At 27.2% G+C, this 57,671-nt stretch carries 54 protein-coding genes and 3 tRNA genes (1 of these 57 cut by a window edge); 35 read left to right on the plus strand and 22 right to left on the minus strand.

Translation table 11 applies throughout. The features are described from left to right. Positions 1-195, plus strand: a 195-nt coding sequence (locus tag A966_RS08950; RefSeq protein WP_008724778.1) for a Txe/YoeB family addiction module toxin, incomplete at its 5' end; no start/stop codon positions are given. A gap of 127 nt (positions 196-322) precedes the next feature. Here the strand turns inward: A966_RS08950 and A966_RS08955 are convergent. The 4 genes from A966_RS08955 to A966_RS08970 all read right to left on the minus strand — a co-directional run bounded on the left by A966_RS08955 (position 323) and on the right by A966_RS08970 (position 5,227). Then, positions 323-835 (minus strand): hypothetical protein, encoded by a 513-nt coding sequence (locus A966_RS08955; protein ID WP_008724779.1) that lies wholly within the window; start codon positions 833-835, stop codon positions 323-325. 344 nt (positions 836-1,179) lie between these two features. Then, on the minus strand, positions 1,180-3,834 hold the full coding sequence (locus A966_RS08960) for a valine--tRNA ligase (protein ID WP_008724780.1): 2,655 nt from the start codon (positions 3,832-3,834) through the stop codon (positions 1,180-1,182). A gap of 157 nt (positions 3,835-3,991) precedes the next feature. Beyond that, positions 3,992-4,405 carry a hypothetical protein gene (locus A966_RS08965; RefSeq protein ID WP_176719991.1) on the minus strand — a complete coding sequence of 138 codons (414 nt, stop codon included), beginning with the start codon at positions 4,403-4,405 and terminating at the stop codon, positions 3,992-3,994. A gap of 366 nt (positions 4,406-4,771) precedes the next feature. Further along, complete coding sequence (locus A966_RS08970) at positions 4,772-5,227, minus strand: hypothetical protein (RefSeq protein ID WP_008724782.1); 456 nt, start codon at positions 5,225-5,227, stop codon at positions 4,772-4,774. A gap of 399 nt (positions 5,228-5,626) precedes the next feature. Here A966_RS08970 and A966_RS08975 point away from each other — a divergent pair, with 399 nt between their 5' ends. Continuing rightward, complete coding sequence (locus A966_RS08975; RefSeq protein ID WP_008724783.1) at positions 5,627-6,937, plus strand: bifunctional folylpolyglutamate synthase/dihydrofolate synthase; 1,311 nt, start codon at positions 5,627-5,629, stop codon at positions 6,935-6,937. 351 nt (positions 6,938-7,288) lie between these two features. Here A966_RS08975 and A966_RS08980 read toward each other — a convergent pair whose 3' ends face one another. From A966_RS08980 to A966_RS09005, 6 genes are all read right to left on the minus strand, one after another. Further along, the gene (locus A966_RS08980) at positions 7,289-7,981 is read right to left on the minus strand and encodes a hypothetical protein (RefSeq protein WP_008724784.1); all 693 of its coding nucleotides are present in this window, start codon (positions 7,979-7,981) and stop codon (positions 7,289-7,291) included. A gap of 111 nt (positions 7,982-8,092) precedes the next feature. After that, on the minus strand, positions 8,093-8,779 hold the full coding sequence (locus A966_RS08985) for a hypothetical protein (RefSeq protein WP_008724785.1): 687 nt from the start codon (positions 8,777-8,779) through the stop codon (positions 8,093-8,095). 202 nt (positions 8,780-8,981) lie between these two features. Continuing rightward, a complete protein-coding gene (locus A966_RS08990) occupies positions 8,982-10,244 on the minus strand; it encodes a 3-deoxy-D-manno-octulosonic acid transferase (RefSeq protein ID WP_039955740.1) in 1,263 nt (420 codons plus the stop codon). A 29-nt stretch (positions 10,245-10,273) separates the two neighbouring features. Then, a complete protein-coding gene (locus A966_RS08995; RefSeq protein ID WP_008724787.1) occupies positions 10,274-10,558 on the minus strand; it encodes a hypothetical protein in 285 nt (94 codons plus the stop codon). Positions 10,559-10,645: 87 nt separating this feature from the next. Next, positions 10,646-12,259, minus strand: a complete 1,614-nt coding sequence (locus A966_RS09000; protein ID WP_039955622.1) for a ComEC/Rec2 family competence protein — start codon at positions 12,257-12,259, stop codon at positions 10,646-10,648. Then, positions 12,237-12,806 (minus strand): TetR/AcrR family transcriptional regulator, encoded by a 570-nt coding sequence (locus tag A966_RS09005; protein WP_008724790.1) that lies wholly within the window; start codon positions 12,804-12,806, stop codon positions 12,237-12,239. Before A966_RS09005 ends, A966_RS09000 begins: the two co-directional genes overlap by 23 nt. Before the next feature lie 433 nt (positions 12,807-13,239). Here A966_RS09005 and A966_RS09010 point away from each other — a divergent pair, with 433 nt between their 5' ends. The 5 genes from A966_RS09010 to groL all read left to right on the plus strand — a co-directional run bounded on the left by A966_RS09010 (position 13,240) and on the right by groL (position 16,469). Then, positions 13,240-14,178: a hypothetical protein gene (locus A966_RS09010; RefSeq protein WP_008724791.1), complete on the plus strand. Its 939-nt coding sequence runs from the start codon at positions 13,240-13,242 to the stop codon at positions 14,176-14,178. 60 nt (positions 14,179-14,238) lie between these two features. Next, positions 14,239-14,311 (plus strand) — tRNA-Met (locus A966_RS09015). A 29-nt stretch (positions 14,312-14,340) separates the two neighbouring features. Continuing rightward, a tRNA-Met gene (locus tag A966_RS09020) sits at positions 14,341-14,414 on the plus strand. A 28-nt stretch (positions 14,415-14,442) separates the two neighbouring features. Next, complete coding sequence (gene rpsU / locus A966_RS09025) at positions 14,443-14,652, plus strand: 30S ribosomal protein S21 (RefSeq protein ID WP_008724792.1); 210 nt, start codon at positions 14,443-14,445, stop codon at positions 14,650-14,652. A gap of 185 nt (positions 14,653-14,837) precedes the next feature. Next, positions 14,838-16,469: a chaperonin GroEL gene (gene groL / locus A966_RS09030; RefSeq protein WP_008724793.1), complete on the plus strand. Its 1,632-nt coding sequence runs from the start codon at positions 14,838-14,840 to the stop codon at positions 16,467-16,469. 799 nt (positions 16,470-17,268) lie between these two features. Here groL and A966_RS09035 read toward each other — a convergent pair. The 3 genes from A966_RS09035 to A966_RS09045 all read right to left on the minus strand — a co-directional run bounded on the left by A966_RS09035 (position 17,269) and on the right by A966_RS09045 (position 22,303). Beyond that, positions 17,269-18,441: a cyclic nucleotide-binding domain-containing protein gene (locus A966_RS09035; RefSeq protein ID WP_008724794.1), complete on the minus strand. Its 1,173-nt coding sequence runs from the start codon at positions 18,439-18,441 to the stop codon at positions 17,269-17,271. Positions 18,442-18,449: 8 nt separating this feature from the next. Continuing rightward, complete coding sequence (locus A966_RS09040) at positions 18,450-19,604, minus strand: cyclic nucleotide-binding domain-containing protein (RefSeq protein ID WP_008724795.1); 1,155 nt, start codon at positions 19,602-19,604, stop codon at positions 18,450-18,452. Positions 19,605-20,536: 932 nt separating this feature from the next. Continuing rightward, entirely contained in the window at positions 20,537-22,303 is a 1,767-nt protein-coding gene (locus tag A966_RS09045) for a YihY/virulence factor BrkB family protein (protein WP_008724796.1), read from the minus strand. Positions 22,304-22,354: 51 nt separating this feature from the next. On the opposite strand from A966_RS09045, the gene A966_RS09050 reads away from it, so the two are divergent. Continuing rightward, positions 22,355-22,435, plus strand: a tRNA-Leu gene (locus A966_RS09050). An 11-nt stretch (positions 22,436-22,446) separates the two neighbouring features. On the opposite strand, the gene A966_RS09055 is transcribed toward A966_RS09050, so the two are convergent. Together A966_RS09055 and A966_RS09060 are read right to left on the minus strand one after the other, a co-directional pair. Further along, complete coding sequence (locus A966_RS09055; protein ID WP_008724797.1) at positions 22,447-22,698, minus strand: hypothetical protein; 252 nt, start codon at positions 22,696-22,698, stop codon at positions 22,447-22,449. Positions 22,699-22,734: 36 nt separating this feature from the next. After that, positions 22,735-23,088 carry a hypothetical protein gene (locus A966_RS09060; protein ID WP_008724798.1) on the minus strand — a complete coding sequence of 118 codons (354 nt, stop codon included), beginning with the start codon at positions 23,086-23,088 and terminating at the stop codon, positions 22,735-22,737. 163 nt (positions 23,089-23,251) lie between these two features. Between A966_RS09060 and A966_RS09065 the strand changes: the two genes are divergently transcribed. From A966_RS09065 to A966_RS09090, 6 genes are all read left to right on the plus strand, one after another. Continuing rightward, entirely contained in the window at positions 23,252-24,052 is an 801-nt protein-coding gene (locus A966_RS09065; protein WP_008724799.1) for a thymidylate synthase, read from the plus strand. After that, positions 24,049-24,549 carry a dihydrofolate reductase gene (locus tag A966_RS09070; RefSeq protein ID WP_008724800.1) on the plus strand — a complete coding sequence of 167 codons (501 nt, stop codon included), beginning with the start codon at positions 24,049-24,051 and terminating at the stop codon, positions 24,547-24,549. Before A966_RS09065 ends, A966_RS09070 begins: the two co-directional genes overlap by 4 nt. A gap of 144 nt (positions 24,550-24,693) precedes the next feature. Then, the gene (locus tag A966_RS09075; RefSeq protein WP_008724801.1) at positions 24,694-25,767 is read left to right on the plus strand and encodes a tetratricopeptide repeat protein; all 1,074 of its coding nucleotides are present in this window, start codon (positions 24,694-24,696) and stop codon (positions 25,765-25,767) included. 151 nt (positions 25,768-25,918) lie between these two features. Then, complete coding sequence (locus A966_RS09080; protein WP_039955743.1) at positions 25,919-27,214, plus strand: ABC transporter permease; 1,296 nt, start codon at positions 25,919-25,921, stop codon at positions 27,212-27,214. Beyond that, positions 27,207-27,896, plus strand: coding sequence for an ABC transporter ATP-binding protein (locus A966_RS09085; RefSeq protein ID WP_008724803.1), 690 nt, complete (start codon positions 27,207-27,209; stop codon positions 27,894-27,896). Before A966_RS09080 ends, A966_RS09085 begins: the two co-directional genes overlap by 8 nt. A gap of 71 nt (positions 27,897-27,967) precedes the next feature. Then, entirely contained in the window at positions 27,968-29,926 is a 1,959-nt protein-coding gene (locus A966_RS09090; protein ID WP_008724804.1) for an ABC transporter ATP-binding protein, read from the plus strand. Positions 29,927-30,027: 101 nt separating this feature from the next. Here the strand turns inward: A966_RS09090 and A966_RS09095 are convergent, their stop codons facing one another. After that, a complete protein-coding gene (locus A966_RS09095; protein WP_008724805.1) occupies positions 30,028-30,438 on the minus strand; it encodes an ExbD/TolR family protein in 411 nt (136 codons plus the stop codon). Between the two features lie 19 nt (positions 30,439-30,457). Further along, positions 30,458-31,231 carry a CAP domain-containing protein gene (locus A966_RS09100; protein ID WP_008724807.1) on the minus strand — a complete coding sequence of 258 codons (774 nt, stop codon included), beginning with the start codon at positions 31,229-31,231 and terminating at the stop codon, positions 30,458-30,460. A gap of 199 nt (positions 31,232-31,430) precedes the next feature. On the opposite strand from A966_RS09100, the gene A966_RS09105 reads away from it, so the two are divergent. The 8 genes from A966_RS09105 (at position 31,431) to A966_RS09140 (ending at position 39,368) form a co-directional block, all read left to right on the plus strand. Beyond that, a complete protein-coding gene (locus tag A966_RS09105; protein WP_008724809.1) occupies positions 31,431-32,651 on the plus strand; it encodes a peptidase M30 in 1,221 nt (406 codons plus the stop codon). A gap of 21 nt (positions 32,652-32,672) precedes the next feature. Further along, positions 32,673-33,932: a hypothetical protein gene (locus tag A966_RS09110; protein ID WP_008724811.1), complete on the plus strand. Its 1,260-nt coding sequence runs from the start codon at positions 32,673-32,675 to the stop codon at positions 33,930-33,932. Positions 33,933-33,954: 22 nt separating this feature from the next. Continuing rightward, a complete protein-coding gene (locus A966_RS09115) occupies positions 33,955-35,202 on the plus strand; it encodes a peptidase M30 (RefSeq protein WP_008724814.1) in 1,248 nt (415 codons plus the stop codon). Between the two features lie 20 nt (positions 35,203-35,222). Next, on the plus strand, positions 35,223-35,537 hold the full coding sequence (locus tag A966_RS09120) for a hypothetical protein (protein ID WP_008724816.1): 315 nt from the start codon (positions 35,223-35,225) through the stop codon (positions 35,535-35,537). Between the two features lie 147 nt (positions 35,538-35,684). Continuing rightward, positions 35,685-36,875 carry an acetate/propionate family kinase gene (locus A966_RS09125; protein WP_008724818.1) on the plus strand — a complete coding sequence of 397 codons (1,191 nt, stop codon included), beginning with the start codon at positions 35,685-35,687 and terminating at the stop codon, positions 36,873-36,875. A 90-nt stretch (positions 36,876-36,965) separates the two neighbouring features. Then, a complete protein-coding gene (locus tag A966_RS09130) occupies positions 36,966-37,367 on the plus strand; it encodes an HI0074 family nucleotidyltransferase substrate-binding subunit (protein WP_232817761.1) in 402 nt (133 codons plus the stop codon). Continuing rightward, positions 37,364-37,666, plus strand: a complete 303-nt coding sequence (locus tag A966_RS09135) for a nucleotidyltransferase family protein (RefSeq protein ID WP_008724822.1) — start codon at positions 37,364-37,366, stop codon at positions 37,664-37,666. Before A966_RS09130 ends, A966_RS09135 begins: the two co-directional genes overlap by 4 nt. A gap of 76 nt (positions 37,667-37,742) precedes the next feature. Further along, positions 37,743-39,368 (plus strand): peptide ABC transporter substrate-binding protein, encoded by a 1,626-nt coding sequence (locus A966_RS09140; protein WP_008724824.1) that lies wholly within the window; start codon positions 37,743-37,745, stop codon positions 39,366-39,368. Positions 39,369-39,371: 3 nt separating this feature from the next. Here the strand turns inward: A966_RS09140 and A966_RS09145 are convergent, their stop codons facing one another. Next, positions 39,372-39,884 carry a DUF2147 domain-containing protein gene (locus tag A966_RS09145; RefSeq protein WP_008724826.1) on the minus strand — a complete coding sequence of 171 codons (513 nt, stop codon included), beginning with the start codon at positions 39,882-39,884 and terminating at the stop codon, positions 39,372-39,374. 147 nt (positions 39,885-40,031) lie between these two features. Between A966_RS09145 and A966_RS09150 the strand changes: the two genes are divergently transcribed. The 6 genes from A966_RS09150 to ahpC all read left to right on the plus strand — a co-directional run bounded on the left by A966_RS09150 (position 40,032) and on the right by ahpC (position 45,949). After that, entirely contained in the window at positions 40,032-41,156 is a 1,125-nt protein-coding gene (locus tag A966_RS09150) for an aminopeptidase (protein WP_008724828.1), read from the plus strand. Positions 41,157-41,172: 16 nt separating this feature from the next. Continuing rightward, a complete protein-coding gene (locus A966_RS09155) occupies positions 41,173-41,658 on the plus strand; it encodes a GNAT family N-acetyltransferase (protein ID WP_008724829.1) in 486 nt (161 codons plus the stop codon). Between the two features lie 499 nt (positions 41,659-42,157). Next, positions 42,158-42,862: a UMP kinase gene (pyrH, locus tag A966_RS09160; protein ID WP_008724831.1), complete on the plus strand. Its 705-nt coding sequence runs from the start codon at positions 42,158-42,160 to the stop codon at positions 42,860-42,862. 23 nt (positions 42,863-42,885) lie between these two features. Continuing rightward, positions 42,886-43,905, plus strand: a complete 1,020-nt coding sequence (gene floA, locus A966_RS09165) for a flotillin-like protein FloA (protein WP_008724833.1) — start codon at positions 42,886-42,888, stop codon at positions 43,903-43,905. A gap of 107 nt (positions 43,906-44,012) precedes the next feature. Beyond that, the gene (locus A966_RS09170; RefSeq protein WP_008724836.1) at positions 44,013-45,212 is read left to right on the plus strand and encodes a MalY/PatB family protein; all 1,200 of its coding nucleotides are present in this window, start codon (positions 44,013-44,015) and stop codon (positions 45,210-45,212) included. A 173-nt stretch (positions 45,213-45,385) separates the two neighbouring features. After that, positions 45,386-45,949, plus strand: a complete 564-nt coding sequence (gene ahpC, locus A966_RS09175) for an alkyl hydroperoxide reductase subunit C (RefSeq protein WP_008724839.1) — start codon at positions 45,386-45,388, stop codon at positions 45,947-45,949. Between the two features lie 155 nt (positions 45,950-46,104). On the opposite strand, the gene fabD is transcribed toward ahpC, so the two are convergent. Beyond that, positions 46,105-47,019: an ACP S-malonyltransferase gene (gene fabD / locus A966_RS09180; RefSeq protein WP_008724841.1), complete on the minus strand. Its 915-nt coding sequence runs from the start codon at positions 47,017-47,019 to the stop codon at positions 46,105-46,107. A gap of 257 nt (positions 47,020-47,276) precedes the next feature. Here fabD and A966_RS09185 point away from each other — a divergent pair, with 257 nt between their 5' ends. The 7 genes from A966_RS09185 (at position 47,277) to A966_RS09210 (ending at position 55,172) form a co-directional block, all read left to right on the plus strand. Continuing rightward, the gene (locus A966_RS09185) at positions 47,277-48,158 is read left to right on the plus strand and encodes a cation diffusion facilitator family transporter (RefSeq protein ID WP_008724843.1); all 882 of its coding nucleotides are present in this window, start codon (positions 47,277-47,279) and stop codon (positions 48,156-48,158) included. Between the two features lie 92 nt (positions 48,159-48,250). After that, positions 48,251-48,433: a hypothetical protein gene (locus tag A966_RS13815; RefSeq protein WP_232817762.1), complete on the plus strand. Its 183-nt coding sequence runs from the start codon at positions 48,251-48,253 to the stop codon at positions 48,431-48,433. Between the two features lie 44 nt (positions 48,434-48,477). After that, positions 48,478-49,254: a hypothetical protein gene (locus tag A966_RS09190; RefSeq protein WP_232817763.1), complete on the plus strand. Its 777-nt coding sequence runs from the start codon at positions 48,478-48,480 to the stop codon at positions 49,252-49,254. Between the two features lie 109 nt (positions 49,255-49,363). After that, positions 49,364-50,161 carry a PhzF family phenazine biosynthesis protein gene (locus A966_RS09195; protein WP_008724844.1) on the plus strand — a complete coding sequence of 266 codons (798 nt, stop codon included), beginning with the start codon at positions 49,364-49,366 and terminating at the stop codon, positions 50,159-50,161. Between the two features lie 76 nt (positions 50,162-50,237). Further along, positions 50,238-51,653 carry a UDP-N-acetylmuramoyl-L-alanine--D-glutamate ligase gene (gene murD / locus A966_RS09200; protein WP_008724847.1) on the plus strand — a complete coding sequence of 472 codons (1,416 nt, stop codon included), beginning with the start codon at positions 50,238-50,240 and terminating at the stop codon, positions 51,651-51,653. A 98-nt stretch (positions 51,654-51,751) separates the two neighbouring features. Then, a complete protein-coding gene (locus tag A966_RS09205) occupies positions 51,752-53,563 on the plus strand; it encodes an ABC-F family ATP-binding cassette domain-containing protein (RefSeq protein ID WP_008724850.1) in 1,812 nt (603 codons plus the stop codon). Between the two features lie 28 nt (positions 53,564-53,591). Beyond that, positions 53,592-55,172: an amidohydrolase gene (locus A966_RS09210; RefSeq protein ID WP_008724853.1), complete on the plus strand. Its 1,581-nt coding sequence runs from the start codon at positions 53,592-53,594 to the stop codon at positions 55,170-55,172. Positions 55,173-55,691: 519 nt separating this feature from the next. On the opposite strand, the gene A966_RS09215 is transcribed toward A966_RS09210, so the two are convergent. The 3 genes in view from A966_RS09215 to frr are tightly spaced (at most 5 nt apart) and all read right to left on the minus strand, a layout consistent with a single transcriptional unit that may run on beyond the window. Continuing rightward, complete coding sequence (locus A966_RS09215; protein ID WP_008724854.1) at positions 55,692-56,597, minus strand: phosphatidate cytidylyltransferase; 906 nt, start codon at positions 56,595-56,597, stop codon at positions 55,692-55,694. Between the two features lie 5 nt (positions 56,598-56,602). Further along, positions 56,603-57,325 (minus strand): isoprenyl transferase, encoded by a 723-nt coding sequence (locus A966_RS09220; protein ID WP_008724856.1) that lies wholly within the window; start codon positions 57,323-57,325, stop codon positions 56,603-56,605. Then, positions 57,322-57,671, minus strand: partial view of a ribosome recycling factor gene (gene frr, locus A966_RS09225; RefSeq protein ID WP_008724858.1) — the 3' portion only. 199 nt of this gene lie beyond the right edge of the window; only the last 350 of its 549 coding nucleotides appear in the window; its start codon lies beyond the right edge, outside the window; its stop codon occupies positions 57,322-57,324. Before frr ends, A966_RS09220 begins: the two co-directional genes overlap by 4 nt.

Here is a 57,671-nt window from a genome sequence, read left to right on the forward strand (position 1 = left end):
CAAAAAATTAATGATCTCATAAAAGATATAGAAAGAAATGGTTTATTGATTGGTATAGGAAAACCAGAGAGATTAAAAGGTGAATTAAACGGATTATATTCTAGGCGAATAAATTATGAACATAGATTAGTATACTATATTGAAGATAATAATTTATTCATAGTTGGATGTAAAACCCACTATAAAAATAATTAAAATATTTCATCATTTAAATAATAAAAATTATATAAAAAATCAATATATCATAACTACAGATATTTATATAAAAATAATAATTCTGTTATATACTTTAGAAAAAGCTTATAGATTTCTTAATAAAAGATTAATTTTGTAAACTAGTGTGTGATTTTAATCCATAAGTTTCACCTTCAATATCTATAATTATATTACCTTTATTATAAGATTCTTTTCCTTTCTCATTTAAAATTAATTTATCTCTATTATCATATATTAAAGCTGCTTCTATCTTTTCTATATCCTCACTTTCATCTAATTCACAATATGCTACATAAACAGCTGGTAATAATTCTATATTATCTTGTGTACCTTGTAATGTAATGATACCTTGATTATCTTTTGGATAAAACATAATACTATGAATGTAATTATTTATTTTATCATCATTTAAAGAAAAATGTTCTTTAATTCTTTCTTGTATTCCTTTACTTTTTTTATCTTCTCTACATACTTTACCTATATATAATGGTATATCATGCACTTGATAATCTTCACCATATCTTTTGAAAAAAATGTAATATATTCCATTTTTAGTTGTTAGATTATTAATATCTTCATAATGAATCGGATTAGAAAAATTTATTTTATAATTACACATATTTTACACCCATAAAAATTATTTTTTAATAATTATACTCTATATTTTATAAAAGTAAATATGCTAATATTTAAAATTTATTTAGGAGTGTAAGTTTTTGAGATTTTTATATATAAAAAACTAGTATCCTTGTTATAATATTTTTTGAACATAAAACAAATAAAAGGATACTACTATCAGTAAAAAGATACTCTCAAATTTAAATTATTTATAGTTCAGGAAGCATTAAAAACTAAAAATATTTGTCAAGTAATAAATTTATAAAAACTTGACCTACATTTTTCAAAAATATAAGCCAAGTTTTTAATTTTACTTTTATTAAAAATATTATTTAAGCATTAAAATTATAAAGAAGCCAAAACTTCCTCTATACCTTTTAATTTATCTTCAAACTCTTTTTTCTTTCTGTTTTCTGTATCAATAGCTTCCTGTTTAGCTTTACTCATAAAGTTTTCATTAGAAAGTTTTTTGTTTACTGCTTCCAAATCTTTTTTATATTTAGATGCCTCTTTTTCCAATCTCTTTTTCTCAGCTTCTAAATCTATTATGCCAACAAGATTAACATTTATCTCACCGCCTTCAAATACTTTAACAAAAGCTCCTTTATTTCTTTGAGTATCTTTTGAAGAAACTATATTTAAGGACTCAGTAAGTGATAGCGATGATATAATATCTTTATAGCTTTCTGTTGTATTTTTGAAATAGTCTGAAGTGTATCTTATTATAACATCAAGTTTTTTGTTAGGAGGCAAATTAAATGATGAACGGGAGTTTCTTATTCCAGATACTATATCCTGAATTAAGTTAAAATCTTTTTCTATATCTTCAAATATATATTTACTATTAGCTTTAGGATATTCTCTAATCATCAATGCCTTTGAATCAATATTATGTTTAGGTAAATTAGAATATATCTCTTCTGTGATAAAAGGCATAAATGGGTGAATCATAGCCATTGACTCTTCAATGACATATAAAAGAACAGCAATAGTTTTTTCTTTTTTGCTTTCATCTTTTAAATCAAATTTACTTATCTCTATATACCAATCGCAGAACTCATTCCAATAAAATTTATAAATAGTTTGAGAAGCCTCATCAAATCTGTACTCTTTTAATTTTTTAGTTGTATCATCAATAGCTTTCTGAAGTCTTGATAATATCCATTTATCTTTATTTTCAAGTTCAAAATTATCTAAATCTTTTATATTGGCATTATCTTCAATGTTGCCGAAAATATATTTAGCACTGTTGTATATTTTATTAGCAAACTTTCCTCCCATTTTGAAAAGTTCTCTGTCAAGCCAAATATCCTGACCTCCTAATGAAGTTATGAATGATAAAGTGAATCTAAAAGCATCAGCTCCATGCTCATCAATAATTTCTATAGGGTCAATACCGTTGCCTAAACTTTTAGACATTTTTCTTCCGATTTTATCCCTTATAAGTCCGTTAAGATAAACATCTTTAAAAGGCACATCATTCATAAAATGAACTCCAGCCATAATCATTCTAGCAACCCAGAAGAATAATATATCATAACCTGTAACAAGTGCAGTAGTAGGATAGAAATATTTTAATTCTTCATTAACTTCAGGCCAGCCGAAAGTAGAAAAAGGCCATAGCCAAGAAGAAAACCAAGTATCAAGCACATCTTCATCTTGATGAATATTTTTAGATTTACATTTAGAGCATTCTGTAATATCAGTTTTGGACACCATCATCTCGCCGCAGTCATCACAGTACCATACAGGAATCCTATGCCCCCACCATAATTGTCTGCTTATACACCAATCTCTAATATCAGTCATCCAGTGATTATAAGTATTAATCCATCTTTCTGGATAAATCTTTGTATTGCCGTCATTAACAGCTTTGTATGCTTTTTCTGCTAAGGGCTTCATTTTTACAAACCATTGATCGCTGTAATAAGGCTCTACAACATTATGACATCTGTAGCAGTGTCCTACTTGGTGTTTAATATTATCCTTTCCAACAAAAGCACCTAATTTTTCAAGTTCCTGTATAATTAAAGCTCTTGCCTCTTTTACAGTTTTACCCTGATAATTAGAAGGGGTATTTTCATTGAATGTACCGTCTGGATTTAATATATTGATAATATCTAAATTATGTCTTTGAGCTATAGCAAAGTCATTAGGATCATGGGCTGGTGTTATTTTTAAAGCCCCTGTACCAAAATCTTTATCAACATAAGTATCTTTTACAAGTCTTAATTTTCTGCCTACTATAGGAAGTATCAAAACATTCTCTTCTGTAAGATGTGCATATCTTTCATCATCTGGGTGAACGGCAATAGCAACATCTGCCAAAATAGTTTCAGGTCTTGTAGTTGCTACTTCAATATATTCGTCAGTGCCTTCTACTTGGTATTTAACATGATACAAAGCTCCTGCCACCTCTTCATGTTCTACTTCATCATTAGCCAAAGCAGTACCGCAGCTAGGACAATAGTTAATAAGATATTTTCCTCTGTATATTAAACCCTGATTATAAAGCTCAACAAATACCTCTCTAACAGCATTGCTTAATCCTTCATCAAGAGTGAATCTTTCTCTCTCCCAATCACAAGAACAGCCTATTTTTTCTAATTGTTTTACTATTATAGAATGATGTTCATTAGCTACTTCCCAAGTTTTTTTAACAAATGCCTCTCTTCCCAAATCATATTTATTTTTGCCTTCGGCTTTTAATCTTCTTTCAACAACATTCTGCGTAGCAATACCTGCATGGTCGGTTCCCGGCATCCATAAAGTGCATTTACCTAGCATTCTATGAAATCTTATAAGTATATCCTGAAGCGTATTATTAAGTCCATGTCCCATATGAAGTACGCCTGTAACATTTGGAGGAGGTATGACTATAGAATATGGCTCTTTATTTTTATCCATAACGGCATGAAAAAATCCGTTTTCCTTCCAGAAATTATATAATTTGTCCTCAATATTTTTAGGAGTATATGCTCCTTCTAAAGTATGTTTCATATTCTTTTTCCTCCGATAAAATCTCAAATTAATACTAAAAATTGATATGATATTTTATACTATATACGATATTTTTCAATTATTAAAATAAACTTAATAAATAAAAAGTGCTGCCTTTAATTAAAAAAGCAGCACCAATTATTTGATAAATTTAAACTCAATTCATTCCATACACTGGATTTCCAAAATAATCATATCCAATCAAATTCAAATTATAACCATTTTGAAGATATGGAATATAATTATTATGATTTATAAGGTTATTTGTACAATAATTGTTGCAAATATATGATAAACCACTAAAAATATCAGCACCAAGATTTAAAGCATTTTTTGTAGAATTAATATTTCTTTCTTGATCATAAAAATTAGCTTTTGAAGCAAATAGCTTAGTAATTATATCTCTTATTACAGTTACTTCATGATTTTTTCTTATAAATGTTTCTTCTACATATCTGCGATTAGGATTGTACAGATATGAAAATATTTTTAACCCACAAGAAATAACTGAAGCTCCAATTGAAACATATGATACAATTTTAGGATCTAAAGTGGAATATTGAGAACTCATTAAATATTGTTCTGGTTTGGTATTATAATTTGTTGAATTGATATTCTGTTGATAAGGTACACTTGGTAACATATTGTTGGAAATAGTATTTGTATTATAATTATATGTTTTATATTTAATCATAGGAACTCCTTGTCTTAGTATTTTGAATTAATTAGTATCTTAGGATTAATACTAATTAATATATCTTGTACAAGATATATTAATTAGTATACTATAACTTTTGTTAATAGTATACTTAATTATTTATAGTATAGCTATATAGAATATTTTGTCAATAACATATTATCTTTTTTTATAAAAATAAAAAGTTCTATATTTAACTTATAATTAAATATAGAACTAAGATTTTAATGAAAAATTATTTTAGTGTTTAATAGAATATCTTACTTTACCATATTCATCGAGTTTTGGATATAAATCAAATATTTCAGATTTACTTTCAGGAATACAAACAGAAGAAGTATTGCTGATTTTCACTGTATTGTTATTAAATCTGTCTAAAACAAGACCTACTATTTTTAAAATAGTCCCTGCAGTATTTAAAATAAGCTTTTCATTATTGATAGATCGTTCTTGAGCGTAATAAAGATCTCTTCTAGCAAATAGTTTAGATTCCATATCTCTAACTATTATACGAGGCTTATCGTAAACAGATATTATTTCTAATCCATATTTACGATTTTGATAATCTAAATTGTTAGCAGCATTAGTAAGTAAATTACCTAAACCATTGCAAGTTCTGGATACCATTGATAAATTATTATAGTTTTGTCTTCTATAATTTGATATATTTTTATTTGCTTTTGTTAAATTGGACATTACTCCTCCAATTCTATATTTTTATACATTATATAATATTTTAGATTTGTATTTTGTCAAGTTATTAATAATTTTATCTATATTAATATAATGTATATTTATATATTGTGTTTTTATTTAAGTAAAAAGTATATATATTTATTTTGTAATGTAAATTATTGAATACAAGTATAATATTAAATTTAATAATATATATAATGAAAAATATAAAAACATATTTTGATATAAAATTAAAGTTCTTTTAAGTATATACACTAAATATTGTAATTATATTAAAAATTTAATCTGTAAATTTTATTTAATAGATTTTATTCTTTTATATTGCAGTCTTTTTTAAAATATGATATTCTTATACATTTGAAAGATACAAAGAAAATATGTTAGATAATGGAAACAATTATGGAGAATATGAATGAAGCTTTAGACTATATATACTCTTTTATGGGTAAAAAGACATTGCATAAAAATAGTTTTAATCATATAAACAATGTGCAAAGTATTTTAAATATTCTAGGATACAAACAGATTTTTAAAGTTATACATGTAACAGGAACAAAAGGCAAAGGATCTACAACATTAGTATTGTCTAAAATGATTTCATCTATAGGCTATAAGTCTGGAGCTTTCATATCACCTCATATAGTTAATGAAAGAGAGAGAATATCTATAAATGAAGAATGGATAAGCGAAGAAGATTTTCTCTATATAACAAAAAAAATAAAGAATATTGTAGATAATAATGAAATATATAGTAATATAACCGTCTTTGAGATATTCACAATAATGGGATTATATTACTTTTTTATAAAAGGCGTAGAGTATGCATGTATTGAAGTTGGTATAGGCGGAAAATTGGACTGTACTAATATAGTGGAGTCCTATATAAGTATTCTTACATCAATATCTTATGATCATATGGATATATTGGGATATACTATAGAAGAAATAACTGCACAGAAAGCAGGAATCATAAAACCTAATTCCGTTGTAATCTCAGCATGTCAGGAAGAAAATTCTATAAAAATAATAGAGGATATATCAAAAGAAAATAATTGCAAATTATATATTTTTAAAAAAGATTTTGATGCTGAAATAATACTCAACAGTAATGAAAAATTAGAATTTAATTATATTGATAATAATAAAAAATATAACTTTTCAACTGTTTTGCTCGGAGAACATCAGGCAGAAAATATCTCTCTTTCTTTTAAAGCATTAAATCTGCTTCTTAAAGAGGATAATAATCATACAGAAAAAAATATTAATGAAGCTATAAAGTCTTTAAAAGATTTTAATATAAATGCACGCCTTACATTTATGCATAGGAATCCTGATATAATAGTGGACGGTGCTCATAATTCAAAATCATTAGAAAGAATACTCAATACTATATATAAATGGTATGATGACATCATAATATTATTTGCTCCTTTAAGTCAGAAGGATATAAAAAATATGGCTGATGTATTAAAAAGACATGATTCGTTAATAATATTAAGCTCCCCTGATAATGTATCTCATAAAGAAACAGATAGCTATAAAACTTATCAATATTTTAAAGATAATAGTAATGTTAAGCATATACCAATTTTTCATGATGCTATTAAGGATATAAAATCAATTAATAAAAATAATAAACCTGTACTTGTCATAGGTTCATTATATGCTGCTAGTGAATTTATAAGTTTATATAAAGATATGGATATATAAAAATATTTACAAAATAATATATTATACTTGCTTTAAAACTACTTGATGGGCTTATATATAAAAATTTTATAATTAATCAATTATAAAAATATATATTATATTTTGTTGTTATTTTAGTATATAAATATGAGGATTTTACCTAATTGTCTTCGCATGCTTCTCTCTTTCGTAGATACGCTTCAGGAGATTGATTACTCTCATTATACCAAATATCTACTTCGTTTGCACGACTTTGTGATGTGCTGGCTATTTGCCGTGCAATTATAAATAAAATTAATTTTTAAACAAATCTAATTTTTCAAATATAGATTTAAATACTTAATAAATTAATTGTACAAAATTTTTATAATGCTATATGTTATTTCTAAAGTCATAATAATAATTCTTTTTGCCAAATTCTATAATAGGTAAATGTATACCAATCTGAACACCTAGATCAACAGAAGCTAATTTTCCGCTATATTTATATCCTTCGCCTAATGAGGCTAAATTATTCTTTATCTGTATGGTTGGTATGTCAAAATTAACATAGAATGATAAACTTACTAAAAAGAAATTTACACCAGTATAAAGTTTTACATAAGGTATAACTAGATTATTAAATCTTGATGATAAAGCATTGTAATCTAATAATGTATAATTGTTTCCTCTCGAATATTTACCAGATAATGGAAATTTTACACCGCCTCCTATACCTATTTGGAATATTGAAGGCTTCCATTCAAGACTAAGTCCAGTAATAATGCTATCAAATTCATGTGTGAAGTCTTGAAATTGAAATGTATCTCTATACCAGCCGAAATCTACTCCTAATACTACATAATGGAATTTGTCTATTGTAAAATAAATTGACGGCTGAAATATAACTCCTGCTTCAAATGCGGATTCTGCCTGTTCTGTTAAATACTCTGATAAAATACCAGTTTGATAAAAATTAGGACGGCTTCCAGCTAATGGAACATATAAACTCATTACAAAAATATGAGAATATGCTAATGCTGATGTTGTTATAAATATAGTTATTAGTATAATACTTTTTTTCATATTTATTCCTTAAATGCTAATGAATTGAGTAATAATTTAGAATATTTTTTTTAATGTTATAAAACTTTTAAAATTAATATGATTTCTATAATAAAGAGTCAAACTTATATATTATATTCCATTATCTCCAAATTCAAATATATCTAAATGTACACCTATTTGAGCACCTATATCAACAGAAGCTAATTTTCCGCTATATTTATATCCTTCCCCTAATAAAGCTAAATTATCTTTTATCTGATAGTATGGTATGTCAAAATTAACATAGAATGATAAACTTAAAACAACCAAATTTATACCTGTATAAAGTCTTACATATGGTATAATCGTATTATTAAATCTGCTGTATAAATCGCCTCCGCTTAATTTGGTACCATTGTTATTTTCTAAGTATGCTCCTGAAAGAGGAAATTTAACACCTCCTCCTATACCTAATTGAAATATTAAAGGACGCCATTCTAAATTAATACCAGTCATAATACTGTCAAATTGATGTGTAAAGTTTTTTGTACTAGTTTGAAATTTAAATGTATCTCTATACCAGCCAAAATCCACTCCTAAAGATATATAATTATAACTTATTGCACTCATTTTAAAATTAACTCTAGGCTGAAATATTACACCCATTTCAAATGCTGATTTTGGACTTAATGATGAAGCTGGATTTAAATTATCATTTTGATATAAACTAGGAATACTTCCTCCTAATGGAATGTAAAGACCTAAACCTAAAGAGTGAGAGTAAGCTAATACCGATGTCATTATAAGTAAGCTAATTAGTACAATAACTTTTTTCATATTATTTCCTTAAACTTTGATATTTATGATAGATATATGAAATAATTTAGTATAAATAAAAGATTAAAAAAATAAATTAATAAAAAAAATTGCAAAGATAAATAAAGAAATTTTTTAAGTATAAATATCTCACAAATCTTCATAAACCCAATGCTAGTATAAATTGTTTTATATAAAAGTCAATATGAAAACATGCTTATAATTATACTATACCCTGATGCTTATTTATAATTGATATAGTTCTCTGAGATGCACCTTTGTTTTGTATTAGTAAATTATATGCTTTTTCAGCCAAATAATTTCTGAGTTCTTCATTTTGATATGCTTCTTTTATTGTTTCTGCAAGTTTTTCTTTATCATCACATGTAAGTACAGCTTCTTTCATATATTCGTATATTTCTATAAAATTATACATATATTTTCCAACTATAACCGCTTTTTTAAAATAAATAGCTTCTAATATATTATGTCCGCCCATAGTACCCATAAATGTGCCGCCCATTATAACTAAGTCAGAGAGTTTATACCAATTTAATAATTCTCCTATGGTGTTTATAATTATTCCGTCTTCAGATGTTTTATCATAGTCAGTATAAAGGGGCATGTCATAACCTAATTTACTAGCTAGTTTTTGTATATCTTCGCCCCTGCTTATATCTCTTGGTACTATAACCATATATACTTCATCTTTAATTGCGAGTTTATTTATAGCCTTTAATATAAGTTCTTCTTCTCCTGCATGTGTGCTGCCTGTTACTATAACGAATTTATTTACTGGTATCATGCTTTCTAAATCATCTATTTTTTTTTCATCTACAAAATAAGTTATATCATATTTTAAATTTCCTGTAACAGTTATAAGAGATTCAGGCATTCCTATATATATCATATTTTCTTTATCAATATTGCTTTGAGCTAATATTTTAGTGTACATATTAAAATAAGGCTTGAAAAAGAATTTAAAATTTTTGTATCCTTTTATTTCTTTTTTTCCTATTCTTCCATTGATCATATATAGAGGTATAAGTTTTTTATGAAGCGAATATATTAGTGTAGGCCATATTTCTATTTCTGCTATCATTACATATTCAGGTGAAATTAAATTTATAAGTTTATTAATCATATGAGGATAATCTAAAGTAAGATAAAATAATTCTACTTTATCCCCATAATTTTTTTTAGCTATATCATATCCTCCTACCGTAGTAGTTGATAAATAAATGGAATAACCTTTTTCTATCAAAGTAAATATTATTTCTTTAACGGCTACTATCTCACCAACACTTACAGCATGTATCCATACAGCGTTTTTATTATTTTCCTTTGGGTATATAAATCCTAATCTTGATAAAGCCCCTTTTCTGATAGGTTTATTAAATATCATCATAATTGAAAAAGCTATAAATATTACAGGATAAAAAATATATCCGAATATTGTATATACAGACATCAAAAATTTCTGCAAAAAATTCTGCATTGATGATTTCCTTTAAGTTAAAAAATAGCTGCTATAGTCATTATAATAATAAGTAAATATACAATAAAAGAAATACCTGCCTTTACTAAAGCATGTTGTTTTCTTGTACCCCATTCACATTTAAAAAATACTATTGTAAATAAAATAAATAATAATATCTCAATAGTATTTACTATAATAAAAATAGCCTCATATATTCCTGTTTTTATATTATTATGCTCTATAATGTAAAATGCTGCTATAGGAAAAAGCATAAATATAGAAGCGTTAACTATTTTATGTATTAAAATATATTTATTCATAGTTTGAATTATACTAAAATATATATAATTGTCAAAGTAAATTTTGTTTTAAATTTAAATTATTATTTAATTTTTATAAGTTTTCAATTATAAAGCATTTAATTTATTCATTTTTATTCTTATTAAAATTCCTATAAATACTATTATAAATGTTATAAATACTGCAGAATATAAGTTTAAGTTTAATTCATATTTTAGGAAATTTATATTGCTGAATTTATTTGACAAGTTTATTAAAAGTTCTGAAAAAAATTCTGTTGTTTTAGAAGGAAAAATTGATAATGGTGTATATATTTGATATGTTATTATTGTTATTAGCGAAGATGAAAGTATTATAAAAGATATAGGCACGGCGAATATATTGGATATTATAGAAGTCATATTTAGTATTGAGAAATGATGTATGCTTAGCGGAATTACGGTTATAAGTGCAAATATATTTATAGATAAAAATATTAATAGGTTTATAGAAATATTTTTTATTAATAAAGTAATTTTATTGTTTGTATTGATATTTCTTATGTTTTTTATTATATAAAAATTGAATATCGGATAGTAAATAATTATTCCAAGTGTTGCTAAAAACGAGAATTGAAAACTTATATCTTTAATAGAATTAGGATTTAGTAGTAATATAATTAAGGCTGATAAAAATAATGCATTAATAGAATTTCTATTTCTGTCAAAATAATATGATATAAGCAGACAAAATGCCATTATACTTGCTCTTATTATAGAAACAGAAAATAATGTTATAGGCGGATATATTATTATGGTTATTATTGTTGATATTAATATTCTTTTATAAAAGTTTATAGGAAAGAATGATAGCATTAAAAATAAAATTGACAGTATCATTGAAATATGAAGACCGGATATAGAAAGTATATGAGATATTCCTGCATCTATAAAATATTGTCTTATATGATAAGGTATTATGTTTTTATCTCCTATCATTATTCCTTGAGCTATGGAGTAGGGTATAGCATGCATATTTGAACCTAATGACTTTTTTATTATGTTTCTTATTTTTATAGAATAAGCATTTATATAATTAATAATAGAAAATCCGTTTTTCTGAATTACAAAATTATTATATTGGTATATACTTGCTGCACCATAAAGCATTCTATCAGCTAAAACTTCAATTATTATTTTTGAATTGTAAATATCATCATTAGTTAATATGTTTTTATATAAATTTATTTTTGAAGATACCGTTATTTCATCATTAATAAATAATGTTTTTAATGAATTATTATAAAGCCTTATATTTCCTGCATAATCATACCAATTAGTTCCATCATAAACTTTATCCACATAAGCAATATATCTATCTCTGAAGCCAATAACTCCGTCATAGGATAATATTTTGGCATTGTATGCTTTTATTGGTTTGTCAAAATTACTAAGAGGATTTTTTAATATATCATAGTATCTAATAATTGTATAACTATATCCTATAAATAAGCATGAAAACATGAGTATTATTATAGAGATATTTAATTTATTTTTTAATTCTGATACTATTGATAAAATTATAAATATAAAAGCTATAATAATTGAAATATTAAGAAATTTATTAGTTTTGAATGCTATAGCTATACCAACAGCAAAAAATAATGTAATGTATGTTATATATGTGAGAGGATATAGAAAAAAGTTTTTATTATAATTTTTAATTTCTTTTAACGATTCCATAGAAAATAATATTTACAATAGTATCTAAATCTTTTTCATAAAGCTCTGAATTTTTGTTTTTAGCCCATTCTAATTCAAAACCTTTTATTATTGCAAGAACCGCCTCAGTTGCAAGTCTTAAATCTATATTAAACAACCCCTTTTTTACTCCGCTTCTTAATATCATTTTTATAGTATTATATTCTTCTTTATGATATTGTGCTCTCATATGTTCTATAAGAGTAAAGTCTTCAAATATTTCACTGTGAAGTGCTTCGTAAAGATTTGCTAGTTTTATATAACCTTTTTGCCTTGTTAGAATATATGCTCTTAATTTTGTTTCTGCGGTATCTTCTTTTTTTATTGCTTCATATAATTCTTTTTTTAGATCATTAGCTTCATTTTCGGCTATTGCAAAAAATATTTCTTCTTTACTTTTAAAATAATGATAAATACTGCTTTTTGATTTATGCACCATTAGAGCTATATCACTCATAGATGCCTTTTTGAATCCGTATTTTTTGAATAATCTTTTTCCAGCATTTACTATCTGTTCACGAGGAGTCATTTTGCTAACCTTTAAGCCATATTTAATTATATTATATACTGTATTTATTATTTGTCAAAGTTATTAAAATAGAGTTGTTTCAAAAGTTAATTAAAATATTAAGTATAAAAATTATTAAATAAAAGATTGAGGATATAATGTTTTATATGTTGTATAAATTACAGTTTTAGTATATTAATATGTATACTATTTTTCCTAACGCAAAATCGGAGCTTACTAGGTATTTATAGCGATAGAACTTTGTATTTCCGTAGTGGTAGAGAATTACAAAAGAAGGTGGGATGTTGCAAGTAGGCAGAGTGCAGCACTACTGTATGCTTTGTATGGCTATTATCCATAAAATTATAAAAAATTAGTTTTGAAACAAGTCTAACAAATTTATGATGTATAAATTTCTATTGAGAATTAAATATTTTTATGATAATATATTTATATGTATAATAGATTTAATATAGAAGTATTTGATAATGTAAATATTTTAAAAGAGCTTGCTAAAACTTGGCATGCTTATTATGATTTTAGAATGTCATGTATTTCATTGAAGAACTCGGAATATCTTCTAAGTATATTATCATTGATATTAAATCCTGCCAATCATTATGAGTATAAAGATATTGGTATGATATCATATAGTATATTAGAGGAATATCATTCTAAGCATAAAGAATTTAGGATATTGAAGGAGTATTCAGAAAAAGAATATAATTCTTCTATTCTTTCAAATATAGTAAGCAGTTTTGAAGATAAGACTATTATCATAGATAAAAGTTATGATGAAGATTTAAAATATATAGATAGTTTAGATTTAGATCCTCTTTTAAAATTATTAGTTTATCAAAAAGTATCTTATGAATATGTAAAAGAGTATTCCAACAGTTTTATAATATGCAGGATTGTATTTAATATATATTCATATAAATTGAAGTTATTAGACACACCAATATTATATCCGTATCAATTTTTTGAAGCTACTATTAGTGATAATTCTTCTAATGAGGAATCTATAATAAGATACCTTAAATTTTTAAGGGGTATATGTTTATATGCAGTAGATACTATAAGTTTTGTTCAAAATGATTTGATGCGGTTAAAGGCTAGACTGCTTCTTAATAAGAACTTTAAAAAACTTGCAGATTCTAATGTATTTTATATTATATTCATAACTCCTTATGTAAGAATAGTAGATTTAATGGATATGTTTAATTGGAAAAGAGATAAGGCAGCAAGATTATTATCAAAATTAAGAGATGAAGATTTATTTGCTGAAGTACGCATAAAAAAAGAAAAGATATTTATAAACAAGTACATAATAGGCTTATTTGAATCGGGCGAGGCATTAAAACCCGATGAGTTTCTAATGAAGTTTATATAAAAAATGCTTGACATTTTAAAAAAAGCATGTATAATCTTTTAATATTTTAATAATTTACATCGCGGGGTGGAGCAGTTGGTAGCTCGTTGGGCTCATAACCCAAAGGCCGTAGGTTCAAGTCCTGCCCCCGCTAATAGCCGAAAATATAGGCTTATTATTTTTGGCGGCGTGGCTCAGGTGGTTAGAGCATGCGGCTCATATCCGCAGTGTCAGGGGTTCAAGTCCCTTCGCCGCTAATATCTTATAAAAAGGCAGGTGAGTTAATTGGTAAGAGTATTCGCTAATGAAGGCGAACCAGTAGAAAGCGTTATTAAAAGATTCCGCAGAGCTTGTGAAAACGAAGGTATTTTACAAGACCTTAAAGAAAAACAGTTCTATAAAAAACCTTCTCTTGAAAAAAAACTTCAAAGAGAAAAAGCTCTTAAAAGAATGAAAAGAAAAATCAAAAAAGAACGCAGATTAGGTTTGCTTTAATTTATCTGTATTTTTTAAAAGCATTGGTATTTTTTATATCAATGCTTTTTTTATCTAATTAATATATATATACTTGAAAATATTTAATTTTTGATGTATAATTGTTTCAATTTTAAAATGAAATAATTTTAAAAGTTTAATAATGCTAATAATTTAATTTAATAATACTTATAAGGAGAAAATATATGGCAGCAAAACAGCTATTATTTGATGAAGAAGCTAGAAGAGCCCTCATGCGTGGGGTTGATGCTTTAGCTAATGCCGTAAAGGTAACTTTAGGACCGCGCGGAAGAAATGTTGTAATAGACAAAAAATTCGGTCCTCCTACTATAATAAATGATGGTGTAACTATCGCTAAAGAAATAGAATTGGAAGATCCATTTGAAAATATGGGTGCTCAAATAGTTAAAGAAGTTTCTACTAAAACTAATGATGTTGCAGGCGACGGTACAACTACTGCTACTGTTTTAGCTCAGGCTATGGTTAAAGAAGGTTTGAAAAATGTAACTAGCGGTGCTAATCCTATGCTTATTAAAAGAGGTATAGAAAAAGCTGTTAGCGAAATAGTTGCTTATATCAAATCTGAAGCTAAACAAATTAAAGGCAAAGAAGAAATTGCTCAGGTTGCTACTATTTCTGCTAACAATGATAAAGAAATTGGTGCTTTAATCAGTGATGCTATGGAAAAAGTTGGTAAAGAAGGCGTTATCACTGTAGAAGAAGCTAAATCTTTAGAAACTAGTCTTTCTTTGGTAGAAGGTATGCAGTTTGACAGAGGTTATATCTCTCCATATTTCGTAACTAACGGAGATAGTATGACTGCTGAATTAGAAGATGCTTTACTTCTTATCTATGATAAAAAAATCTCTAACATGAAAGAACTTCTTCCTATACTTGAAAAAATTGCTCAGACTGGAAGACCTTTCATTATTATCGCTGAAGATATTGAAAATGAAGCTTTGGCTACTTTGGTACTTAACAAAATGAGAGGAGTATTAAATGTATGTGCTGTTAAAGCTCCTGGTTTTGGCGACAGAAGAAAAGCTATGCTTGAAGATATAGCTATTTTAACAGGCGGACAAGTTATCAGCGAAGATTTAGGTATGAAACTTGAAAATGCTTCTGTTGAACAGCTTGGTAAAGCTAAAAAAATCACTGTAGATAAAGAAAATACTACTATAGTTGAAGGTGCTGGAAGCAAAGAAGATGTAAAAGCTAGAGTTGCTGCTATTAAAAAACAAATAGAAGAAACTGACAGCGATTATGACAGAGAAAAATTACAAGAAAGACTTGCTAAACTTTCAGGCGGTGTTGCTGTTATCAATATAGGGGCAGCTACTGAAGTAGAAATGAAAGAGAAAAAAGCTAGAGTAGAAGATGCTTTATCTGCAACTCGTGCTGCTGTTGAAGAAGGAGTAATTCCTGGCGGCGGTATTACTTACTTACATGCTCAGCATAAATTAGAATCTTTAACTTTAGAAAATCCTGATGAACAAGTTGGAGTTAATATAGTAAAAAGAGCTATAGAAGAGCCTATAAGAATGATAGCTACAAATGCTGGTTTAGACGGTTCTGTTGTTGCTATTGAAGCTAAAAAACAAAAAGGCAATATGGGTTTCAATGCTCTTACTAATGAATGGGTTGATATGCTTAAAGCTGGTATTATTGATCCTGCTAAAGTTTCTAGAAGTGCTTTACAAAATGCTGCTTCTATTGCTAGTCAAGTATTAACTGCTGAAGTTATTATTACTGATATACCAGAACCTGAAAAACCAATGCCTCCAATGCCTGGCGGCGGAATGGGCGGTATGTATTAATAAATAGCCTATAAATAATAATTAAGTTTATAATAAAAAGCCTCAGTATTTTACTGGGGCTTTATTTTTTATAATACTTGTTTCAAAAGTAATTTACAAACAATTTTAGATTTCTTTACATCACATTACATAATGCGGATTATTAGACCTGTTGCAATTTTGTATTTTTATACAGTTATGATTAAAAATATATAATATAAATTTTATTTATAGTAGTTTTATATATTATTTTTTGTTTTAAATGTGATATAATTTTATACAAATAAGATATAAAAATGCAGCCTTTCGCCACAGGCGTACTTCGTATGTGCCACACCGAAGGCGGACAGCGTCACAAAAGAAGTGGGGTTTGGCACGACTGTGTACTTCGTAGGCAAAGCCCCAATTATTAAAACTATAAATATTATTTTTAAATTTATTATATAATAATATCACTATATGTATGTACAAAATTGCAACAGGTCTATTATACTTGTTTCAAAACTACTTGACAAGATTATATATAAAAATTTAGTAATTTTATAATTTATAAAATAATGTTTTACATGTTTTATAAATAATTGCTTTGGTATGTAAATATGCAGTCTTTCGCTGTAGGAGGATTTTTCCTGCTTCTCTCCTGCTGACACCTGCCAAAGGCACGCTTCGCGAGGTGAACTTCGTCGGCACGCACAGCATCGCAAAATAAGCAGTGCAGAGCTCGGCACAAATGTGAAGCTATAACTACAGTTTAAAAATTTATAAATTGAGTTTTGAAGCAACTCTATTATATTGCAGCACAGTGTATTAGATAAAAATATTATTCATCTTCAGTTCTGCTGAAGTTGATTTTTTGAAATCTATCATACTCTTTCATAAATTTTTTTATATCAGGAATCATTATATTTCCATCACTATCAATTTTTATTGTTTTTATTTTCTTAATTTCTCTTGATGAATATTCATTATATTGAACGCCTGTTATACTCAATATATCATAAACATTATATTTGAGATTTAAAGTATTGGTTTCTTTAAATAAAATTTCTTTTTTTACTATGCTTTCTAATACTAACATGAATTTTCCAATTATATTTTTTATTTTGAAGCTATTGATGCTTCTCATAATATTGTATATTCTCATAGAAAAAAACTTTATAGAGTATTCTCTCAATGCTCTATCTGTTTTTACTAATTCTAACATATCTTCTCTTTTTAATATTTTGATTATTGTATCTTCTAATGCTATTGCTGTGGTTAATAATAAATCATTATTTTTATTAGAAGCATATCCACTGAACACTTCATTATCCGAACATATAATTCTTGTAATTTGTTTGGAGTTAAATATGCTGTATACTCCTATTTTTCCAGACATAACCATATATAGTTTTTCTGTAGTTTCTAGTTCTGTGAATATACAAGTTCCTTTATCTAATTTGTATATACCTTCTATTACAAGACATGCTGTATTTGATGGTTTTATTTTTGATATAATCTTTTTTAACTCTTCAGTTTCTCCATTTTGCTCTATGTACTTATTATATAATTTTAATGCGGCATCATCAAATCCATTATTTTTATATATTTCTGCCATTTCTAATATTGTATTTTCTTTTTTACAGTTTATATTTTTTTCTTTACTAAAGATAAAATAGTATTGATTAAGCCATAGTTCCATTAATGTTGATATATGATTATATATTTTTTCTATTATATTTACATTATCAATTTTATCTAATTCAGCTATATTTATTTCTATAGCTTCACTATCTTCTTCTGCTTTTGAAGTTGCAAAATAAGGGGCATTTATAGCAGAATTAACTAAACCTATAATATCTCCATTTTTATGATATATGTCGTAGTTTTCAGTAAAATAATTATATGATATTATGCTTCCTTTAGTTATTATATAAAAATAATTTTTTGCTTCCTGTCCATCAATAAATATTATAGACGATTTTTTAAATTGAATTTTATTATAATTTATCATTTTTAATCCTAAAATAAATCTTTTTCTATTTTTTCAGAATTTCTTTTTTTATATCTATCATATTCTTTAAAGAAATTCTTAACATTGCTTATTATAATATTTTTTTCATTTGTAATGTTAATGCTTTTTATTTTCTTTATTTCTCTTTCAACATAATCATTATAATTTATAAAAACCATACTCAATATATCATCTATTGTGTATGCTAATGATATATAATTTGTTCTTTTAAATAAAAGTTCTAATTTGACCAGACCTTCTATAACTGTTAAAATTTTTAATATGATATTACTAATATTTATAGCCTTTATTCTTAATATTGTATTGTATGTTCTAGCAGACATCATCTTTATGAGATATACTCTTAAAGACTTATCAGTTTGTATCATATTTTCAAATTCTTTTTTATCTACAACTTTGATAATGGAGTCTTCAATAGCCATAACTGTTGTAGTTACTAATTTTTTACCAAATATATCCTTGTATCCAAAAATATCATTTTCAGAATATATTACTCTAGTTATAATTTTACCATTAAAGCAGCTATATACACCAACAGAACCAGATTTAATAATATAAATATACTCACTTAAAGAAGTTTCAGCAAATATACAGCTTCCTTTTTTATAATTGAAAACTCCTTTAGATATTTCTTTGGGATCTTCTATTTTTTTTATTTTTCCCATGCTTTTTTCTATATTTTTATTGTTTTCACAAATTTTTAAAACAGCATCATCAAATCCTGCATTTTTATATGCTTTAGCTAATTCTTCTATGTTGACTTTAGAAGATGCATCAATTTTTGCATACTTTGATAAGAAATAATAATATTTTTTTGCCCATATTTCCATTATGTCTATTAGATGCTTATATATTTTATTTAATATTTCAGAATTATCGATTTTTTCTATTTCTCTAACATCAATTTCAAATGCTTCTATGTCTTCTATTACTTTTGCTGTGGAGAAATACGGCTCATTTAGAACAGCACTTATTATACCTATAATATCACCTTTTTTATTTTCATGTTGAAAATTATCTGCAAAATAACTTTCAAACAGAATTTTTCCTTTTTTTATAATATAGAATTTATCATTTGGAGATTGATCTGATATAAATAGAATAGAATTTTTTTTCAAAGTTATTTCTTTATAGTTTATCATTTTCTATACCTTAAGAAGAGATATTGATTTTTTTTGAATATTGATGTAATATTAATAATTGTTAAAGATATAATGGATAATGGATAACGGATAACATATTTAACTCCCAACTATTAAAAACAATACTGTCATTCTATAATAATTAATATTATATGTCAATAATATTTACAAAAAAATATTATGCAATATTATTATTTTATAAATTTATAAATCTAAGTTTATTTTTTTTATACATATAATACTATTTGTAGAAATTCTAAATATTAGTAATTATTAGACTTGTTTCAAAACTACTTGACAAGATTATATATGAAAATTTCGTAATTTTATAATTTATAAAATAATGTTTGACATGTTTTATAAATTATTATTTTAGTATATAAATATGCAGTCTTTCGCCGCAGGCGTACTTCGTATGCTTCTCGCCTGCCGACACCTGCCAAAGGCACGCTTCGCGAGGTGGACTTCGTCGGCACGCACAGCGAGGCGTACTTCGTATGTGCCACACCGAAGGCGGACAGCGTCACAAAAGAAGTGGGGTTTTGCGAAGCACGCAGAGCGGGGCACGACTGTGTGCTTCGCAGCAAAGCCCCAACTATAATCAAAAAAAATATTAAATTAAAAAACTATAAATATTAAAAATTTGAGTTTTGAAACAAGTCTAATATTAAGGGAGTATGGTAGAATAATTTTTTTTGCTTTATTCTAATTCCCACCCTCTATACTTATTGTTTAATTTGGCAATTTAAATTTTATTTGTTTTTGTGCTTTATTTTAATTTATTAACCCCCGCCCTAGTTTTTATTAGATTGTTTATTTTTACAACGCACGGAGAATCTATTTTCAAACATAGTGAAAATTATATTATTAATATATTTATATTTTTGAATTTAATTTACCGTGCGTATAAATAATACTCAATGATAACTTTATTACTTATTATTTGTTTTACTTTTTATTTTACTATTTACTAAATGAAGCAAGTTAGTATTATAATCTTTTTTTGGAATTTCTTTGTTTTTGTATATTAAATTTTTATATTTATCATAGTTATTTGCACTTTTGTTTCTAAATCCGCCGGACATTCTTAGAGAATACAAAATATCTCCTATAGTAATAGTTTCTGGCTGACAGCCTAAAGAATACGAAATATTTGAACCATTTGATATTTTTATTATATACATAGCTTTTTCCAATGGCTCAGATATTTCTGTAATAGTTGTTGGGGCTGTTCTAAGCTCTCTTCCTAATTCATACATAGTTATGGCTTTTTTCTTATTTATAAACCTAGAAGCTATTATATGCATGAATTCTAATGCTATAACCTCTTTTTCAGCAAATGACAGTTTTACACTATTTTTATCAACTCCGTAAGATCTGAAATATTGTATAGAATATGTTAGCTCAGCACCAAATAATATTATAATCCAAACTATATAAAGCAATAATAGTAAAACAGGTATTTGTGCAAATGAACTAGCCGAAGATAACTCTGCAGGTGCTATACTAGTAAGCATATTATTTTCACTGCTTATTGTAACTACATCATCTATTTGAAAATTATATTTTAATAATTGTTCTGATATATTTGGTGAAAAAGTTTGAAATTCAAGCATATTGGTTTCTATTGGCTTCTTTTCATAAGTAGCGGCACTTATTCCTGTACCTGCATTTTGTATAATAATATAACTTATTCTTTCTATTTTTATACTTGAAATATTATCAACATCTATCTTATCATTTTTTTGAAGCATATTAATATCAGCATTAGTAATCTCATTAATATTTTCCGTATTTTCTATGTTTTCAGTTTGATATATATTAGCATCATTTGTCATTATGCTGTTTGTGCTGCCTGTATTTATTTCTTTTACAATGTATTCTATTTTATATTTATCGCTGTCAAATATTTGTTTATAATTTTTTACATTTATGTTAAGCTTAAAATACACACTAAATAGTGTTATTATTGCTATTGCCACTAATACTGAAGATATTGTGGCATTAGACCAATTTACTTTAGTTTGCGGTACTAGTACATATAAAAATAATACTAAGAGAGATGTTGATATTATAGGAGTAACCCAAGAGAGTAGTATTTTTAATAATGCTGGAAGATAATGAAGATTTATAGATGTATATGTTATTAAAGTGAATGATATACCTATAAGTACAGGAATAAGAAAAAGTAATGCTATATAGTTAGCAACCACTCTAGGTATTGAAGTAGTAATTTTTACACGCCATATTTTTATAAATGATTTTTGTATGCTGTGAAGTATTAATGCTACACTGACTATAGTTGATATAATACCTATAAGTCCGAAGCTTGCTAAATTGGTGTTATCGGCTATATTAAGTATTTGTCTTACCATAGGTTCATAGAATGGTGCGTTTTTTTCCATCCAGTCAAAGATGAAAACAAATATATTTTGATATATATTGAATATTCTCAATATGAAAAGTCCTACTATTAGTGCTGGTATAAATGATAATGTTACAAGGTATGTTAAAGCAGCTGCTCTTATAGTGCAGTCATCTTTAAAAAAGTCTGTTACAGCAAAAACTAGTATTTTGTATGCATTTACAAAGAACTTTTGCATGGGGTTGAAAATATTCTGATCTATAGAATATATATCTTCTGAGAAAAAATTCTTTAATTTCTTGAAAATTTTTTTAATTTTTTGAATTTTAGTCATATAACACTTCTTGCAAAAAAAATTATATAATGTATAATATATAACAATTAAGCGAGGGTGGCGGAACTGGCAGACGCACTAGACTTAGGATCTAGCGCCCTAGGCATGAGGGTTCGATTCCCTCCCCTCGTAATCTTTTATATTTAATCATTATTTTTATCAACCTCTATAGAAAATTTGCATTTATTACAAACTTTTTTATATCCTGATGATGTTTTTATTATTCTCATGGAATTCTTACATTTGCAAAATGGACAATCTTCATGATTTCTAAATATTATCATTGATATGAAATCTATTATTTTACCTATACCTGATACAAAAAATAGTATTCCAAACATTAATATAAATATTATGATAATAGCTATGAAAAATATAATAACTAATAAATCCACTTTTGTATATCCATTAATATTTTTATATATTATATCTTAAATATAACTTTTTTTAAAGAAATCTGAGTATATTTTTATTGTATTTGTGTTAATATATTTGATAGGAAAATCTGACCAGCTGTCTAATTCATTATTCCATAGTCTATAATAATAATTATCTCCTTCTTTTTTCCATTCATAAGTGTAAATTTTATTTTCCTGACCATTACTACTTGTATATTCTATTTTATTATTATTGAAGAATGTGTATTTTTCATTTCCATTGATTAATTTCCAGCTTCCTACAAATCTATAATCAACTACACCTCTTTCTATGCTTATGATTTCATTTTTTTTACATGAATAGAATATAATTGATATAGATAATAATACAATAAATATTTTATACATTGACAGTCCCTTTATTTAGTATAATATATAGTATCGTAATAATTATTATAAAATGAAAAAAGTATCTATATATTACTAGCTATATATTAGAATATTGATAAAATATTTTAAACATATATAATAATGACCTTATAACAATATAGATATAGTATCAGGATTATTTATGCATAACTATTTAGAATTATTAAAAAAAGTGTTAGAAGAAGGCGAGGAAACTAAAGACAGAACAGGAGTAGGTACAAGAAGAATATTCGGACCGCAGTTAAGGTTTAAATTTGAAGGTAATAAGATACCAATCGTAACTACAAAAAAAGTATTTATGAAAGGTGTTATTATAGAATTACTTTGGTTTTTGCAAGGATCCACAAATATAAAATTTTTATTAGAAAATAATGTTCATATATGGGACGAATGGGCTGATGATATGGGAGAACTTGGACCTGTATATGGAAAGCAATGGAGAGCTTGGGAAACTAAAGAAGGAAATAAAATAGATCAAATATCAAATATCGTAAATACATTAAGAAATAATCCTACAAGCAGAAGAATTATTTTGAATGCTTGGAATGTAGGGGAGATAGATAAGATGCATCTTCCGCCATGTCATATGATGTGCCAATTTTCTGTTAATAAAAATGGCGGTATTATAGCTCATTTATACCAGCGTTCTGCGGATTTATTTTTAGGGGTTCCTTTTAATATAAGTTCTTATGCTATACTTACAAGACTTTTAGCTATGCATAGCGGACTTCATGCTTCAGAGCTAATTATGACTTTTGGAGACGCCCATATTTACAATAATCATATAGAGCAGGTAAAACTTCAGCTTTCAAGGGAGCCTTTCAATCAGACAGCTGAATTATCTATAGAAAATCGTCCTAATATATTTAGTCATATTTATGAAGATTTCAGATTAGAAGGGTATAAGTATTATCCGGCAATAAAAGCGGAGGTTGCTGTTTGATAGTTTCATTAATTGCAGCGGTTGATTCAAAAAATGGTATAGGTTTGAATGGTTTTATGCCTTGGGGACATATTAAAGAAGATATGCAGTTCTTTAGAAGTACAACTACAGGATATGCAGTTGTTATGGGACGTGTAACTTTTGAGTCTTTAGGTTCAAAGCCTCTTCCAAATAGAAAAAATATTGTTGTGTCTTCTCGTTCAAATATTGAGTTATCAGAAAAGTATGATAATCTATTTTATGAAAAATCTTTTGAAGATTCAATTTCAAAATTACTTTTAGAAAAAAATAATCAAATATTTATTATAGGCGGAGAATCAATTTATAAAAAGGCATTGGACTATGCTGATACAATATATCTTACTCATATAGATAAAGATTATCATTGCGACAGATTCTTTCCTCAAATAGATACAAGTTTATTTCATTCTAATAAATTAAAAACATTTTTTCATAATGATATTAATATAAGTATAATTAAATATACTAGAATTTAATTGAATATAATTTGAAAAATAGTTGAAAAATATAAAATCTATTATACAATTTTTACAGATGCATTACATTAAAAGCAGTTTATTTTCAGCATTTATATATATTAATTAATGTATTAAGTTATAGCTTTAATATTTGGGGTTATTATGAATTGTATAGATAATTTATTGGAACTAGCCAGTAAAGCTTTTGATAGTGCTGATTATAAGAAATCTTTAGAATATTTTGATAAATTAATTTTTTATTATGGTGATAGTGTAGAGATCTATAATAATAGAGGATTAGCCAAGAGCAGCTTGGGAATGTATGAAGAGGCTATTGATGATTTTGAAAATGTTATTAGAATAGATCCTAAATATATTAATGCTTATAATAATATAGGGTTGGTTAAGCATAATTTAGGCTTGTATGAAGAAGCTATTAATTATTATAATAAGGCTTTATTATTGGATAACAACTGCATTCAGGCTTATAATAATATAGGCCTAGCTAATCATAACTTAGGTTTGTATGAAGAAGCTATTAAATATTATATTAAAGCCATAGAAATTTTTCCGAATGTCCATACATATAATAATATAGGATTGATAAAAAATGATTTAGGCTTGTATGATGAAGCCGTTGAATATTTTAAGAAAGTTATACTATTAGATGATCGCTATACTAAAGCATATTATAATATGGGCTTATCAAAATACAATTTAAAAAATTATGATGAGGCTTTAGAATATTTTAATAAGGTTATAGAATTAGACTCCAAAAATATATATGCTTATAATAATATTGGTATAATAAATCAGGATTTAAAATTGCATAGAGAAGCTTTAGAATATTTTAACAAGGCTCTGGTATTAGATAAAAATTATTATAAGGCATATTATAATAGAGGTGTTTCAGAATTGGAATTAGAATTATATGAATGTGCCTTATATGATTTTAATATATGTGCAGAATTAGAGCCTAATTATTTTCCTACTTACTGCAAAAGAGGAGAGGTAAAGTTTAAATTAAAAAATTATAGAGAATCTTTAGAAGATTTTAACAAATATATAGAACATAGAGAAGCTGATAAAAAAATATATTTCTATATAGGATTTTGCGGATATAAATTAAAAGATTATAATAATGCCATAAAATACATTAATATGTCTTATAATAATATAAAAACATTTCTATTAAAAATTATATTAAAATTTAAACTTCTATTTGTAAAAAAATAAATATAAATTATTTTTTGTCTTAATTATCATTATAAAAGTTTTATTGCATATTAATTAATAGGTTTAAATTTATTATATATAATATATAATATTTTAGATTATATTGATATGAATTTTTTACTTTGAAGGAGATAATTTGAGATTAGAGTTAATGCTTGGCGTCAGATATCTGAGAGCCAAAAAGAAATTTTCATTTGTTTCTATTATTACAATTATATGTGTACTTGGAATACTAGTAGGGGATATGGTAATGATTACTGTACTTTCCGTTATGAATGGTTTTCAAGACGATATAAGAGATAAGATACTCGGAATGAGAGCACATATAAATATCAGTGCTTACAGCGATCAGCCTCTTACTGATTATAAATATGTAGTTGACAACATAATGAATAATAAAGAGATAACAAGTGCTTATCCTTATATAGTTTTGCCTTGTATAATGCGTTCTTATGGTTTTACCACTCTTATAACAGTCCGTTCATTTGAAGATAGAATATTCACAACTGATAAAGATTTTATAAAATATTTTAATTTTGTTGAAGGCAATAATAAAGATATGCAGACTAATGATGCTTTAATAGGATCTGAAATGGCAAAGGATTATGCTTTATCTATTGGAGACACTATTGATATAATTTCAGCTTCAGGAAGTTTTGAAAGAGGATTTAGACCTCAGAAAACTACTTTTACAATTAAAGGTATTTATAAAACAGGCTATTATGAATATGACAGTAAAATGGTGATAGTTCCTCTTACTACAGGTCAGAAGATGGTTGGTTACAATAATGCTGTTACAGGCGTTGCTGTAAAGGTAAGAAATTTTTTTGAAGCGGATAAAGTTGCCAAAAAGATTGATACAGATTTAAAAGAGTTTTATAATGTTATGCCTTGGATGCTTTTTGATAGGAATTTTTTTCAGGCTTTGCATACGGAAAAATTAATGCTTGCTTTGATACTTTCTTTCATAATATTAATAGCGGCTTTGAATATTGCTTCAAGTCAGATAATATTTGTTAAAGATAAAAGGAGAGATATTGCTATAATAAAGACATTAGGTTTAAGACCTTCAAATGTAGCTAAAGTATTCTTTTTGGAAGGAGCAATAATCGGTTTAATAGGTACTGTACTAGGTGTAATATGCGGTATATTACTTGCTAATTATGTTAATGAGGCTTTGGAAGGATTAAGAATTATAATGCAGTTTATAGTTAATATTATTTGGTTTATTCCTTCAAAAATAAGTGCCGGAATATCAATACCAATAGTTCCTGACTTTTTCCCATCAGATATTTATTATGTAAGCGGAGGACTTCCCTCTATAATACATGCTTCTCAGGTTATAATGGTTGCTAGTATTTCATTCTTACTTTCTGTTTTATTTGCAATAATACCTGCTTATATAGCAAGCAGATATAAACCTGCGGAGGTACTTAGATATGAGTGATAATAAAGAAGTTCTTATTAATATAGAAAATTTAAAAAAGACTTATGCCGGACCTCCTAAAGTAGAAGTGTTAAAATCTATAAGTTTAAAAGTTTATAGAAATGAAATACTTGCTGTAACAGGAGAATCAGGCAGCGGAAAAACTACTCTTTTAAATTTAATAGGCGGAATAGATGATATTACAGACGGCAGTATATATATATTGGGCAATAATATTGGCAAAATGAATGAGGGACAATTAGCACATTTTAGAAATAGTTCTCTTGGGTATGTATTTCAGTTTCATAATTTACTTGGTGAGTTTAGTGCTTTAGAAAATGTTATGATTCCATCTTTAATGCTTAAATATAATAAAAAAGAAGCAAGAGAAAAAGCTGAGAACCTTCTTGAAACTGTTGGTTTGAAAGATAGAATGGAGCATAGAATAGGTGAGCTTTCAGGAGGCGAGGCACAAAGAGTTGCTATTGCAAGGGCTTTAATAAATAAGCCTAGTGTTGTATTGGCTGATGAACCCACTGGAAATTTAGATAAAAAAAATGCTGAGGTAGTAAGAGAATTATTATGGAATATGACAAAGCAAAGTAATGCCTCTTTGATAATTGTTACTCATTCTGTTTCTATTGCTAATATGGCTGATAGAAAACTTCGTTTGGAATACGGCGAGAATTTAATAGAATATTGAAATATAAAATATTTTAATATAGAATATTTAACGAATAAACAAATATAAGATTATACTAGGAATATAAAATTATGCTTATAAAAAAATTAAAAGAATTCTTTAAAAAAGATAACAGACCATTTGATCATGGTGCTGTTACAGAAGAACATATGAAAAAGTATTATACAAAAGTTGAAAAGCATCCTTATAGAAGAATGTTTTCTTATGCAATGCGTCATAAAAAATTATTTATACCATCTTTTATACTAAGTGTTGGATATACAATAATAAATATACTTCCTCCGTTTTTCGGACAAATGGCTATAGCTATAACAGGTGGAAAAAGAGTTGATATCTTGGATAAAATACCATTTGTTGCTGATTTAGCGGCAAGATTTGGTAATATAAGTACAAAAGATATAGCCCAGCAATTTTTATCGGCTGATTCTATAGCAAATCCAGTCATAATGGCACAGTTTGCTTTTATTATTATAATAGGATTTATTTATGTTTTATTTAGAGTTGGTTTTGACTATGTAAAAACTTTTCTTTTTGCCTTTACGGCACAAGAAATAGGTAAAGATGTTCGTGCTGATATGTTAAAAGGACTTATGAATACTGATATTGCATATTTTAAACAGGAAAAAGAGGGCGATTTAATGAGCCGAGTTATCAATGAGTCAGGAACAATAGAGAATTTTTTATCTAGTACATTGCCTAATATGATTACAGTTCCTTTAACTTTAATACTTACATTGGCTATGCTGCTTATATTAAATGTAAAACTTACTATAGCTTGTTTTGTGGCTGCACCTTTAATAGCTTTGGGTATAGATAAGGTATCTAAACTTATAAGAACAAGAGTTACAGCACAGCAGAATTTGTTAGGCAGTACAACTTCTGTTATTCAGGAAGATATAAGAGGAATAGAGGTTATAAAAATATTTTCTAAAGAGGATACCGAAGTTTCAAGATATAAAACTTTATATGGTGAGCTTATTAATTTAATGAGAAAGATTAGCTTGCTAACATCTTTAAATAGACCTATGACAGAGTTAGTTATGATAGTAGCTATGCTTGTTATACTTGCTTACGGCGGATTTTTAATATTTAAAGGAGAGATGCCTTTTGAGTTTTTATGGGGATTTTTACTTTATATGCTTAATATATCAACCCCTGTTAGAGATTTATCTGGTATAGTTATAAATTTACAGATGACTAAGGGGATAGCTTTAAGGGTATTTCAGATTATAGATTTACCTGCTGAAAATGTTGATGATAAAACTAAAAAAGAAATGAAGCCGATAGAACATTCTATTACTTTTGAAAATGTTCATTTTGAGTATCCTAGAAGAAGCGATGCAGAACCTTTTCATTTGGGACCTATAAGTTTTAGCGTAAAAAAGGGAGATGTAGTTGCTTTCGTTGGTAATTCAGGCGGCGGTAAAACTACTTTGATAAGTTTGATACCGAAACTATTTACCCCAAGCGAAGGAGTTATAAGGTTCGATGGAATTGATATCAATGAGTTAAATACAAGAAGTGTGAGAAATCAAATAGGGGTAGTATCTCAGGAAAATATTTTATTTTATGGAACTGTAAGAGAAAATATTTTATATGCTAATCCTGATGCTACAGATGATGATTTGGTAAGGGCGGCAAAAATAGCACATGCTGATGAGTTTATTTTGAAATTACCTAATGGATATGACACGCATATAGGACCAAGAGGTGTAATGCTTTCAGGAGGACAGCGTCAAAGAATAGCATTAGCAAGAGCTGTAGTTAAAAGACCTTCTATATTGATACTTGATGAGGCTACTAGTGCTTTGGATACTGAAAGTGAAATGTATGTTCAAAAGGCTTTAAATGAAATTATTAACCTCCAAACTACATTTGTTATAGCACATAGACTTTCTACTATCAAAAATGCTACATATATATGTGTAGTTGAAGATGGTAAGATAACTGAATCAGGTACTCATGAAGAATTGATGAAAAGAGGCGGAAAATATCAATACCTATATTCATTACAATTTAGAGATGAATAAATTAGATATAGATAAATAAAAAAATAAAAATAGCTGTTTTAATAATTAAGTTTATTAAAACTAAGCATTTTTTATTAAAAGATGAAAATTAATAAAATTATTTAGTTTTGATTTTGTTCTTCAGTTGCTATACTAAGTCTTGTAAAACCAGCATTTTTCACGCTATCTATAACAGATATTAAAGTTTGAGTTTTTACATCTTGATCTGAGCGTATCTCTACAGGTTTTTCCAATTCTCCTTCTGTGTCTGCTAATTTTTTCAGATCTGCCTCAATATCTTCAGATAAATATCCGTTTATGTATTTTTCTCCATCTTTTGATATGCTTATCACTACGGTATCATTTTTTTCTGAGCCTACTGCAGATGTAGATTTAGGCAGGCTTATTTCTATTTGCGGTGTAACTATAATTGTTGAACCCACCATGAAAAATATAAGCAAATTAAATACTATATCTATCATAGGAGTTAAATCTATCCCGCTTTTTATATTAAATCTTCTTCTAAACTTCATTATTTATCACTGCTAACTACTATTCAACTTTTATAGTTCTAACATTGCTTAAGAAATGCTGACCTTTATAAAGAATAGAAATTTTATAATCTCCTTGTCCGTATTCAGCTTTGAAAGTTCTTCCTAATATAGAATTTCCCATATCTTTAACATCGTATATTACTTTTCCTATATATGTCTTTCCGTCATCTCCTGTGATTCTAGCTTCGGGATCTGCCATCTCTATGGCTAATTTAAAATCAGTAAATGCCGCACCATTTAATATTCTATATTTTGCAGTTATTTCATCTCCATATTTAGCTGTAGGTGAAAAATCTACAGATTCAGCAACTATATTAGCAAATGTTACTGTAGTATAAACACCAACTCCTCTTTTTACAGCACCAACTCCTATTGCATTATAATCTTTACTCAATATATTTTTCTTACTGTCAGGAGTTTTCATAAGATCTTTAACAATGCTTTCAGCTGCTTTTTTATCAGTAAATGGTATAACATCTAGTTTATGCATATTTTCACTTATATTTCCAACCATTTCAGGATATAATTTTACTTGTCTTGCTTTTGAATCTAAACCGTCTAAATCAGTATTGCTAAAGAATTTATTTTTGGCCATATTATCAGCATGATATAATGCTAAAGAATGAAGTCTTTGATTGTTTGGAAGAGGAGGAAGGGCTTCTTTGCTTCTCTCTAAATTTATTAATCTTAATACTTCATCTTCTATTGTATTGGCACTAACTACTAAAGCTGATAAAAATATAAATATTATTATTAAACTTAACTTTTTCATTTTTAATCTCCAAAAATTTTTAAAATTATATAAATATTAAATCTAATTCTATAATGATTTTGTAAAAAATAAAAGAAAATAAAATAAAAAAATAATATTATTTTTTTATGTGAATATTATTTGATTTATTATTGACTTTTTTTATCTAATATAATAGATTATTTTTATTATAAATATATAATTGGGAATAAATACTTTTATGAAGAAAATATTTTTTATGCTGTTTTTATTGTCATTATTATCTTCTTGTCAAAGAGTGTCAAATGTTTTAGGGGTGAATTATGACAGTTCATTAACATATCCTGATGCTGCAAGTATGGAAAGGAAATCTTTTTATGCTAACTATAAGTGGCAAGTAAATAAACGTTATAATTTTTATAAAATAGCAGAATATGATAAATTGATTATATATGTTATGGAGGGCTCAGGATATAAACCTGAAAGTGTGAATTATATAGCGAATGCATTTAATAATAATTATGCTGAAGAAGTTAGAATATATGGAGAACATACAGATGTTGATAATAACGGTAAAATTATAATTTTATTATTAGAATTGAATGCTAGTTATTCAGGTTCTGTTACTACCGGTTATTTTTATGGGTCAGATTTACTATTGAATCAAAATAATAATGCAGAGATATTATATATGGATATAAAAATAGTTAATGAAAATCCTGAGTATATGGCTGGAACTATACAGCATGAATTTCAGCATTTAATTAATTATAATGTTAATTATATAAAAAATGGAAGAGAAATATCAACTTGGCTTAATGAAGCTCTTTCAGAATCTACATCTATATTATTCAGCCCAACTATAGTTAGTTCAAGAATAAATGAATTTAATAATTATATGAGCGGTTATTATTGTTTCTACACTTGGAATCTTCCTTTATACAATTTATTTGCAAATTATCCTTCAGTATCAGTATTTGTGAATTGGCTTTACAAAAAAAATAATAATAACTCCTCTGTATTTCAGAATATAGCAAAATACTCATCTTCTGAAGATTATGAAAGAGTTTTGAATAATGTAAGTTTTACGGGGGCATCCAGCTGGGACGATTTATTATTAAAATGGATTGATGGTATAAAAAATAATGAAGTTGCAGGAGCATATTTGAAGGTTCAGCCTTCAGAATCTACTATACCGTTATTTCCAGGAGCAGCAGTAATTTATAGCGGAAGTATTCAGTCATCAGGAAATTTGGTAACAAAAGATTTAGGTAATGGATATCAGGCCGCTTTAAATAAAGATACTTATATAGGCAATAATCCAACTTATATAAATATTACAACTCCTAAATCATCATCAGTACAGGCATCAAAAATGTATGATACAGCAAGTGATAAGCCTTATACACCTAAATACAGACATGTGTTATTTGATAAAGACGGAAATATTAAAGAATATTAAATTAAATAGGAGAATATATTTATGAAAAAAATACTTTGTGTAATTGCTATTTCAATTTTATATATTATTTCTTGTAATAGGAATAATGTTACAAGTCCTATTGAATTAATAGAAGGATTAACATACCCTAATTCAAGTATGTACAGCAGAAATTTTAGAATTCTATCTATTGATAGTGCTGGAAATGAAGACTTGAGTGCTAGTGCCAAATTTTATAGAATTGCAGAATATGATAAATTAGATATTTATATTGAAGAAAATGAAGGTTATAGAAAAGAAAATATAGATTATATAGTAAGTGAATTTAATAAACATTATGATGAAGAAATAAGAATATATGGAAATCATACAGATGTTGATGGTAATAATAAAATAATAATTGTATTGTATGATATAAAAAATTATACTGGAGGAAATATTAACGGTTTTTTTCATTATTTTGATTTAATGAAAGATAGGCTCAATAATGGTGAGATTTTATATATGAATATAAAAGTAGTTAATCAAGATGCAGATTATATGTCAGGTACTATACTTCATGAATTACAGCATTTAATTAATTGGAATGTTAATTATATAAAAAATGGAAGCGAGATGTCAACTTGGCTTAATGAAGCTCTTTCAGAATCTACTTCTGTAGTATTTAATGAGGCTACAGCTAGTTCAAGAATATTTGAATTTAAGAACATGAATGGATATTATTGTTTTTATACTTGGAATCTTCCAACTGAAAAAGTTTTTCCTAATCACCCTAATAGTAAATATTTATTCGCTAATTATCCTTCAGTATCAGTATTTATGAATTGGCTTTATCAAAAAAATGCTCAAAATCCTTCTGTATTCCAAAATATAGCAAAATTTTCTAGTGATACTGATATAGATAGAGTTTTAAAAAATGTAAGTTTTATAGGGGCATCTAGTTGGGACGATTTATTATTTAAATGGATTGAAGGAATAAATAATGGAGAAGTTGCAGGAGCAGAAATAAAAGTACAAAAAGAAAATAATAATATTAATTTATATCCGGGTGCATTAGTAGTTTATAATGGAAGTTTGACTCAGTCTGGTAATTTATTAACTAGAAAGCTATCAAGCTCTTTAGAATTGGCTTTAAATAATGATACTTATATAGGCAATAATCCAACTGCTATAAATATTACGACTCCTAAAGCATCGTCAGTACAGGCATCAAAAATGTATGAAACAGTAAATGATATTTTTTATATATCTGAAGAAAGACATATATTATTTGGTAAAGATGGAAATATCAAGGAATATTAAATTAAAATAGGAGAATATATTTATGAAAAAAATACTTTTTATAATTAGTATTTTAATTTTATCTATTATTTCTTGTAATAGGAATAATGTGACAAACCCTATAGAATCAAGCGGAGGATTAATATATCCCAGCGGAAGTATGGAAAAAAAAACTTTTTATGCCTACTATAGGATGCAAGAAAATAAACTTTGTAATTTTTATAAAGTAGCAGAGTATGATAAATTGATTGTATATGTTATGGAGGGGAGCGGATATAAACCTGAAAGTGTGGATTATATAGCGAATGTATTTAATAATAATTATGCTGAAGAAGTTAGAATATATGGAGAACATACAGATGTTGATAAGAATGGTAAAATTATAATTTTGCTATTAGAATTGAATGATAGTCATTCAGTTGCTATATATAATGGTTATTTTGATAGTGCAGATTTATTATTGAATCAAAATAATAACGCTGAGATATTATATATGGATATAGAAATAGTTAATGAAGACCCTGAGTATATGTCAAGTACAATACTTCATGAATTACAGCATTTAATTAATTTTAATGTCAATTATATAAAAAATGGAAGAGAAATGTCAACTTGGCTTAATGAAGCTCTTTCAGAATCTACTTCTATATTATTTAGCCCTTTAAAAGTTAGTTCAAGAATAGATGGATTTAATAGTATGGGCGGTTATTATTGCTTCTATACTTGGAATCTTCCAACTGAAAATGTTTTTCCTAATAATCCTACTAGTAAATATTTATTCGCTAATTATCCTTCAGTATCAGTATTTATGAATTGGCTTTATCAAAAAAATGCTCAAAATTCTTCTGTATTTCAAAATATAGCAAAATTTTCTAGTGATACTGATATAGATAGAGTTTTAAAAAATGTAAGTTTTATAGGGGCATCTAGTTGGGACGATTTATTATTTAAATGGATTGAAGGAATAAATAATGGAGAAGTTGCAGGAGCAGAAATAAAAGTACAAAAAGAAAATAATAATATTAATTTATATCCGGGTGCATTAGTAGTTTATAATGGAAGTTTGACTCAGTCTGGTAATTTAGTAACAAAGCAATTTCAAAATGGTTTTGAATTTGCGTTAAATAATGATACTTATATAGGCGATAATCCAACTTCTATAAATATTACAACTCCTAAAGCATCGTCAGTACAGGCATCAAAAATGTATGAAACAGTAAATGATATTTTTTATATTTCTAAAGAAAGACATATATTGTTTGATAAGGACGGGAAAATTAAAGAATATTAATTTATAAATAAGGAGAATTAATGAAAATAATTTATAAAAACATCATAAAATATTCTTATATTTTTATGCTGGTTTTTTTCTTTATGCTTTTTGCTAAGAAAGAGGAGATTACGGGTACTATTAGAATGGTAGGTACAGCAATATTTCCTGAGATAGTTATAACTACAGAAGAGAGAGATTATTATTTTGATAAAAAATTTTTTGATGAATATGCTAAGTATGTAGGACAAAATATTACTATAAAAGCTAAAGTGAAGAAAGATACTATATGGCTTGCCGATAGAAGTAAATCATTTGACAGATATACTATTATGTGGGTAGAAAAGCAGGAATAAATAAATAAAAAATACGATTTTTAGGCTTTAAATATGTTTAAATATTTAAAGCCTTTATTTATTGATAATAAAATAAAAATTCATTGATAAATATACTGAGTATGGTATAATTATAAAATAAAATAATCAAAACTATGGAGTCATTTTATGAATGTATTGGTAATCAATTCAGGAAGTTCAAGTATTAAATATCAATTATTCGCTATGCCTGAGGCAAAAGTTTTAGCTAAAGGACTTTTGGAAAAAATCGGCGAAGAAACAAGTGCTTTAAAACACACAGCTGTAGAAAAAGGCAAAGAAAAAAAATTAGAACAAAAAGTTGCAGATCATAAAGCTGGTATGTCTTTAATTTTTTCTCTTTTAACAGACAAAGAGGTTGGTGTTATATCTGATATGAATGAAATATCTGCTGTAGGTCATAGAGTTGTTCATGGCGGTGAAGCATTCAACAAAAGTACATTAATCACTGATGAAGCTGTAAAAGCTATAGAGGCTTGCTGCGATATAGCTCCTTTACATAACCCAGCTGGTTTGCAGGGTATAGCTGCTTGTAAAGAAATATTAAAAGATGTAAAAATGGTAGGTGTATTTGATACTAGTTTCCATCAAACAATACCTGATTATGCTTATATGTATGCTGTTCCTTATGAATGGTATGATAAATATAAAATACGTCGTTATGGTTTCCATGGTACTTCTCATAAATATGTTTACGGAGAGTTCTGTAAAGCAGAAAACAAACCTAATGCTAATGTTATAGTTTGCCATTTGGGTAATGGTGCTAGTGTAACTGCTGTAAAAAATGGAGAATCTATTGATACTAGTATGGGTTTAACTCCTTTGGAAGGCTTGGTAATGGGTACTAGGTCTGGTGATATGGATCCTGCTGTTCCTACTTTTGTTATGGCTAAAGAAAATTTATCTGCAAAAGAAATGGATAATATTTTAAATAAAAAAAGCGGACTTCTAGGTGTTTCTGGTGTCAGCAATGATATGAGAAACTTGGAAGAAGCTTCTAAAACTAATAAAAGAGCTGAACTTGCTATTACTATGTTCTGCTATAGAGTAAAAAAATATATAGGTGCTTATATGGCTGCTCTTGGTCATGTTGATGGTATTGTATTTACAGGCGGTATAGGTGAAAATAGTGCTTCTATTAGAGGAAGAATACTAGAAGGTTTAGATGAACTTGGTATTAAATGCGATGCTGATAAAAACTCTAAAGCTAGAGGATGTGCTAGTTTTGAAAAAGACGGAGCTCCTATTAAACTTTATGTTATAGCTACTGATGAAGAAAAAGCTATAGCTATGGATACTTATAACCTTGCATTGAAATAATTTTTATATAAAAATAATAAATATTAAAATTGATAGGGTATCTTTTCTTATGAAAGATGCCCTATTTTTAAGGTTTTTATGATATTAAATTTGGATAGTCTGAAAAAATCGATAATGGCATTAGAAAAATCAATCAATGTATATGATAGAATTGAAACAGATGATGAAGATTTAATACTTACAATAAGAGCTGGAGTAATACAAAACTTTGAAATAGCTTTTGAACAAAGTTGGAAATTTATACAAAGATGGCTTAATGAGAATATAAATCCAGATATAACTAACGGAATAACTAAAAAAGAATTATTCAGATTGGCAGCTAAGCATTTACTTATAGATGATGTTGAAAAATGGATAAGATTTAAAGATGCTAGAAATTCGACTTCTCATATTTATTCAAATGAAGTTTCTGAAGAAGTGTTTAATGAAGCAGAAGCATTTTTACCTTATGCAAAATCCCTTTTGAAACATTTAGAGGAAAACAATGAATGATTAACCTGACTGAAAATGAAATTCAAATTATCAAATATATTCTAAAAAAACATATAAAATATGGAAAAGTATATTTATTTGGTTCAAGAGTAAAAGGAACAAATAAAAAATTTTCAGATATTGATATAGTTATAGATATTAATGCCAAATTATCATTAAATGAGATATCAAGAATAAAAGATGATTTTGAAGAAAGTGATTTAATTTATTCTGCTGATATTATTGATTATAATGCTATAGAGGATAGTTTTAAGAGCATTATAGATAATGAAAAAGTATTAATATATGAAACTATCTAAAATTAAAATATTTTAATTAGTTAATTATATTTTTTTTCGATACTATAATTATTACTTTATATTAGGAATATTATTTATGAAAAAGAATATATTAATTAAATTATTTTGTTTATTGTATGTTATTTTTATTTTGTCATGCCATAAAGAGCCAAAAAATATTTTAAATGAAATAACCGTTTCTGTAGGTCCTGAGCCTCAGACAATAGATCCTACAATCAATTCAGCAGTAGATGCTATGATATATACAACACATTTATTTGAAAATTTAACTATAAGAGATGAGAATAATAATATTATACCAGGAGCTGCCGAAAGCTGGACATCATCTAATAACAATACAATATATATTTTTAATATTAGAAGCAATGCCAAATGGTCTGACGGAGTTGATTTAAAGGCCAATGATTTTGTATATGCTTGGAAGAGAATAGTTGACCCTAAAAACGGAGCTTCATATTCAATACTTTTGGATGTTATAAAAAATGCCGGCGATATAATGATGGGTAAAAAAGATAAAGAAACATTGGGGGTTAAAGCATTAGATGATAAAACTTTATATGTAGAATTAGAATATCCTGTTCCTTATTTTTTGGAGATGGTGGCACATACTGCATATACACCTTTGCGTGAAGATATCGTTAGTCAAAATGAGGACGGTTGGACTTTAGATGTTAATACTATGGTTGGAAACGGAGCCTTTCAAATAGTTCGTTGGGATCATAATGCAAGATTGGTTGTTCGTAAAAATACAGACTATTGGAATTATAAAGAGATTAAGCCTGATATTATTAATTTTGAGTTTATAGATAATGATAATACTGCGATGTCTGCAATAATAAATGAAGAAATATATTTTTATCATAATACGCCTATAAATGATAGAGAGATGCTTTTAAAAGAAGGTATTGCAAGAGCTGTACCTAATATATCACTTTATTTTTACGAAGTTGATAATAGAAAAGAGCCTTTTAATGATGCTAGAGTGAGGAAAGCTATTTCTCTAGCTATAGATAGGGAATATATAGTGAATAATATTATGAAAGGAGGAGAAAAACCTGCTGCTGCTATTGTTCCTTATAATATAAAAGATGTTGATAGTACAAATGATTTTAGATATAAAAAAGAGGGATATTTTTCTACAAAAAGTGAAGATTATCAAAAGAATGTAGAAGAGGCTAGGGCATTACTTGCAGATGCTGGCTATCCTAATGGAGAAAATTTTCCAGTGTTTGAATTCATAACAAATCCTGGCTTTCATATTACTATTGCAGAAAGCATACAAGCTATGTTAAAAGAAGCATTAAATATAAATATGGTTATAAGGCAGGAGGAATGGGCTGTACTTCTTCAAACTAGAAGAGATGGAAACTTTGATATGGCAAGACAAGGCTGGATTGGAGGATATAATAGTCCTGCTGCATTTCTATCTTTGGTAAAAACAGGATATGTACTTAATGAGGGAAGATATAATAATACTTTATTTGATAAAGCTTTATTAGATGCTTCTATTGCGGAAAATGATTCAGATAGAAGTATGTATTTTCATGAGGCTGAAAGCATTGCTATGAATGATATGGCTATTATACCAATATATTATTATTCCGGAACTGTAATGCAAAATGCAAAATTGACTAATGTTATTTATGATATATTCGGTATATATAATTTTAGCAAAGCAGAAATTGTAGAAGAAAGTAATTGATACTTATATTCCTTTTCCTTCTATAGTTCTTAATTTATTTACAGGAATATCTGTATATTTATTGGATTCTTCTTTAGAGAGCCTAGTCCATTCTACTGTAGCTCCTACTATGCCTTTTTTATCTAATGATGCTTTCAGAAATAATGTTTTTTTGTCTTCTGATAAACTTATTTTGGCATAGTATGTGCTTCCCTGATCTGTATGATATATTCTTCCTGTCTGCCACTCACCGTCTTGGAATACTATATCATATATAAATATTAATCCTTTTAAATCCTTATCTCTCAATGATTTATCGGGATTATGTATATCCAATGTACTTTTTACATTATCATGCAATGCTATGCCGTAAGCATATACTTTATTATCGATAACTATTATTTTGGCTACTTTCATTCTTCCTCTAGGTTTTTCAGGCATAGCCCAGAAGCCTTCAACATCTTTTGCATTATTTTCAGCATATACTAAAGAGCTTAATATAATTATAAACAACATAAATAATATACTATTTTTCATTTTATAATCCAAGTTTATTTTTTATAAATTATATATTTAAATAATATTTTTTCTATAGTATTTTATTATTTATATATTGATTATTATTTTTTATTATATAAAATTACTGATATAAAACAAATAACTATTAAATCAAGGAAATAAAAAATGAAAGATGTGAGAATAGAAAAATTAGCAAAAACTATAGTTAATTATTCATGCAAATTAAAAAAAGGTGAAAAAATACTTATAAAATCTTATGGAGAGGGTGAAGAAAGAAATTTAGTAAATGCTATTATCAAAGAAGTTTATAAAATAGGAGCAAGTCCTTTTGTTTGGAATCATGATCCTCATATACTTAGAGAGTTATTGAAGCAATGTAATGAAGAGCAGATGAAAACTTGGGCTAAATCTGATTTGATGCTTATGAAAGAGATGGATGCTTATGTTGGTATATGGGGCGGCTTGAATAGTGCAGAAAACTCTTCTGTAAAAATGGAAAATCATGCTATATATGAAAAGTTTTATCTTGATCCGGTACACATGAAAGAGAGAGTAAAAAATACTAAATGGGTTGTTATGAATTATCCTACATCAGCCATGGCTCAGCAGGCTTCTATGAGTACAGATGAATTTGAAGATTTTTATTTTAAGGTTTGCAATTTGGATTATTCTAAGATGTCTAAAGCTATGGATAATTTAGTAAAACTTATGAATAAAACTGACAAAGTGAGAATAGTTGGAAAAGATACCGATTTAACTTTCTCTATAAAAGATATACCTGCTATAAAATGTGCAGGTGAGCTTAATATACCTGACGGAGAAGTATTTACTGCCCCTGTAAAAAATTCTGTTAATGGTATTTTATCTTATAATACACCTTCTTTATACAGTGACGGATTTACTTATGAGAATATCAGATTTGAGTTTAAAAATGGAAAAATAATTAATGCTTCCTGCAATGATACAAATAGAATAAATAAGATATTGGATAGTGATGCAGGTGCCAGATATATAGGTGAGTTTGCCATAGGAGTTAATCCTTATATTACAGAGCCTATGAAAGATATATTATTTGATGAGAAAATTATGGGAAGTTTCCATTTTACACCGGGTGCTTGTTATGATGAAGCTCCTAATGGAAATAGTTCTAAAGTACATTGGGATTTAGTATGTATACAGACTAAAAAGTATGGCGGCGGCGAAATTTATTTTGATGATAAATTGATAAGAAAAGACGGATTATTTGTTATTGACAGTCTTAAATGTTTGAATCCTAATAATTTAAAATAATGCAAAAGGTTTATAAATGAGTGATAAGAAATTTGATATTAGATTTGCTGTTATTGAAGATGTTGGTGTAATATTAAAATTTATAAAAGAACTTGCCTGTTATGAAAAATTAGAGCATGAGGTTAGTGCGACTGAGGATATACTTAAAGAGTGGATATTTGAAAAAAAGAAATGCGAAGTTTTAATAGCCTTAGAAAATAATATTGAAATAGGATATGCATTATTTTTTCATAATTTTTCTACCTTTTTGGGAAAGGCTGGAATATATTTAGAAGATTTATATATTACACCTGATTATAGGGGATTGGGATATGGAAAAAGACTTTTAAAAGAGGTGGCAAAAATTGCAGTTGAAAGAGGATGCGAAAGACTTGATTGGCAGTGTTTGGATTGGAATAAATCTAGTATTGATTTTTATTTATCACTCAATACGATTGAGATGTCAGATTGGACTTCTTATAGGCTTAGTCATGAAGTTTTAAAAAGATTCGCTTATGAATAATTAAAGCAGCTTTATAAAATAGTGATAAAAATATTGTATTAGTCTTTTATTATATTTAAATATTAAGCAGTTTATAGTATCATTTAGAAAAAGTTAAATATGATTATTAATAATTAGATTTATGATACTTAAAAAATATTCAATATTCTATAAATTAGACTTGTTTCAAAACTACTTGGTAAAATTATATACGAAATTTTTATAATTTATAAATCATAAAATATTTTACAGGTTGTATAAATTATTATTTCAGTATATAAAGATGCAGTCCATCACCCGCCAATACCTGCTGACCCAAAGGCGGACTTCGTATGCAGCACTGCCAAGTAGATGCCTTTCCTACGGCAGCAAAAAAAAGTGGTAGTTGCCGAAGGCACGAATATGTGTTTCGCAATTAATAAATAAAATTAGTTTTTAAACAAGTCTATTATTAAATCTTGATATATATGTAAAAAGATAGTATAATTCAAAAAATTAACTTTATAAAAAGAGGTCAATAATGAAAAAAAGAGTATTGCTTAAGATATCAGGAGAAGCTTTACTTGGTCAAAAAGAATACGGTATAGATAATAATGTTGTTGATAGAATAGCATTAGAGATGAAAGAGGCTGGAAATGATACAGAAATAGCTGTGGTTGTAGGGGGCGGAAATATTTTCAGAGGTATGCAGTTATCTGATAAAACAGGTATGGTAAGGGCTACTGCTGATTCTATGGGTATGCTTGCTACTATTATGAATGCAATAGCACTAAAAGACAGATTTATGGCAGCAGGCACTCCTACTCAAATATTATCAGCTTTTAATATAGAAGGAATGATAGAAGGCTTTGAAAGAGACAAGGCTATTCGCATATTAGAGAGAGGCAATGTTTTAATCATAGCAGGCGGTACTTCTAATCCTTATTTTACAACTGACAGTACAGCTATACTTAGAGCTTTAGAGATAGGTGCTTCTATAGTATTAAAAGGTACTAATGTTGATGGAGTTTATGATAAGGACCCTAAAAAGAATGAAGATGCCAAAATGTACAATGATATAACTTTTAAAGAAGCCATTAATCAGAATTTAAGAGTTATGGATATGACAGCTTTTGCCATGGCTAATGATAATGATATGCCTATAAGAGTATTTAATATGAATAAAGCCGGTAATATCACAAAAGCTATTTCCGGTGAAAATATAGGAACTTATGTACATAATTAATAATATTTTTAGGAGGTTTATATATGTTTGATTTTGGTTATATTCCAATTATTCCTATGTTTGTCGGTATTGTAGTAATACTGATACTTTTATTTATTTTCTTACATTTTTTCCCTATGGGACTTTGGATTACGGCTTTGTTTTCTGGTGTAAGAATAAATATGATAACATTGATTACTATGCGTCTTAGAAGAGTTAATCCTTCGCTTATAGTATTAAATCAAATAAAGTTATGGAAGGCTGGTTTAAAGATAGGTACTAATGAACTTGAGGCACATTATTTGGCTGGTGGTAATCCTACTGCTGTTGCTGATGCTTTGATAGCTGCTGATAAGGCTTCTTTGGATTTGAACTTTGAGAGGGCTGCTGCTATAGATTTGGCTGGAAGGGATTTGGTTGATGCTATAAGAACTTCTGTTTCTCCTAGAGTTATTGCCACTCCTTTGATTGCTGCTGTTGCTAAAGATGGTATACAGGTTAAGGCTACTGCTAGAGTTACAGTTAGAACTAATATTAATCGTCTTGTTGGCGGAGCTGGAGAGGAGACTATTATTGCAAGAGTAGGAGAGGGTATAGTTACTACTATAGGTAGTTCTGCTTCTCATAAAGAAGTTTTAGAAAATCCTGATAGAATTTCTCAAGTTGTACTTGCTAAGGGGCTTGATTCAGGTACTGCTTTTGAGATACTTTCTATTGATATTGCTGATGTTGATGTTGGAAGTAATATTGGTGCTTTCTTACAGATTGACCAAGCTGAGGCAGATAAAAAGATAGCTCAGGCTAAAGCTGAAGAGAGAAGAGTTATGGCTATAGCCCGTGAACAGGAGATGCGTGCTCAGGTTGAAGAGATGAAAGCTAAAGTTGTAGAGGCTGAATCTCAGCTTCCTCTTGCTATTGCTGAGGCTCTTAAAAAAGGAAATATTGGGGTATTGGATTATTATAATATGAAAAATGTTATGGCTGATACAGAGATGAGGTATAGTATTTCTGGAATGGACTCAGCAAGTAAAAATAATAATTCTAATAACAGTATAAAACAGTAAATTGTGTTTATTTATAATTTTTATAGTCTGTATATATTATTTTGTATACAGACTATTTTTTATATTTAATATTGATTTTATTTAGTATTTATTTTAAGGATAATTTTATGACTATAGAAGAGTTTAATTCCAAATATTTAGTAAATAGAGATGGTACTAATTCTGAGAAATGGGAAACAGAAAAAGATATTAGATTTAAAACAGCAGGACTTCTTCCTATGTGGGTTGCTGATATGGAGTTTAAAGCTCCTGATGAAGTTATAGAAGCTATGAATAAAAGAGTATCTCATGGAGTTTTTGGCTATACTGTTTTATGGGATGGCTATTTTGAAGCATTTTTTGATTGGCAGAAAAAAAGATATAATATTGATTTAAAAAAAGAATGGATAAAATTTTCTACAGGGGTTGTAACTTCTATATATTGGCTTGTGAATGCTTTTACTCAAAAAGGAGATTCTATTATTATACTTACACCTGTTTATTATCCTTTTCATAATGCTGTTAAAGATAATGATAGAAATTTAATTGAATGCGGATTGAAAAATGATAATGGTGTTTTTACAATAGATTTTGAGAGATTAGAAAATGACATTGTAAAAAATAATGTTAAAATGATGATATTCTGCAATCCTCATAACCCTGTGGGAAGAGTGTGGACTGATGAAGAGATTGATAAAACTTTTGATATATGCAAAAAGCATAATGTTTATATAATTTCTGATGAAATTCATCAGGATATAAACTTAGGAATTCGTCCTTTTATCTCTGCACTTTCTATTAAAAATAAGGATAAATATATTGACAGGCTTATAGTATTAACTTCGGCATCAAAGACTTTTAATTTAGCATGTCTTTTAAATTCGCATATCATTATACCAGATGCCGATATGAGAAAAATTTATAAGCAGTATGTTAACACAATTAATAGAACAGAATTAAGTGTGTTAGGTATGACAGCAGCAGAAGCAGCATACAGATACGGAGAAGATTGGCTTGACGGACTTTTAAAAACTATAAAAAGAAATTATGAATACATTAGAGATGAATTAAAAGATAAAATTCCTGATATAATAGTTAGTCCTTTAGAAGGAACATATTTGCCTTTTATAGATTTAAGGAAAGTTGCAGATAAGGATAGAGTAAAAGAGCTAATACAAGATGATTGTAAAATAGCAGTTGATTTCGGAGAATGGTTTTCAAAGGATTATAAAGGCTTTATAAGATTGAATATAGCAACAGACTTTAGCTATATAAAACTTTTTATTGAGAGAATAGTTCATCAATTAAAAAATAAAAGTTATAAATAATTTGATAATTTATTTATTATAGTTTATAATGATATAATATTTGCAATATATTAAATAATTTTAATAATTATATTTTTTAGTAATTTTTACTAATATATATATTTTTTTACTTGACAAAAACTATTATTTAGTGTATTGTTAGAATATACAAACATGAATAAAGGAGTTATAATATGAGTTTAATTAATAGAAAACTTATTGATTTCAAAGTTGAAGCTTATCAAAATGGTGAATTCAAAACTGTTGAAACTAAAGATGTATTAGGTAAATGGAGTGTATTTTTCTTCTATCCAGCAGACTTTACATTTGTATGTCCTACAGAATTAGAAGATTTAAATAGCGTATATGATGAATTAAAGAAAATTAATTGTGAAGTTTATTCAGTATCAGCAGATACTCATTTCGTACATAAAGCTTGGGCAGATGCTACAAAAACTATAGCTAATCTTAAATACACTATGCTTGGAGACCCAACTGGAGTATTAGGAAGATTCTTTGAAGTATTTGTAGATGAAGTTGGACAAGATTTACGCGGAAGTTTCATTGTAAATCCAGAAGGTCAAATCAAAGCTTATGAAGTACATGATATGGGAATCGGAAGAGATGCTAATGAATTATTGCGCAAAGTACAAGCTGCTCAATATGTAGCTGAACATGGCGGCGAAGTTTGTCCTGCTAAATGGAAACCAGGTGCTAAAACTTTAAAACCAGGTATTGATTTAGTTGGTAAACTATAATTTTGTAATATAATAATATTAATTTAAATATAGTATAAAATTAAAGGGCATATAATTTATTTTATATGTCCTTTTTTATTTTTAAAATTTTATGCAAAATAAAAGACAGGAAATAATCATAAATCCTGTCTTCATATTATTATTTTTTATTAAAATTAATTACAAGCAGAATTTAAAGAGTCTATATCAAACACGCAGACAGATTCAATATCTGGAGTGATTTTTTTGCTCATACCAACTAAAACTTTACCAGGTCCGCATTCAAATACTTTTGTTATACCTTGTTTTTGCATATTAAGCATGCTTTCGTACCATCTAACAGTAGAGAACATTTGTTTGTATAGATTTTCTTTTATAGAATCAAATTCATGAACTTCGGCTGTAACATTAGATAAAACTTTATTATCGTTTTTATGAAACTCTATTTTTTCTAAAAACTCTTTTAAACTATCAGCCGCAGGTTTCATAAATGGAGAGTGAAAAGCTCCTGATACTTTTAGAGGCAATACTCTTTTAGCACCAGCCTCCTGAAGTTTAGGAGTAACAGCTTCTATTGCACTTAATAAACCAGATATAACTATTTGATCTTTTAAATTATAATTAGCAGCAACAACCTCTTTATTTTCAGGCATACATTTAGCAACATCATCATAACTTAATCCAAGCACAGCAGCCATTCCGTAAGGAGCATCAGCACCAGCTTTAGCCATTAGAAGACCTCTTGTTCTTGCTATTTTTACAGCATCTTCAAATGATATGTATCCTGCAGCAGAAAGAGCAGTAATCTCTCCTAGGCTATGACCTGCAAATAAGTTACCTTTAACTCCTTTTGCTTTTAATGCTTCATAAACTGCAATACCTACTGTAACCAAAGCAGGCTGAGTATTTTCTGTTTTTTTAAGATCATCTTCTGTTCCTTCAAAACATAATGCTTTTATATCTACATCATCTAATATATTTGCTGCCTTATCGAATATTGCTTTAGACTCAGCAACATTATCATACAAAGATTTACCCATACCAGCACATTGCGAACCTTGACCTGGAAATAAAAATGCTATATTTGACATATTATTTATTCTCCTTTTTTGTATATATTTTTTATTAATTTTTAATTATGTAAACCATACAAAACTATATTAACAAAAAAATTAACTTTTATCAAGTTCTTAATTTTATTTTGTATTCTCATATATAAGTTATAATATTTTTATATAAAGTTAAAACATTCTAATCTGTAAACAACAATTTATATTTGTATAATTGACATTTTATATCAAATTCTTTATCCTTAAAAGATTAAAAAAATTAAATTTGGGGTTATAAAATGAATCATATTAGTAATGAAAAGAAATCAAAATATATGATAATAGAAGGTGTAGTATCTGTTATCATCAATATATTATTATTTGCTTTCAAATATATAGTAGGACTTTTTACAGGTTCATTATCCATTATGGCGGACGCTTGGCATTCATTGAGCGACTGTATAAGCAGTGTTATAGTTATAATAGGAGGCATATTTTCTAAAAGACCTCCAGATAAGGAACACCCATTCGGACATGGAAGAATAGAGCTTATAACTAGTTTTATAGTTGGTATTATGCTTGTATTTATTGGTTATAGTTTTTTCTCTGAGGCTATAAAAAATATTATGAATAAAAAAACGGCTTCATTTACTACAATGGCAATAGTTGCTATGGTGGTTTCTATTTTGGTTAAAGAACTTTTAGCTCAGTATTCTTTATGGGGATATAGAAAGTCTGGTTCTAAATCATTATATGCGGACGCTTGGCATCATAGAAGCGATAGTGTTACTTCTATCATTATATTAGTAGGTATTTTGTTCGGAAAAAGTTTTTGGTGGATAGACGGAGTATTGAGTATATTAGTTTCTCTTGTAATATTTTATGCTGCTTTTGATGTTATTAAATCTAGTGTAAAACCTTTAATAGGAGAGTATCCTTCAGAAGAGATTATTAAAAGTATCAATGATATAGCTAAAGAGCTTAATATTAATGATAATGCTGCTAATTTACATCATTTTCATATACATACTTACGGAGATCATAGCGAAATAACTTTTCATATGCGTTTTCCTAAAGACATGACTGTTTTTGAAGCTCATAATAATGTAAGTACATTTGAAAATGAGATAAGAAAAAAATTAAATATAGAACCTACTATACATATAGAAGCTTATAAATAGAAATTATAATCTAATAATAAAAAATTGGGGCTGGCGGGCGGGGTGTATAGACTATTATTGATATTTTTGATTTTTATTTTATTATAAATACTATGATAGATAATGCTGTTTTAAATGATAAAAACTTAGAAGAATATTTTTTACTTACTGATGATTTAGAATTAATAAAGTACAATAAAAAAGATAATTCATATAAAGAGTTAAAAAAAATAGAAAATATAAATTCAAAAGAAGAAGTTACAGTTTTAAAATTAATGTATCTTATATATGTATAACTGAGGAGAAAGGATTAAACTCTGCTGTTGTAAATATAGAAACATTGGATATTATTAATTTACAAAGAGAGGATTACTGTTCTAAATATTCAAGCTATTCTAATGAATTTTGTATTATTAATGATGAAATACATCTTATCACTCAAACTAAATGGAATACTCTTAATATAATAAATTTAAAAACTAAAGAGATGATAACTGATATAAACAGAGATAAAAAAGAGTTTGGTATAGATTATTTTCACAGCAATTTATTAGTATCAAAAGATTATAAACATTTTCTTTCTAATGGCTGGGTATGGAATCCTGTTGACTGTATAAGATATTTTAATATTGAAGAGTTTCTAATGTTATATGAGAAATGCCAAACTGATGTTGTTAATGAATATATAAGCAGTTATAATTGGGATAGACCTTTAACTTTTATAGATAAAAAAAGATTTGTTTTGGCTTGTGATAATACTAATTTTAATGATGAAGATTTTATTTATAATCAATTAATGTTCTATAATATAGATGATATAAAAATAGATAATAGCTATAATAATGAGTATAGATATTTAGAAAGTTATAAATCTATTAATATTAATTTATTTAGTTTAGATGAAAATAATGAAGTGCATGGTAAGTTATATTTTTATAAGGATAATTTAATATCTTTGGATTTTAATAAAGATTGTATAAGTGTTAATAGCTATAATATAAAAAATAGTACTTTAAAAAATATCGCAGTTATAAATAATAATAATTGCTTTTTTAATGATATATTTGGTATTATATATTATATTGAAAATGATACCATAAAAGAAATGAATATATAGATTTATTATGTAAGTATTAATTTTGATATAATAAAAAATAAATTATTTAAATTTATCATTATTTTGTTATAATGAGTCTTTATAAAAATAATTTTTTTCGGGATATAGAATGGATAATTATTCATTCAAACAATATATTGTGGATGCATTTACTGATAAGGTTTTTAGAGGAAATCCAGCTGCTATTTGTTTATTAAATAAATGGCTTTCAGATGATATGATGCTTAATATTGCAAAAGAGAATAATCTTTCTGAGACTGCATTTGTATTAGAAAATAATAATTATTATGAACTTAGATGGTTTACTCCTGGAGGCGAAATAGATTTATGCGGACATGCTACTTTGGCGTCAGCATATATATTGATGAATATGCTTGATAATAAATTAAACAATATATCTTTCAAAACTAAAAGCGGAGTCTTAAATGTTATTAAAAATAATGATTTATATGAAATGGACTTTCCGGCTTATGAATTAACAAAAATAGATGTTACAGATGAAATGAAACATGCTATAGGATTTAAACCTTTAGAAGCATATATCGGCAGAGATTTGTTATGTGTGCTTGAAAATGAAAATCAAGTTTTTGAGGCAAATATTAATATCGAAAAGGTAAAAAATCTTCAGGGACTTTTATTACATATAACTTCTAAAGGTTCTGAATATGATTGTGTTACAAGAAGTTTTGCTCCTAAATTGAATGTTTATGAAGATCCTGTTTGCGGTTCAGGACATTGTCATGTTGTTCCTTTATGGGCATATAAGTTATGCAAAAAAGATATCTTGGCATTTCAAGCTTCTAAAAGAGGCGGTGTATTATATTGTAGTCTTAATGGAAATCGTGTCAAATTAGCAGGAAAAGCTGTATTATATTCCAGTGCTGAAATATATATACCTCAAATTTAAAAATATATTATTTAAATTTATCATTATTTTGTTATAATAAGTTGTATATAAAAAATAATTATTTGGTGTGTTAAAAATGATTCTCGATTTGAATAAAACATATATAAAAGTATTAAAAAAACAAAATATTTTGATACTGGGTGCCACTGTAAGAAGCGGAGTAAGTATAGCTAATATATTATATGATATTAATATCAATTTTGATGCTAATATTAAATATGCTTTAAGTGATAGTAAAACAGAAGAAGAACTCAAAGAGAGTATAGAAGAATTAAAAGATAAAAATGTTAAATTATTTTTTGGAAATCAGGAAATATCTATTTTAGACGGCATAACTCTTATAATAATTTCTCCTGGTATCCCGCATACTATACCTATAGTTAAAGAAGCTAAAAGAAGAAAAATAAAAATAATTGGTGAAATTGAGTTTGCATATAATTTTCTTCCTAATAGAAATTATATTGCAGTAACAGGCACAGACGGAAAAACTACTACTGTTACGCTTGTTCATAAAATAATAAGTTCATATAAAAAGGCAAGACTTGTAGGCAATGTCGGAAATACTTTTTCAAAAGAGATTGAAACTATAGAGCCTGATGAAGATATTGTACTAGAGCTTTCTAGTTTTCAATTAGAGACAGTGGAGAAATTTCATGCTCATATAGCTGCTGTACTAAACATTGCTGAAGATCATCTTGACAGATACAAAGATATAGATGATTATTTTAATACAAAAAAGAACATAGCTATTAATCAAAATAAAAATGATTTTCTTATACTAAATTATGATAATATTTATACTAATATTTGGTATAATGAACTTAATAATAACTGCAAAATGAAGCTTTTAACTTTTTCATTAAAAAGTAAATTTGCAGATATTTATTATAATGAAGAAGATGAGTATATATATTATGAGAATGAAAAATTATTTTCTATAGCAGATAGGAAATTAATAGGTAAACATAATATAGCAAATATATTGGCAGCGGTTTTAATATGTTTAAAAGATAAAATACCAGTAGATATAATAGAAAAAACTGTAAATAATTTCAAAGGCATAGAACATAGAGTTGAATTAGTTGCTGAGATAAATGGGGTAAAATATATAAATGATTCAAAAGCTACATCAATGAATTCCGTAATGAGTGCTTTAAAATCTTTTGATAAAGATATTATACTTATAATGGGCGGAAGAAATAAGAATATAGATTTTACTTCTTTAAATAATATCATAGAAAGCAGAGTAAAAAAATTAATACTTATAGGAGAGGCTGCTGATGCTCTTAATGAGATGATACATTTTGAGAATAAGATTATTATAAAAGATTTTACTGATGCTTTTTATTATGCCTCAGCAATATCAATAAGTGGAGATACTGTTTTACTTTCTCCAGGATGTGCAAGTTTTGATATGTTTAAAAATTATGAAGAGAGAGGAAAATATTTCAAGAGTTTAGTGTATAAACTCATAGAAATTTCAAAAGAATAATTAATACAATTATTTAATTTTTATATTTGAATATTTTTTAAAATTATTATAAAATTAATGCTTAATAATAAATAAAAATATTTAAGTAAAAATGAAATATGGCTAAAAGTATTATAAATATAGTTAACATATCTAAAAGATTTGTTCATAAAGTTCTGCTTGATAATGTCAATTTGCTTATAGAAGAGAAATCAAAGATAGGTATGATAGGACGAAACGGAGCAGGAAAAACTACCCTTTTGAAAATCCTTATGGGACTTGAAGAGGCTGATGACGGAGATATAATATTTTCTGATGATGTAAAAATAGGTTATCTTCGTCAGCAGGGTGATTTTGATGATAATGAGAAGGTAATAGATTATCTTACAAGAGTTACATCAAAAGAATCTTGGAAATGCTCTAAAATAGCCAGCAGATTTGGAATAGATCATATAAAAGTTAATAATAATTTGGGAAGTTTATCAAGCGGATATAGAATGCGTGTAAAACTTGCTGAGATGATGCTTTATGAACCTAATTTTTTAATACTCGATGAACCTTCAAACTTCTTGGATTTAAATACATTGATAGATTTGGAAAATTTTTTAACAGATTATAACGGAGGTTTTTTAATAGTTTCGCATGATAGAGAATTTCTTAAAACAACCTGTGAAAAAACTATAGAAATGGAAAACGGCAAAATAACTTATTTTCCCGGTAATATAGAAGACTATTTTGAATATAAAGAAGAAAAAGAGTATACAATAAAAAAGTATAATAAAAATGTTGAAGAGAGAAAAGCACATTTAGAAAGATTTGTTGAAAGATTCAGATATAAAGCTACGAAAGCAAAAGCTGTACAGTCTCGCATAAAGCAGATAGAAAAATTAAAAACTATAGAAATTACTCACCCTGCAAAAAATATTAGGATAAAACTTCCGGAAGTTCCAGAAAAAAAAGGTTTTGCTCTTATATCTGATGATTTGGCTGTAGGATACGGAGAGAAAATAGTTGCTGAAAGCGGAAGAATAGAAATACCTAGAGGAAGCAGAGTGGCTGTTCTAGGACAAAACGGAGAAGGTAAAACTACTTTTTTAAGAACTATAGCAGGCAGACTTGAGCCTTTATTTGGTACTTATAATTATTCTTATGGCATAAAGATATCATATTTCGGAGAGGATACATATAAAAATGTAACTTCAAATGATACAGTATTATCCTATCTAAAAAAGAATGCTAAACAAGGATTATTGACTCAGGAGCTTTTAACTCTTTTGGGAAGTTTTTTATTTTCTGGTGAAGATGTGAATAAAGATGTAAAGGTTTTAAGCGGAGGAGAGATGGCTAGGCTTTCACTTCTTGCTGCTATTACACAATGTGCTGATGTGCTTATATTGGATGAGCCCACTAACCATTTGGATTTTGAAACTGTTGAGGCACTTGCTTCTTCTTTAAGAGATTACGGCGGAACAATATTCTTCACTTCGCATGACAGAACTTTTGCTAGTTTGCTTGCTGATACTATTATAGAGGTAAAAAATAAAAAACTTTCTCTTTATTCAGGAGATTATGAGGCTTATGTATATAGAGTTCGTTTAGATGCTTTGGAAGAAGAAGAAAAAGAATTAGAGTATCAAAATAAAAGTAATGTTAAAGAAAATAGCGATGATAAAAATACTAATAATTATGAAGAGAGAAAAAAAATTAGAAACAGGCTTTCGAGATGTGAGTCTTTGCTTAAAAAACATGAAAACAAAATAGATGATTATAAAAAAGAAGAAGCTGAGATATTAAAGTTTTTTGAGACATCTGTAAATTATGATGACGAAAAAAGCAAAAGACTTTTGGAAGTAAAAAAGCTTATAGAAGAAACAGAAAATGAATGGCTTTTAATTAATGAAGAGATAGACAGTATAAAATCTATGTTATAAGTAAAATAAAATGGAGGAAGAGTCAAATATGAGAATTTTTAAAAATGCCAAAATATACTCTATGGATAAAAATGACAGTATTTATGAGGCTTTAGCTGTTGAAAACGGCAGAATATCATTTGCGGGCACTAATGAAGAAGTATTAAAAAAATATTCAGATGCTGAAGATATTATTGATTTGGAGGGTAAAACTGTTATACCGGGATTTAATGACAGCTGTGTTAATTTTGTAGGTTTTGCCCGTTTTAATACTATGCTTAATTTAAGCAAATGCGAATCTATAAAAGAGGTTATTGAATTAGCTAAAAATGCTGAAAAATATGAAGGCTGGATTATAGGCTGGGGTTGGAATCAGGATTATTTTGAAGAGAAAAGAATGCTTAATAAAAATGATTTAGACAGCATATCTAGTGAATTTCCTGTAGCCTTTAGAAGAGTATGCGGTGAAATGATAGTTGCAAATAGTAAGGCACTTGAAATTTGCGGTGTTACTGAAAAAATGAAATCTGACAGTATAGATTTTGAAAACGGACTTATAAGTTCTAAGGATATGATATTAATTTTATCAAAAATTAAGTCATTAGAAATAGATACTTTAAAATCAATAATATTAGATACTCAGGAAGAATTTTTCAAAATGGGTATTACTTCTGTACAGACAGATGATTTGAGAAGTTTACCTGATTTTGATTATAGAAAAATTATAGATGCTTATCAAAAACTTCATAGAGAGAAAAAACTAAAAATCAGAGTATGCGAGCAGGCACAATTTATCAATAAAAAAGATATAGATGATTTTAGAGAATATTATTATTATCAATATATTAATGATGAAAGATTCAAAGTGGCTCGTATAAAACTTATTATAGATGGCGGTATAGGTTCAAGGACAGCACTTTTAAGAGATGATTATAATGATGCTAAAGGTTTCAGAGGCGTTACACAGTATAAACAGGAAGAACTTGATGAATTGGTAGAATATGCTAATAGCTTGGACTATTCTTTAGCTATACAGGCTACGGGAGATGGTGCTATTGATATGGCATTAAACTCAATAGAAAAAATAAAAGATACCAAAGATTTTAAATATAGAAGAAATGGTTTAGTATATGCTCAAATAACAGATAAGCAATTATTTGAAAGAATGAAGGAATTGAATGTGGGTATATATTATCAGCCTATATTCCTTCACTATGATATGCATATTGTTGAAAATAGGGTAGGTAAAGAAAAATCTTCTACTTGTTATGCTTATAAAACTGCCAAAGATATGGGAGTACATATTGGATTCGGATCATCAGGTCCTGTTGATGATATTAGTGTTATGGAAGGGATACATTGTGCTGTTAATAGAGAGGATTTAAATGGCTGGCCTGAAAATGGATGGATACCTCAGGAAAAACTTACAGTAAAAGAGGCAGTTTATCTTTATACTATGGGAAGTGCTTATATGTCTTCTGAAGATAATATTAAAGGAAGCATCGAAGAAGATAAATTGGCTGACTTTGTTGTTTTAGACAGGGATATATTTGAAGTAGACACTAAAGAAATCAAAGATATTAAGATATTAAAAACTATAATCGACGGAGATATAGTTTATAGTGCTTGATATTGATTAACATATAAGTAAGTATGAACAAAAAGGATTTAACTATTAATAGTTGAGTCCTTTTTTATTTATTAGACCTGTTGCAATTTTTTACATACATATAGTGATATTATACATAATAAATATAAAAATAATATTTATAGTTTTAATAATTGGGGCTTTGCCTACGAAGTACACATTCGTGCCAAACCCCACTTCTTTTGCCGAATAGGCACCTACTCGGTGGTGACCCATACAAAGTACGCCTTTGGCGAGAAGCAAAAAGACTGCATTTTTATATCTTATTTATATAAAGTTATATTACATTTAAAACAAAAAATACTATATAAATTACTGTAAATAAAATCATATCCTATATTTTTAAGTTAACTGTATAAATTTACAAAATTGCAACAGGTCTATTATGTAATTTTATTCTTTTTGTAATATTATGAAATTACAGAATATTTATTTTCATTGCATACAAAAAATTGTATTTATCACATTTGTATATATGCATTAATTCTGATTCATTCTTATTTATTGTATTAATAGGAATACATAGTATGATATTGGGGCAGTAAGTATTACACTATCGAATATATCGAATACTCCTCCATGTCCCGGAAATAACTTACTTGAGTCTTTAGTGTCATACATTCTTTTTATTAAACTTTCACCCATATCACCTAAAAAGCCTGTAAATGTAAATATTACAGTTAATAACATTAATTGAGGAAAAGAGAAATTAGGTATGTTTTTTCCAAGTAAAAAAGATAAATATCCGTTTGAATATAAGAAATAATATAGTATTGAAAGCGGTATAGTAAATATAAACATACCAAGTAAACCTTCATAACTTTTATTTGGAGAAGCACTATTTGATAATTTGTGCTTTCCAAATTTTCTTCCTACAATATATCCTCCTGTATCGCTGAACCAAGCACATAATAAAATGAATACTATATAATATTTTCCGCTAGGCATAAAACGCATAAGTGATATATGCCATACTCCTAAACCAACATATATAAAGCAGAAAACAGCAGTTAATATAGCCCTTCCTTTCTCTTCAAATGTAGACACATGAACTTTAAACATATTAATGATAAATAGTGCAGCTATCAAAGCAAAAACCATTACCAATGATAAATCCATAGAAGGGTCTTTAGTTTCTACTATTTTATAAAGATTGGAGAAATCGCCTTTAAATACATTTACATCGCATATAGTTATAATATAGCCTAATACCATAGCTATCATAGTTGTTATTACAGTTCTCAAATTCTTTTGCCTATGCACTTTAGCCATGTAGAATATTTCTGATGCACTTAAAATAGATATAGCTAATATTGCCAAATGAAATAAATATATAACTTTATCATAAAACATTATAATAAGAAATAACGGCAATGTCAGACATACAGATATAAGCCTTTTTTTCATAATTTTTATAGACCTCCATATCTTCTATTTCTATTTGAGTATTCTTCTATAGCCTTTTTGAAATATTCTTTAGAAAAGTCCGGCCATAATATATCTGTAAAGTATAATTCGCTGTATGATGCCTGATACATTAAAAAATTACTTAATCTGTATTCTCCTGAAGTTCTTATCAAAAGATCCGGATCTGGTATTTCTTTTGTATATAGGTAATTTTGAATAAAGTTTTCATCAATATTTTCTATTTCTATTTTATTATTTTTAGCATCATAGCATATATTTTTTAAAGCATTTTTTAATTCATCTCTGAAGCCGTAATTTAAAGCTAATATAACGGTTAGTATTGGATTTTTACATTTTTCAAGAGTTTCTTTTTCTGTTTCTTCTATTGTTTCTATAGTATCTTTTGGAAATGCTGTAATATCGCCTATATGTTTTACTAAAATATTATTTGAAATAAGTCTTTTAATTTCTTTTTTGTAGAATTCTTTTAATAATTTAAATAATGCTTTTTTTTCTTCCTCTGGTCTTTTCCAATTTTCTGTGGAGAACGCATATAAAGTTAAATATTTTATATTTAATTCACAGCATGCTTCTACTATATTAATTACATTTTCGCTTCCAGCTCTATGTCCAAAACTTCTGCTTTTATGATGAGATTTAGCCCATCTCCCATTGCCATCCATGATTATAGCCACATGTACAGGTATATTCGGCTCATCAGTAATCATATAGTATCTAATTCTTTTTCTTTTGCAGTAATCATTTCATCAATTTTTTTTATATATGAATCTGTATCGTTCTGTATTTTCTTCTCCTGAGATTTTGATTCATCTTCAGTAATAGTTTTATCTTTTAATTCTTTTTTTATTTTATCATTTTCATCTCTTCTTATATTTCGTACAGCTATTTTAGCTTCTTCACCTCTATGTCTTACACCTTTTTTTAATTCTTCTCTTCTTTCTTTGGTGAGTTCCGGCACTACTATTCTTATATTTCCGCCGTCATTGAAAGGATTAAAACCTAAATCGGCTTTTAATATAGCTTTTTCTATGTCGCTTACTAAACCTTTATCGA

This window comes from Brachyspira hampsonii 30446, assembly GCF_000316195.1.
Classification (GTDB): Bacteria; Spirochaetota; Brachyspiria; order Brachyspirales; family Brachyspiraceae; genus Brachyspira; species Brachyspira hampsonii_C.

Excerpts from the sequence above, each read along its gene's own strand:
- murD (WP_008724847.1), top strand. The coding sequence starts at position 50,238 with ATGATTCTCGATTTGAATAAAACATATATAAAAGTATTAAAAAAACAA.
- A966_RS09035 (WP_008724794.1), bottom strand. The coding sequence starts at position 18,441 with ATGATAAATTATAATAAAATTCAATTTAAAAAATCGTCTATAATATTT.
- A966_RS09100 (WP_008724807.1), bottom strand. The coding sequence starts at position 31,231 with ATGAAAAAGTTAAGTTTAATAATAATATTTATATTTTTATCAGCTTTA.
- A966_RS09005 (WP_008724790.1), bottom strand. The coding sequence starts at position 12,806 with ATGACTCCTCGTGAACAGATAGTAAATGCTGGAAAAAGATTATTCAAA.
- pyrH (WP_008724831.1), top strand. The coding sequence starts at position 42,158 with ATGAAAAAAAGAGTATTGCTTAAGATATCAGGAGAAGCTTTACTTGGT.
- A966_RS09145 (WP_008724826.1), bottom strand. The coding sequence starts at position 39,884 with ATGAAAAATAGTATATTATTTATGTTGTTTATAATTATATTAAGCTCT.
- A966_RS09090 (WP_008724804.1), top strand. The coding sequence starts at position 27,968 with ATGCTTATAAAAAAATTAAAAGAATTCTTTAAAAAAGATAACAGACCA.
- ahpC (WP_008724839.1), top strand. The coding sequence starts at position 45,386 with ATGAGTTTAATTAATAGAAAACTTATTGATTTCAAAGTTGAAGCTTAT.
- A966_RS09220 (WP_008724856.1), bottom strand. The coding sequence starts at position 57,325 with ATGATTACTGATGAGCCGAATATACCTGTACATGTGGCTATAATCATG.
- groL (WP_008724793.1), top strand. The coding sequence starts at position 14,838 with ATGGCAGCAAAACAGCTATTATTTGATGAAGAAGCTAGAAGAGCCCTC.
- A966_RS08965 (WP_176719991.1), bottom strand. The coding sequence starts at position 4,405 with ATGAGTTCTCAATATTCCACTTTAGATCCTAAAATTGTATCATATGTT.
- A966_RS08980 (WP_008724784.1), bottom strand. The coding sequence starts at position 7,981 with ATGAAAAAAAGTATTATACTAATAACTATATTTATAACAACATCAGCA.
- A966_RS09060 (WP_008724798.1), bottom strand. The coding sequence starts at position 23,088 with ATGTATAAAATATTTATTGTATTATTATCTATATCAATTATATTCTAT.
- floA (WP_008724833.1), top strand. The coding sequence starts at position 42,886 with ATGTTTGATTTTGGTTATATTCCAATTATTCCTATGTTTGTCGGTATT.
- A966_RS09155 (WP_008724829.1), top strand. The coding sequence starts at position 41,173 with ATGAGTGATAAGAAATTTGATATTAGATTTGCTGTTATTGAAGATGTT.
- A966_RS09040 (WP_008724795.1), bottom strand. The coding sequence starts at position 19,604 with ATGATAAACTATAAAGAAATAACTTTGAAAAAAAATTCTATTCTATTT.
- A966_RS09150 (WP_008724828.1), top strand. The coding sequence starts at position 40,032 with ATGAAAGATGTGAGAATAGAAAAATTAGCAAAAACTATAGTTAATTAT.
- A966_RS08955 (WP_008724779.1), bottom strand. The coding sequence starts at position 835 with ATGTGTAATTATAAAATAAATTTTTCTAATCCGATTCATTATGAAGAT.
- A966_RS09120 (WP_008724816.1), top strand. The coding sequence starts at position 35,223 with ATGAAAATAATTTATAAAAACATCATAAAATATTCTTATATTTTTATG.
- A966_RS09110 (WP_008724811.1), top strand. The coding sequence starts at position 32,673 with ATGAAAAAAATACTTTGTGTAATTGCTATTTCAATTTTATATATTATT.
- A966_RS09085 (WP_008724803.1), top strand. The coding sequence starts at position 27,207 with ATGAGTGATAATAAAGAAGTTCTTATTAATATAGAAAATTTAAAAAAG.
- A966_RS09075 (WP_008724801.1), top strand. The coding sequence starts at position 24,694 with ATGAATTGTATAGATAATTTATTGGAACTAGCCAGTAAAGCTTTTGAT.
- A966_RS08970 (WP_008724782.1), bottom strand. The coding sequence starts at position 5,227 with ATGTCCAATTTAACAAAAGCAAATAAAAATATATCAAATTATAGAAGA.
- A966_RS13815 (WP_232817762.1), top strand. The coding sequence starts at position 48,251 with ATGATAGATAATGCTGTTTTAAATGATAAAAACTTAGAAGAATATTTT.
- A966_RS08975 (WP_008724783.1), top strand. The coding sequence starts at position 5,627 with ATGGAGAATATGAATGAAGCTTTAGACTATATATACTCTTTTATGGGT.
- A966_RS09125 (WP_008724818.1), top strand. The coding sequence starts at position 35,685 with ATGAATGTATTGGTAATCAATTCAGGAAGTTCAAGTATTAAATATCAA.
- A966_RS09140 (WP_008724824.1), top strand. The coding sequence starts at position 37,743 with ATGAAAAAGAATATATTAATTAAATTATTTTGTTTATTGTATGTTATT.
- A966_RS09135 (WP_008724822.1), top strand. The coding sequence starts at position 37,364 with ATGATTAACCTGACTGAAAATGAAATTCAAATTATCAAATATATTCTA.
- A966_RS08960 (WP_008724780.1), bottom strand. The coding sequence starts at position 3,834 with ATGAAACATACTTTAGAAGGAGCATATACTCCTAAAAATATTGAGGAC.
- fabD (WP_008724841.1), bottom strand. The coding sequence starts at position 47,019 with ATGTCAAATATAGCATTTTTATTTCCAGGTCAAGGTTCGCAATGTGCT.
- A966_RS09095 (WP_008724805.1), bottom strand. The coding sequence starts at position 30,438 with ATGAAGTTTAGAAGAAGATTTAATATAAAAAGCGGGATAGATTTAACT.
- A966_RS08995 (WP_008724787.1), bottom strand. The coding sequence starts at position 10,558 with ATGAATAAATATATTTTAATACATAAAATAGTTAACGCTTCTATATTT.
- A966_RS09205 (WP_008724850.1), top strand. The coding sequence starts at position 51,752 with ATGGCTAAAAGTATTATAAATATAGTTAACATATCTAAAAGATTTGTT.
- A966_RS09170 (WP_008724836.1), top strand. The coding sequence starts at position 44,013 with ATGACTATAGAAGAGTTTAATTCCAAATATTTAGTAAATAGAGATGGT.
- A966_RS09065 (WP_008724799.1), top strand. The coding sequence starts at position 23,252 with ATGCATAACTATTTAGAATTATTAAAAAAAGTGTTAGAAGAAGGCGAG.
- A966_RS09195 (WP_008724844.1), top strand. The coding sequence starts at position 49,364 with ATGGATAATTATTCATTCAAACAATATATTGTGGATGCATTTACTGAT.
- A966_RS09185 (WP_008724843.1), top strand. The coding sequence starts at position 47,277 with ATGAATCATATTAGTAATGAAAAGAAATCAAAATATATGATAATAGAA.
- A966_RS09045 (WP_008724796.1), bottom strand. The coding sequence starts at position 22,303 with ATGACTAAAATTCAAAAAATTAAAAAAATTTTCAAGAAATTAAAGAAT.
- A966_RS09080 (WP_039955743.1), top strand. The coding sequence starts at position 25,919 with ATGCTTGGCGTCAGATATCTGAGAGCCAAAAAGAAATTTTCATTTGTT.
- A966_RS09210 (WP_008724853.1), top strand. The coding sequence starts at position 53,592 with ATGAGAATTTTTAAAAATGCCAAAATATACTCTATGGATAAAAATGAC.
- A966_RS09115 (WP_008724814.1), top strand. The coding sequence starts at position 33,955 with ATGAAAAAAATACTTTTTATAATTAGTATTTTAATTTTATCTATTATT.
- A966_RS09105 (WP_008724809.1), top strand. The coding sequence starts at position 31,431 with ATGAAGAAAATATTTTTTATGCTGTTTTTATTGTCATTATTATCTTCT.
- A966_RS09010 (WP_008724791.1), top strand. The coding sequence starts at position 13,240 with ATGTATAATAGATTTAATATAGAAGTATTTGATAATGTAAATATTTTA.
- A966_RS08985 (WP_008724785.1), bottom strand. The coding sequence starts at position 8,779 with ATGAAAAAAGTTATTGTACTAATTAGCTTACTTATAATGACATCGGTA.
- A966_RS09000 (WP_039955622.1), bottom strand. The coding sequence starts at position 12,259 with ATGGAATCGTTAAAAGAAATTAAAAATTATAATAAAAACTTTTTTCTA.
- A966_RS09215 (WP_008724854.1), bottom strand. The coding sequence starts at position 56,597 with ATGAAAAAAAGGCTTATATCTGTATGTCTGACATTGCCGTTATTTCTT.